This window comes from Bradyrhizobium sp. CCBAU 51745, assembly GCF_028128715.1.
Taxonomy (GTDB): Bacteria; Pseudomonadota; Alphaproteobacteria; order Rhizobiales; family Xanthobacteraceae; genus Bradyrhizobium; species Bradyrhizobium manausense.
In genome coordinates this window covers 54,844-95,767 of sequence record NZ_LBJP01000074.1, presented here as the reverse complement: position 1 = coordinate 95,767, position 40,924 = coordinate 54,844, and the positions used below count along the sequence as shown (strand labels likewise).

Annotated in this window: 42 protein-coding genes, 1 tRNA gene and 1 riboswitch (1 of these 44 cut by a window edge); of the genes, 25 read left to right on the top strand and 18 right to left on the bottom strand. The window is 64.2% G+C overall.

Features of this window, described 5'->3' with window-relative positions:
- Both XH98_RS19075 and XH98_RS19070 read left to right on the top strand, forming a co-directional pair.
- Nucleotides 1–501 (top strand): GyrI-like domain-containing protein (locus tag XH98_RS19075; RefSeq protein WP_271619556.1); only part of this gene is annotated, 501 nt, incomplete at its 5' end.
- A 5-nt stretch (nucleotides 502–506) separates the two neighbouring features.
- Entirely contained in the window at nucleotides 507–1,211 is a 705-nt protein-coding gene (locus XH98_RS19070) for an SIMPL domain-containing protein (protein WP_271619555.1), read from the top strand.
- 57 nt (nucleotides 1,212–1,268) lie between these two features.
- Here the strand turns inward: XH98_RS19070 and XH98_RS19065 are convergent, their stop codons facing one another.
- A complete protein-coding gene (locus tag XH98_RS19065; protein WP_271599587.1) occupies nucleotides 1,269–2,333 on the bottom strand; it encodes an MBL fold metallo-hydrolase in 1,065 nt (354 codons plus the stop codon).
- A 454-nt stretch (nucleotides 2,334–2,787) separates the two neighbouring features.
- On the opposite strand from XH98_RS19065, the gene ffh reads away from it, so the two are divergent.
- From ffh to XH98_RS19030, 7 genes are all read left to right on the top strand, one after another.
- Nucleotides 2,788–4,332 (top strand): signal recognition particle protein, encoded by a 1,545-nt coding sequence (gene ffh / locus XH98_RS19060; RefSeq protein WP_271599586.1) that lies wholly within the window; start codon nucleotides 2,788–2,790, stop codon nucleotides 4,330–4,332.
- Nucleotides 4,333–4,417: 85 nt separating this feature from the next.
- Nucleotides 4,418–4,750: a 30S ribosomal protein S16 gene (gene rpsP, locus XH98_RS19055; protein ID WP_057740692.1), complete on the top strand. Its 333-nt coding sequence runs from the start codon at nucleotides 4,418–4,420 to the stop codon at nucleotides 4,748–4,750.
- Between the two features lie 10 nt (nucleotides 4,751–4,760).
- Nucleotides 4,761–5,315: a ribosome maturation factor RimM gene (gene rimM / locus XH98_RS19050; RefSeq protein ID WP_271619554.1), complete on the top strand. Its 555-nt coding sequence runs from the start codon at nucleotides 4,761–4,763 to the stop codon at nucleotides 5,313–5,315.
- A 101-nt stretch (nucleotides 5,316–5,416) separates the two neighbouring features.
- Nucleotides 5,417–6,172 (top strand): tRNA (guanosine(37)-N1)-methyltransferase TrmD, encoded by a 756-nt coding sequence (gene trmD, locus XH98_RS19045; protein ID WP_271619561.1) that lies wholly within the window; start codon nucleotides 5,417–5,419, stop codon nucleotides 6,170–6,172.
- A 110-nt stretch (nucleotides 6,173–6,282) separates the two neighbouring features.
- The gene (gene rplS, locus XH98_RS19040; RefSeq protein ID WP_011083318.1) at nucleotides 6,283–6,663 is read left to right on the top strand and encodes a 50S ribosomal protein L19; all 381 of its coding nucleotides are present in this window, start codon (nucleotides 6,283–6,285) and stop codon (nucleotides 6,661–6,663) included.
- Nucleotides 6,664–6,991: 328 nt separating this feature from the next.
- On the top strand, nucleotides 6,992–8,398 hold the full coding sequence (gene leuC / locus XH98_RS19035) for a 3-isopropylmalate dehydratase large subunit (protein WP_271619553.1): 1,407 nt from the start codon (nucleotides 6,992–6,994) through the stop codon (nucleotides 8,396–8,398).
- A 92-nt stretch (nucleotides 8,399–8,490) separates the two neighbouring features.
- Nucleotides 8,491–8,700 (top strand): hypothetical protein, encoded by a 210-nt coding sequence (locus XH98_RS19030; RefSeq protein ID WP_271619552.1) that lies wholly within the window; start codon nucleotides 8,491–8,493, stop codon nucleotides 8,698–8,700.
- A gap of 119 nt (nucleotides 8,701–8,819) precedes the next feature.
- Here XH98_RS19030 and XH98_RS19025 read toward each other — a convergent pair whose 3' ends face one another.
- A complete protein-coding gene (locus XH98_RS19025; protein ID WP_271619551.1) occupies nucleotides 8,820–9,326 on the bottom strand; it encodes a hypothetical protein in 507 nt (168 codons plus the stop codon).
- 146 nt (nucleotides 9,327–9,472) lie between these two features.
- Nucleotides 9,473–9,733, bottom strand: coding sequence for a hypothetical protein (locus XH98_RS19020; RefSeq protein WP_271619550.1), 261 nt, complete (start codon nucleotides 9,731–9,733; stop codon nucleotides 9,473–9,475).
- Nucleotides 9,734–9,885: 152 nt separating this feature from the next.
- Here XH98_RS19020 and XH98_RS19015 point away from each other — a divergent pair, with 152 nt between their 5' ends.
- The gene (locus XH98_RS19015; RefSeq protein ID WP_271599580.1) at nucleotides 9,886–10,107 is read left to right on the top strand and encodes a hypothetical protein; all 222 of its coding nucleotides are present in this window, start codon (nucleotides 9,886–9,888) and stop codon (nucleotides 10,105–10,107) included.
- Nucleotides 10,108–10,114: 7 nt separating this feature from the next.
- Here XH98_RS19015 and XH98_RS19010 read toward each other — a convergent pair whose 3' ends face one another.
- Nucleotides 10,115–10,396, bottom strand: coding sequence for a hypothetical protein (locus XH98_RS19010; RefSeq protein WP_271619549.1), 282 nt, complete (start codon nucleotides 10,394–10,396; stop codon nucleotides 10,115–10,117).
- A 166-nt stretch (nucleotides 10,397–10,562) separates the two neighbouring features.
- Here XH98_RS19010 and XH98_RS19005 point away from each other — a divergent pair, with 166 nt between their 5' ends.
- Nucleotides 10,563–10,961: a metallopeptidase family protein gene (locus XH98_RS19005; RefSeq protein ID WP_220005005.1), complete on the top strand. Its 399-nt coding sequence runs from the start codon at nucleotides 10,563–10,565 to the stop codon at nucleotides 10,959–10,961.
- Nucleotides 10,962–10,965: 4 nt separating this feature from the next.
- Here XH98_RS19005 and XH98_RS19000 read toward each other — a convergent pair whose 3' ends face one another.
- Nucleotides 10,966–11,769: a helix-turn-helix transcriptional regulator gene (locus XH98_RS19000; protein ID WP_271619560.1), complete on the bottom strand. Its 804-nt coding sequence runs from the start codon at nucleotides 11,767–11,769 to the stop codon at nucleotides 10,966–10,968.
- A gap of 103 nt (nucleotides 11,770–11,872) precedes the next feature.
- On the opposite strand from XH98_RS19000, the gene XH98_RS18995 reads away from it, so the two are divergent.
- The 3 genes from XH98_RS18995 to XH98_RS18985 all read left to right on the top strand — a co-directional run bounded on the left by XH98_RS18995 (nucleotide 11,873) and on the right by XH98_RS18985 (nucleotide 14,007).
- The gene (locus XH98_RS18995; RefSeq protein ID WP_271619548.1) at nucleotides 11,873–12,442 is read left to right on the top strand and encodes a pyridoxamine 5'-phosphate oxidase family protein; all 570 of its coding nucleotides are present in this window, start codon (nucleotides 11,873–11,875) and stop codon (nucleotides 12,440–12,442) included.
- Nucleotides 12,443–12,533: 91 nt separating this feature from the next.
- Nucleotides 12,534–13,139 (top strand): 3-isopropylmalate dehydratase small subunit, encoded by a 606-nt coding sequence (gene leuD, locus XH98_RS18990; RefSeq protein ID WP_188107837.1) that lies wholly within the window; start codon nucleotides 12,534–12,536, stop codon nucleotides 13,137–13,139.
- An 82-nt stretch (nucleotides 13,140–13,221) separates the two neighbouring features.
- Nucleotides 13,222–14,007, top strand: coding sequence for a hypothetical protein (locus XH98_RS18985; RefSeq protein ID WP_271619547.1), 786 nt, complete (start codon nucleotides 13,222–13,224; stop codon nucleotides 14,005–14,007).
- Nucleotides 14,008–14,091: 84 nt separating this feature from the next.
- Here XH98_RS18985 and XH98_RS18980 read toward each other — a convergent pair whose 3' ends face one another.
- Together XH98_RS18980 and trxA are read right to left on the bottom strand one after the other, a co-directional pair.
- Complete coding sequence (locus XH98_RS18980; RefSeq protein WP_271599575.1) at nucleotides 14,092–14,769, bottom strand: LON peptidase substrate-binding domain-containing protein; 678 nt, start codon at nucleotides 14,767–14,769, stop codon at nucleotides 14,092–14,094.
- Between the two features lie 30 nt (nucleotides 14,770–14,799).
- The gene (gene trxA / locus XH98_RS18975) at nucleotides 14,800–15,720 is read right to left on the bottom strand and encodes a thioredoxin (RefSeq protein ID WP_220005010.1); all 921 of its coding nucleotides are present in this window, start codon (nucleotides 15,718–15,720) and stop codon (nucleotides 14,800–14,802) included.
- 274 nt (nucleotides 15,721–15,994) lie between these two features.
- Between trxA and XH98_RS18970 the strand changes: the two genes are divergently transcribed.
- The 6 genes from XH98_RS18970 to XH98_RS18945 all read left to right on the top strand — a co-directional run bounded on the left by XH98_RS18970 (nucleotide 15,995) and on the right by XH98_RS18945 (nucleotide 21,006).
- Nucleotides 15,995–16,069: transfer RNA gene (locus tag XH98_RS18970), tRNA-Gly, on the top strand.
- A gap of 345 nt (nucleotides 16,070–16,414) precedes the next feature.
- On the top strand, nucleotides 16,415–16,828 hold the full coding sequence (locus XH98_RS18965) for a RusA family crossover junction endodeoxyribonuclease (RefSeq protein WP_271599574.1): 414 nt from the start codon (nucleotides 16,415–16,417) through the stop codon (nucleotides 16,826–16,828).
- A complete protein-coding gene (locus tag XH98_RS18960; protein ID WP_271599573.1) occupies nucleotides 16,825–17,466 on the top strand; it encodes a hypothetical protein in 642 nt (213 codons plus the stop codon). Before XH98_RS18965 ends, XH98_RS18960 begins: the two co-directional genes overlap by 4 nt.
- An 87-nt stretch (nucleotides 17,467–17,553) precedes the next feature.
- On the top strand, nucleotides 17,554–18,537 hold the full coding sequence (locus tag XH98_RS18955; RefSeq protein WP_271619546.1) for an NAD-dependent epimerase/dehydratase family protein: 984 nt from the start codon (nucleotides 17,554–17,556) through the stop codon (nucleotides 18,535–18,537).
- Nucleotides 18,538–18,921: 384 nt separating this feature from the next.
- A complete protein-coding gene (locus tag XH98_RS18950; protein WP_271619545.1) occupies nucleotides 18,922–20,199 on the top strand; it encodes a PQQ-dependent sugar dehydrogenase in 1,278 nt (425 codons plus the stop codon).
- Between the two features lie 213 nt (nucleotides 20,200–20,412).
- A complete protein-coding gene (locus XH98_RS18945) occupies nucleotides 20,413–21,006 on the top strand; it encodes a c-type cytochrome (RefSeq protein ID WP_271599571.1) in 594 nt (197 codons plus the stop codon).
- Between the two features lie 168 nt (nucleotides 21,007–21,174).
- On the opposite strand, the gene panE is transcribed toward XH98_RS18945, so the two are convergent.
- The 4 genes from panE to XH98_RS18925 form a co-directional block, all read right to left on the bottom strand.
- Nucleotides 21,175–22,098, bottom strand: a complete 924-nt coding sequence (gene panE / locus XH98_RS18940) for a 2-dehydropantoate 2-reductase (protein ID WP_271619544.1) — start codon at nucleotides 22,096–22,098, stop codon at nucleotides 21,175–21,177.
- Between the two features lie 102 nt (nucleotides 22,099–22,200).
- A complete protein-coding gene (locus tag XH98_RS18935) occupies nucleotides 22,201–22,809 on the bottom strand; it encodes a 2-hydroxychromene-2-carboxylate isomerase (RefSeq protein WP_271599569.1) in 609 nt (202 codons plus the stop codon).
- A 116-nt stretch (nucleotides 22,810–22,925) separates the two neighbouring features.
- Nucleotides 22,926–24,260 carry an MATE family efflux transporter gene (locus XH98_RS18930; RefSeq protein ID WP_271619543.1) on the bottom strand — a complete coding sequence of 445 codons (1,335 nt, stop codon included), beginning with the start codon at nucleotides 24,258–24,260 and terminating at the stop codon, nucleotides 22,926–22,928.
- A gap of 89 nt (nucleotides 24,261–24,349) precedes the next feature.
- A complete protein-coding gene (locus tag XH98_RS18925) occupies nucleotides 24,350–24,946 on the bottom strand; it encodes a DUF2239 family protein (RefSeq protein WP_271599567.1) in 597 nt (198 codons plus the stop codon).
- 144 nt (nucleotides 24,947–25,090) lie between these two features.
- Between XH98_RS18925 and XH98_RS18920 the strand changes: the two genes are divergently transcribed.
- Nucleotides 25,091–25,756: a glutathione S-transferase family protein gene (locus tag XH98_RS18920; protein WP_271619542.1), complete on the top strand. Its 666-nt coding sequence runs from the start codon at nucleotides 25,091–25,093 to the stop codon at nucleotides 25,754–25,756.
- Between the two features lie 117 nt (nucleotides 25,757–25,873).
- Here XH98_RS18920 and XH98_RS18915 read toward each other — a convergent pair whose 3' ends face one another.
- The gene (locus tag XH98_RS18915) at nucleotides 25,874–27,172 is read right to left on the bottom strand and encodes an MFS transporter (RefSeq protein ID WP_271599565.1); all 1,299 of its coding nucleotides are present in this window, start codon (nucleotides 27,170–27,172) and stop codon (nucleotides 25,874–25,876) included.
- 96 nt (nucleotides 27,173–27,268) lie between these two features.
- Nucleotides 27,269–29,020, bottom strand: a complete 1,752-nt coding sequence (ggt, locus tag XH98_RS18910) for a gamma-glutamyltransferase (RefSeq protein WP_271619541.1) — start codon at nucleotides 29,018–29,020, stop codon at nucleotides 27,269–27,271.
- 98 nt (nucleotides 29,021–29,118) lie between these two features.
- Between ggt and XH98_RS18905 the strand changes: the two genes are divergently transcribed.
- On the top strand, nucleotides 29,119–30,507 hold the full coding sequence (locus XH98_RS18905) for an MFS transporter (protein WP_271599563.1): 1,389 nt from the start codon (nucleotides 29,119–29,121) through the stop codon (nucleotides 30,505–30,507).
- Between the two features lie 118 nt (nucleotides 30,508–30,625).
- Here the strand turns inward: XH98_RS18905 and purH are convergent, their stop codons facing one another.
- The 3 genes from purH to XH98_RS18890 form a co-directional block, all read right to left on the bottom strand.
- Nucleotides 30,626–32,218 (bottom strand): bifunctional phosphoribosylaminoimidazolecarboxamide formyltransferase/IMP cyclohydrolase, encoded by a 1,593-nt coding sequence (gene purH, locus XH98_RS18900; RefSeq protein ID WP_271619540.1) that lies wholly within the window; start codon nucleotides 32,216–32,218, stop codon nucleotides 30,626–30,628.
- 24 nt (nucleotides 32,219–32,242) lie between these two features.
- A riboswitch (ZMP/ZTP riboswitch) is annotated at nucleotides 32,243–32,325 on the bottom strand.
- 59 nt (nucleotides 32,326–32,384) lie between these two features.
- Entirely contained in the window at nucleotides 32,385–34,103 is a 1,719-nt protein-coding gene (locus XH98_RS18895; RefSeq protein ID WP_271619539.1) for a heparinase II/III family protein, read from the bottom strand.
- Between the two features lie 157 nt (nucleotides 34,104–34,260).
- Nucleotides 34,261–35,607 carry an RsmB/NOP family class I SAM-dependent RNA methyltransferase gene (locus XH98_RS18890; protein WP_271619538.1) on the bottom strand — a complete coding sequence of 449 codons (1,347 nt, stop codon included), beginning with the start codon at nucleotides 35,605–35,607 and terminating at the stop codon, nucleotides 34,261–34,263.
- Between the two features lie 188 nt (nucleotides 35,608–35,795).
- On the opposite strand from XH98_RS18890, the gene XH98_RS18885 reads away from it, so the two are divergent.
- Nucleotides 35,796–35,993 carry a DUF1674 domain-containing protein gene (locus XH98_RS18885; RefSeq protein WP_271619537.1) on the top strand — a complete coding sequence of 66 codons (198 nt, stop codon included), beginning with the start codon at nucleotides 35,796–35,798 and terminating at the stop codon, nucleotides 35,991–35,993.
- 58 nt (nucleotides 35,994–36,051) lie between these two features.
- Nucleotides 36,052–36,642: a thermonuclease family protein gene (locus XH98_RS18880; RefSeq protein WP_271599558.1), complete on the top strand. Its 591-nt coding sequence runs from the start codon at nucleotides 36,052–36,054 to the stop codon at nucleotides 36,640–36,642.
- A 55-nt stretch (nucleotides 36,643–36,697) separates the two neighbouring features.
- On the opposite strand, the gene XH98_RS18875 is transcribed toward XH98_RS18880, so the two are convergent.
- Both XH98_RS18875 and acs read right to left on the bottom strand, forming a co-directional pair.
- Nucleotides 36,698–37,213, bottom strand: a complete 516-nt coding sequence (locus XH98_RS18875) for a L,D-transpeptidase (RefSeq protein WP_271619536.1) — start codon at nucleotides 37,211–37,213, stop codon at nucleotides 36,698–36,700.
- Between the two features lie 356 nt (nucleotides 37,214–37,569).
- On the bottom strand, nucleotides 37,570–39,516 hold the full coding sequence (acs, locus tag XH98_RS18870; RefSeq protein ID WP_271599557.1) for an acetate--CoA ligase: 1,947 nt from the start codon (nucleotides 39,514–39,516) through the stop codon (nucleotides 37,570–37,572).
- A gap of 413 nt (nucleotides 39,517–39,929) precedes the next feature.
- Here acs and XH98_RS18865 point away from each other — a divergent pair, with 413 nt between their 5' ends.
- Nucleotides 39,930–40,924: the 5' portion of a DNA topoisomerase IB gene (locus XH98_RS18865; protein ID WP_057740634.1), read on the top strand. It continues 175 nt past the right edge of the window; 995 of the gene's 1,170 nt are visible here — the first part of the coding sequence; its start codon is at nucleotides 39,930–39,932; its stop codon lies beyond the right edge, outside the window.

Sequence of the window (40,924 nt, the reverse complement as noted above, 5' to 3'; positions counted from 1 at the left end):
CCGCCCGCTGCGGCCGCCACGCCGGCCCCGGTGCAGACCGCCGATCCCTTTGGCCAGGAGACCACGCTCGAGCCGAAGAAGGTCGTGATGATCAAGGGCACGGCCAATTGGGATTCGGCGTTCGACACCCTGGTCGACGCCTTCAAGGCGCTGAACGCGCTGCTCGACAAGCAGGGCATCAAGCACGCCGGCAACGCGATGATCGTCTACACCTCGACCGACGACACCGGCTTCACCTTCTTCGCCGAAATCCCTGTCGACCAGGATCCGAAGAACCTGCCCAAGGACATGAGCATCGGCAAATCGCCTGAAGGCAAGGCGCTGAAATTCGTCCATCGCGGCTCCTACGACAACATGGACAACACCTATGAGGCGATCACCAATCACCTCGACGACAAGAAGCTGGAAGCCAAGGACACGTTCATCGAGGAATACCTCACCGATCCGCTGAAGACGGCCGAGGACAAGCTCGTGATCAATGTGTTCGTGCCGCTGAAGTGAGACCGATGAAAAAGCCTGCCGTCCTCGCTGCAATCTTCGCAGCCACGATGCTGACAATGCCCGCACGCGCCGACGATTTCCCGTCCGCCATCTCCGTCAGCGGCGAGGCGATTGTCTCGGCGGCGCCTGACCTTGCGCAGATCGACGCCGGCGTTGCCAACGACGCCAAATCGGCCAAGGAAGCGTCCGATGCCAACAACGCGGCGATGGGCAAGGTGCTGCTGGCACTGAAGGGCGCCGGAATCCCGGAGAAGGATTACCAGACCTCGCGGCTGTCGCTGCAGCCGCAATATGCGCCGAACCGCTCAACCGGCGCTTCGCCCGTGGTCGGCTTCCGCGCCTCCAACCGCGTCACCGTGAAGATTCGCGACGTGACCAAGGTCGCTGGTGTCATCGACATCCTGGTCGGCGCCGGCGCGAACGACATCGGCAACATCTCGTTCGAGGTAACGCAAGCCTCCAAATTGCTCGACGATGCGCGCGAGCAGGCGGTCGCCGATGCCCGCCGCAAGGCCGAGATCTACGCCAAGGCCACCGGCGTCACGCTGGGCGCGCCGCTCAGCGTCTCCGAAGGCGGCGCGCCGATGCCGCTGTTCAAGGGGCGGATGACCGCCGCTCCAATGGCTGCTCCTGCTGCGGTTGCGCCGGGCGAGGAAACGCTGTCGGTGACGGTGAATGTGAGCTGGGCGATCAAGCCGAAAGAGCAGTGAGTCTCGTGTCCCGGCGCTGCGCTGCGTCCGGGGCACGAGCGGTATGTGAGGAGAGAGCTAAATCTCCACCACCTGCCCGGGCTTCATCGCCACGAACCGCTCCTGCGGAATCTTGGCGGCATCGAGCGCTTCCATCAGCGCCTTCGCCGGCGCGTCGATCGCTTCATCCGTCAGCTGGAATGTGCCGTGATGATGCCCGAGCGCTTGCTCGGCGCCGCAATCACCGAGCGCCTTCACCGCATCTTCCGGGTTCATGTGCTGGTCGCGCATGAACCAGCGCGGCTCGTAGGCGCCGATGGGGAGGATTGCCAGACGCAACTTCCCGTGCTTCTCGGCGACGCGGCGGAAATGGCTGCCATCGCCATAGCCGGAATCGCAGACCACGTAGATTTTGCCGGCCGGCGTCTCCAGCACAAAGCTCGCCCACAGCGCCTTGTTGCGGTCGAACATGCCGCGCGCGGTCCAGTGCCGGGTCGGCACCAGCGTCGCGGCGATGCCGCCGCCGAGCTCGACGCGATCGTGCCAGTCGAAGGCCTCCACCTTGATCGTCGAATCGTAGCTCCGCATCGTCACGTCGTTGCCGAGCGGGGTCACCACGCGCGGCGCAAAGTTCTTGGCGAGCCGCGACAGCGTCGCGATGTCGAGATGATCGTAATGGCCGTGCGAGACCAGCACGATGTCCACCTTCGGCAGCTTTTCGAAAGCGATGCCGGGATCGTTGTGCCGCTTCGGCCCGGCAAAGCTGACCGGCGAGACCCGCGAGGACCAGACCGGATCGACGAGGATGTTGAGGCCGCCGGCCTGGATCAGCCAGCTGGCATGGCCAACGAAGGAGAGCCGCACCCTGCCGCCATCGACGCGCTCGGGCGGCGTATCGGCATGAGGGCTCGGGGCCCACACAGGCCATTTGGCCCGCTCCCGCCCGCCGCTGAATTGCCAGCGCAGCACCTCGCGGAGCGATTTTGGCGGCGAGCCGTCCGGGTCGAAGAAATGCAGACCGTTGAAATGGTCGGAAACGGGGCCGTCATAGGTTTTCATGCTGGATATCCAGAGGGGCGGGACACCGATCAGCGCGCCGGCTCCTGCAAGCAGTCCGAACAGACGGCGGCGGGTGATTGGCACGGCGGGGCTCAGGGTTGGTCGCGGCGGTAAGACATCACCGGCTATATGGGCGGGGCCGCTGAAAAAGGAACCCGTCACCGGAAAGCGCCTGCTTTCAAGGCCTTATCCTGGAAACGGCATCCCGGCGCCCTAACTTTCCTTGACTTTTGGGCGCGAGCGGCGTTTAACCCGGCCACTTTCTCGGAAAGGCTTTCTTTTCGACCCGCCGACCGGCCCTGGAGGCCGGAGGTCAACGCCCGACAGCGCGATGCGCCCTCGGGCGTGAAGGTGTTTGGAAGATCACGTTCGAGAGTGCGGTCATCCCCCGCGAAGGCGGGGGGTCCAGTATCCCAGAGGCGGCTCGGCTTGAACCGAGGTGCCGCAGCGTACTGGATGCCCCGCCTTCGCGGGGCATGACAGCGGTGAGAGTAGCGGAGCGTTCTTCCCGTCGGAAGACAGCAACAGGACAACTTCATTGTTCGACAATCTGTCGGAACGGCTTGGTGGCATTCTCGATCGTCTGACGGGGCGCGGTGCGCTGACCGAAAAGGACGTCGACGCCGCGATGCGCGAGGTGCGCCGCGCGCTGCTCGAGGCCGACGTTGCGCTCGAAGTGGTGCGCAGCTTCACCGAACGCGTGCGCGAGCAGGCTATCGGCGCCACCGTCGTCAAGTCGGTCACGCCAGGCCAGATGGTGGTCAAGATCGTCCATGACGAGCTGATCAACACGCTCGGCGCCGAAGGCCAGACCATCGACGTCAATTCGGTGCCGCCGGTGCCGATCATGATGGTCGGCCTGCAAGGCTCGGGTAAGACCACCACCACCGCCAAGCTCGCCCGCCGCCTGGTCCAGCGCGACAAGCGCAAGGTGCTGATGGCCTCGCTCGACGTCTATCGCCCCGCGGCGATGGAGCAGCTCGCCGTGCTCGGCCGCGATCTCGACATTCCGACCCTGCCGATCGTGGCGGGCCAGCAGCCGCCGCAGATCGCAAAGCGCGCGCTCGAGGCCGGCAAACTCGGCGGCTACGACATCGTGCTGCTCGACACCGCCGGCCGCACCACGCTCGACGAAGAGATGATGGCGGAAGCAGCTGCGATCAAAGCGGCTGCGAACCCGCACGAAGTGCTGCTGGTTGCGGATAGCCTCACCGGCCAGGACGCGGTGAATCTCGCGCGCTCGTTCGACCAGCGCGTCGGCCTCACCGGCATCGTGCTCACACGTGTTGACGGCGACGGCCGCGGCGGCGCCGCGCTGTCGATGCGCGCGGTCACCGGCAAGCCGATCAAGCTGATCGGCACCGGCGAAAAGACCGACGCGCTGGAAGATTTCCACCCCGACCGTATCGCCGGCCGCATCCTCGGCATGGGCGACGTGGTCTCGCTGGTCGAACGTGCCGCCGCCAATATCGACGCCGAGAAAGCCGCGCGCACCGCCGAGCGCATGCGCAAGGGTCAGTTCGACCTCAACGACATGCGCGAGCAGCTGCTGCAGATGGCCAATATGGGCGGCATCAGCGGCCTGATGGGCATGATGCCCGGCATCTCCAAGATGAAGAACCAGATCGCGGCCGCCGGCATCGACGACAAGATTTTGAAGCGTCAGGTCGCGATCATCGATTCCATGACCCGCGACGAGCGCCGTCATCCGGATCTGCTGAAAGCGAGCCGCAAGAAGCGCATTGCTGCCGGCAGCGGCCAGAGCGTCGAGCACGTCAACAAGCTGCTGAAGATGCACCGGAACATGGCCGACGTGATGAAGGCGATGGGCTCGGGCAAGCGCGGCCCGCTCGCCGGCATCGCACAGGCGATGGGCTTTGGCGGCGGCATGAAGATGCCTTCGCCGGAAGAGATGAAGGCGCTGCAGGAGAAGATGGGCGGCGGCGGACAGTCTCTGCCCAGCCTGCCGAAGGATCTGCCGCCCGGACTTCGCAGCGGCCTGCCGAACCTGCCCGGACTGACCGGGCTGAGCGGCAAGCCGACGCTGCCGGGTCTCGGCGGCTTCCCCGGCAAGAAGAAATGAGGAATTCGTCGCTCGGGATCGGACCGGTCTCGTTCAACGCGGAATACCTATCAACCGAACAAAACGTACTTTGAAGGAGAACTGAATGTCCGTCGTTATCCGCCTCGCCCGCGCAGGCACCAAGAAGCGTCCCGTCTATCACGTCGTCGTCGCTGACTCGCGTTTCCCCCGCGATGGCCGCTTCATCGAGCGTCTCGGCTATTTCAACCCGCTGCTGCCGAAGGACAACGAGACCCGCCTCAAGCTCGACATGGACAAGGTGAAGGCCTGGCTCGCCAAGGGCGCACAGCCGTCGGACCGCGTGTCTCGCTTCCTCGATGCCGCCGGTGTCAAGAAGCGCGAAGCGCGCAACAATCCCGAGAAGGCCGTGCCGCGCAAGGAGCGCAAGGCGCAGGCCGAAGCCGCCGCGAAGGCTTAAGGGCTAGGCCATGTCGGCGCTGATCTGCGTCGCGCGGATCGGCGCCGCGCATGGCGTGCGCGGCGCGGTCAAATTGTGGACCTTCACCGAAGATCCCTTTGCCGTGAAGCGCTACGGTCCGCTTCTCTCCAAGGACGGCAAGCGCCAGTTCGAGCTGGCGCAAATCCGCGAAGCCCGGGATCATCTGGTCGCAACCTTCAAGGGCGTCGCGACCCGCGATGAGGCCGAGCGCCTCAACGGCATCGAGCTCTACGTCGCGCGCGAAAAGCTGCCCGCGACCGACGAGGACGAATATTACCACGCCGATCTGATCGGGCTCGCCGCCGTCACCACCGACGGCGACGCACTCGGCCGCGTGCTCGCGATCCATAATTTCGGCGCCGGCGACATCATCGAGATCGCCCGGCTCAAAGGCGCGACGATGCTGCTGCCGTTCTCCAACGCCGTGGTGCCTGAGGTCGATCTCAAAGGCGGCCGTGTCGTGATCGCGCTGCCGCAGGAGATCGAGGGGGAGGATCGCGATGCTCCCACCACGAGTCGTCCCGGCGAAGGCCGGGACCCATAACCACCAATCTCAATTTTTCGCTAAGCTAGTCGCTGCAGCCGCCGCAACACGACCGGCTGTGGCTATGGGTCCCGGCCTTCGCCGGGACGACGATGGAAACGATGACCAACTCCTTCCCCTGGCGCGCGACGGTGCTGACGCTGTTTCCGGAGATGTTTCCGGGGCCGCTCGGCGTGAGCCTGGCCGGTCGCGCGCTGGCCTCCGACCTCTGGCAGATCGAGGCGCGGGATATCAGGGCTTCCGCCACGGACCGTCATCGCAGCGTTGACGACACTCCCGCCGGCGGCGGCCCGGGCATGGTCCTGCGGGCCGACGTTCTGGCGGCGGCCATCGATGCCGCCGAGATCGGTCCCGAGCGCCCTCGCCTGCTGATGAGCCCGCGCGGTCGGCCATTGACCCAGGCTCACGTGGTGGAACTCGCCCAGGGCCCCGGCCCCCTCATCGTCTGCGGGCGATTCGAAGGGATCGACCAGCGGGTGATCGATGCGCGTGGCCTGGAGGAGGTCTCGATTGGCGATTACGTGCTCTCAGGGGGCGAACTCGCCGCGATGGCGCTGATTGACGCCTGCGTCCGGCTGCTGCCGGGCGTGATGGGCAAGGAAGCTTCGGGAGCCGAGGAGAGTTTTTCCGACGGCCTGCTTGAATACCCTCAATACACGCGGCCGCAGCTGTTCGAGGGGGTTCCGATCCCGGAAATCCTGACCTCCGGCGATCATGCCAAGGTCGCCGCCTGGCGGCGAGCGCAATCCGAGGCCCTGACGGCGGCCCGGCGGCCTGATTTATGGGCCCAAATCCCGCCCAAAGCCCCGAATCGGCCCGGACGCCAAAAAACGCCAAAAAACAAGACAGACGGGTGACAAACGCTCCGGCTTGCCTTATAGGAGCGGCCACATCCGCAATGGCTGGATAGACGAATTTCGCGCAGCCCCCGTTTCTAAAGGCTGGGCGCGCCGATGGAGATTTACCCATGAACCTGATCAAGCAGCTCGAGCAAGAGCAATTCGACAAGCTGTCCGCCGGCAAGGACATTCCGGAATTCGGTCCCGGCGACACCGTGATCGTCAACGTCAAGGTCGTCGAAGGCGATCGCACCCGCGTGCAGGCCTATGAAGGCGTCTGCATCGGCCGTTCCGGCGGTGGCCTGAACGAGAGCTTCACCGTCCGCAAGATCTCCTACGGCGAAGGCGTCGAGCGCGTGTTCCCGGTGATGTCGCCGATGATCGACTCGATCAAGGTGGTGCGCCGCGGCAAGGTCCGTCGCGCCAAGCTCTATTACCTCCGCAACCTGCGCGGCAAGTCGGCCCGCATCGTCGAGAAGCAGGACCGCCAGGCCGCCGTCGGCGAGTAAGCTTCGCAACCAGACGAATATTTCGAAAAGCGCGGGGCTCGGCTCCGCGCTTTTTTGTTGCGCCAGCCGCGCGCGTCAAAGCACTCGCGATTCCAATTCGGCCTGCTATATATTCCTGGAATGTTTCCAGATCTGACCAGCTTCGTGAGCCCCCAGCGCATCGTCATTGACGATCGCTCGCGGCTGCCTGGCCGGTTCTTCGGACGCTTCGCGACCTCGGCAACGTCAGAACTTACGCGCGCAGCCTAAAAGCTGCGCTGACGATTTTGTTGCCCTGCGCGGCCCGCCGCGCTCATCGCTTACACACATTCCTTCGGAGCTGAAGCTCATGTCCAAGCCGACCACCCTGTACGACAAGATCTGGAACGACCATCTGGTGCACGAAGCCGAGGACGGCACCTGCCTGCTCTATATCGACCGCCATCTGGTGCACGAGGTGACCTCGCCGCAGGCGTTCGAAGGCCTGCGCGCGACAGGGCGCAAGGTGCATGCGCCCGAGAAGACGCTCGCCGTCGTCGACCACAACGTGCCGACCACCGACCGCACCAAGCCGAACCCGGATCCTGAGAGCATCGAGCAGATCAAGGCGCTGGCCGAGAACGCCAAGGAATTCGGCATCGAATATTACAACGAGTTCGACAAGCGCCAGGGCATCGTCCATGTCATCGGCCCCGAGCAGGGATTCACGCTGCCCGGCACCACCATCGTTTGCGGTGACAGCCACACCTCGACGCATGGCGCGTTCGGCGCGCTCGCGCACGGCATCGGCACCTCCGAGGTCGAGCACGTTCTGGCGACGCAGACGCTGATCCAGAAGAAGGCAAAGAACATGCGCGTCACCGTCGACGGCAAATTGCCCGACGGCGTGACCGGCAAGGATATCATTCTCGCCATCATCGGCGAGATCGGTACCGCAGGCGGCACCGGCTATGTGCTGGAATATGCCGGCGATGCGATCCGCGCGCTCTCCATGGAAGGCCGCATGACGGTCTGCAACATGTCGATCGAAGGCGGTGCGCGCGCCGGTCTGGTTGCACCCGACCAGAAGGCCTACGACTTCCTGCGCGACCGGCCGAAGTCGCCAAAGGGCGCGGCCTGGGATGCGGCGATGCGGCACTGGGAAAAGCTGCGCTCCGACGACGGCGCGCATTTCGACCACGAGCTGCGCCTCGATGCAGCAAAGCTGCCGCCGATCGTGACCTGGGGCACTTCACCTGAGGACGTCATCTCCGTCACCGGCATCGTGCCAGATCCTGACAAGATCGCTGATGAAGCCAAGCGCATCTCCAAGCATCGCGCGCTGAAATATATGGGCCTGACGGCGGGGACGAAGATCACCGACATCAAGCTCGACCGCGTCTTCATCGGCTCCTGCACCAACGGCCGCATTGAAGATTTGCGCGCGGCAGCGAAGATTGCCGAAGGCAAGACCGTTTCCGCCAACGTCAACGCCATGGTGGTGCCGGGCTCCGGCATCGTGAAGGAGCAGGCCGAAGCCGAGGGGCTCGACAAGATCTTCATCAAGGCCGGCTTCGAATGGCGCGAGCCGGGCTGCTCGATGTGCCTCGCCATGAACCCGGACAAGCTGAAGCCGGAAGAGCGCTGCGCCTCGACCTCGAACCGCAATTTCGAGGGCCGCCAGGGCTTCAAGGGCCGCACGCATCTGGTGTCGCCGGCGATGGCCGCGGCCGCCGCGATCGCGGGCCACTTCGTCGACGTCAGGGACTGGCGCTAAGCTGCTCCCTCCAATTTGAACGAACGCGGCAAGCCGTCGTTAAGCCGCAGCGCCGACAGTGTCCTCGCGACGATCTCGCGAGGACACGTCTCATGGCCAACAAGCCTGAATATGTGGATCTGATCGGCGAGGCGACCCGCCAGCACCGGCGGCGCGCGCCGCAGCTGCACATCGTCGCCAAGCCCGAGGTCGAGGAGACCTCGAGGCTCAGCCGCTGGCCACCGGCGATGTTCAAGCAGTGGAAGATCGAGACGCTGATGCGGTGGAAGCCGTCGTCGTGGAATGTGAAGGGCTGGCTCTAGCCAGATTCTCCGTCATGCCCGGGCTTGTCCCGGGCATCCACGAACTTTCTTACCCAGACCAAGAACGTGGATGGCCGGGACAAGCCCGGCCATGACGAGTGCTGAGCTAGCAACTCACATCACCAATAGCGATACGGATAGTGCCAGCGATGCCAGCGGCAGATGCGGCGGGGGCCGTAATAGGTCCAGATGATCCGGCAGCGGCGCGGATAGTTATAATAGGGATAATAGCCGCCGTAATAATAGCGCCGGTGGAAGTGGCGATAGCCGTAATACGGACGATAGGTGCCGCCCCAGTGGCGATGGTAGCCGCCATGTCCGCCAAAGTGGTGGAAGCCGCCATAGCGATAGCCGCCACCGTGGAAGCCACCGAAGTGCCCTCCCCCGCCATGGAAGCCGCCGAAATGTCCGCCGCCGCCGTGGAAATGTCCACCGCCCCCGCCGCCATGGCGGACCTGGATCATCATGTCGTCGCTTGCAGCCTTCGCCGCGGGCAGCGCGGTCGGATTGATCGGCGTCATCGCTTCAGCGCGGCGCGCAAGTCCTGACGACAACAGCAGAGCAGCAACAGCGGCGAGCCCGAGCAGGCGCAGCGAGCTTGTCCCGGGACGCATGATCCTCGGCATCGAATGTCTCCCTGAAACTGGACAGCGTTATCGCGGCGTCGTCGTCCCGCCGTCGCTGTTCATTTGCAGTCGCTCACGAGGTTAAACTAGAGTCGACGACGTGAATGCGCCATGAATGAACGACGCGCCGCGCAAGGCACGCCGCGTCACCAGAACGGCCCGTAGCCGAGCACGAAGGGCGCGGGCACAGCGTAAGGATAGGGACGGTAATAGACGGGCCGCGCGTAGTAGTGCGGATCAGGCCGCGGAGCGTGGCGGGCAGCATCGTATCGCACGTGCCGTCGCCCATCGAACACCGCGCGGCCCGCAGAGGCGTCCGGCAGCTTCGTCACCTTCTGCGCGACGGATGCGTGAGGCAGGCTTGCGGCGAGCCCGGCAGCAACGGTCAATGCGATCCATCTCGTCATGGCGACCTCCGCCGGCAACATGAGAGGATCACGCGGCGGCCTGCAAGTCAAAAGCGGCCAATCTGGAACGCTGCACCTGAATCTGCCATGGATGAACAACCAGCCGTCAGCGACGTACGTATCTTCTGGTCGAGCTGATGCAGAAGATGGTCATGACACAGTTTCGAGCATTGCTGATATCGCGCCTGGCCATCGCAGCGAGCATTGCGCTTGGCGTCGTCCTTGGCGCGAGCTCGGCACTGGCCTCGCAAGGGCCGGGCGTCGAGAGCGGCACGGCAAGCCCGTTGACGCAGCTGGTGATGGCGATCCTGGTCTATGGCGTGTCCGCGCTGGTTGTCGGCGCCGGCCTGATCGGCGCGCTGCGCGGGCACTGAACCGGTATCAGCCGCGACGCCAGTAGCAGCTCATATGCGGCGTGATCACGGTGCCGCTGGGCCTGTGTTCCTGCACATAGGCAACGTTGCACTCGCGCACCGCATCGGGACCCGGATTGTAGCGCGGATAGACGGCGTCAGGGCTGTCATAGGGCGTGACGCGCAGGCGGGTCTGGGGCCGCTTCCGCGGCGGCGGGATGTCGTCGGGCGACACCGCCTGGGCCATGCGGACGACAGTGCCGGCCGTCTCTGCTTGGGCACTCATGCCGACTTGCGAAAACAACCCCATGCACAGTAGAGCCGCCGCTGTTTTTGCTCGCATTTTATCGCCCACCTGAACCACCCTCGACCGAGGCCCACTTGGCCCCCACGCTCCCCGTTTTGGCCGCGCCCGTCAACCTCACGCGCTTATAAAGCCGGATGCATCGCTGCGAAACCCGCGCTAAGAGGTGCGCATGTGGATGGACCTGAAAGCGCCCTCGCTGGCCGAGATGGAAGCTGCGGCGCACGACATTTTCGAGCGCCTGCCGGCGGAGTTTCGCGGGCTCTGCGAGGGCCTGATCATCCGCGTCGACGACTTCCCGACCGAGGAGGTGCTCGACGAGATGGACTGCGAGAGCGAGTTCGACCTGCTCGGCCTGTTCCAGGGCGTCGGCCTGCCCCAGCAGAGTCTTGGCGATGTGGCGCGGCTGCCGAACATGGTCTGGCTCTACCGCCGCCCGATCCTGGATTACTGGGCCGAGCACGACGAAAGCCTCGGCCATATCGTCCGTCACGTCCTGATCCACGAGATCGGCCACCATTTCGGTCTCTCGGACGACGACATGGCAGCGATCGAGGCGCAGGCCGAATAGGAAATCATCGATCGCGCGGCGATGGCGCAGGCAGAAGCATCGTCAGCCGATAGTCGGGCCAGCCCGCGAGCGATAGCGACACCTGCTGATAACGCCGCAGTCCCATGGTCGGATGATTGAACGCGCGTTCGCCGCCTTCGCGGGTCAGGACGCCCTGTGTGTCCCAGCAACGTTCGAAGTCCGCGCTTGCCAGTCTCAGCTCCTCCACGAGCCGGCGAATGTCCGGATCGTCGGAGTAGGCTGTCACCGCGGCACGGAACTCGGCGACGACGCGCTGCGCACGGGAGGCCCAGTCAAGGATCAGGCTTCGCGCCTCCGGCCTGAGGAAGATGTAGCGCAGCAGGTTCTTTTCACCGTCATCATCGAGCCATCCTGCAAACAAGCGCGACGCTTGTGCATTCCAGCGGCGCGCGCTCCATGTGCGATCGAGGATGTAGGCGGGACCATCGATTGCATCGACGCAGGCCAGGATCTCCCCGGGTGGATGGTCTCTGTGGCCCGGCCGCTCGGGATCGCGCTTGCCCGCGACTTCAAACAGATAAGCGCGCTCGGCAGGTGACAGGCGCAATCCGCGGGCGATGCGCGCAAGTGCCGAAGCAGAGACGGACACATCGCGCCCCTGCTCGATCCAGGTGTACCAGGTGACGCTCAAGCCGCAGAGCTGGGCGACCTCCTCGCGCCGGAGGCCGGGCGTGCGCCGCCGTGGTCCCGCGGCGATGCCGAATTCCACCGGAGACTGACGCTCCCGGAGCGCCCGCAAGAATGCGCTGAGCGAGAGCGCCGGAGCGATCGGATCTGCTCGTTTCATGGTGGTTTTTATACCAGCATATCTTATGTTCTTAAACCGGTACCCCAGATGTGTTAGCTTCTTTGCCTCGGAGGCGCTGTCACCGAGCAGAGGACCCACGGACATGGGCAAGCAATTCACCGGGATCGAACCCGAGCACAGGGCGTTCATCGAGCGGCAGAAGATCTTCTTCGTCGCGAGCGCCCCGCCGAAGGGGCGCATCAACGTCTCCCCCAAGGGCCTGTCGTCGTTCCGGATCCTCGAAGCGAACGACGTCGCCTATCTCGATTGCACCGGCAGCGGCAGCGAGACCCGCGCCCACCTGATCGCATCGGATGACAAGCGCCTGACCATCATGTTCTGCGCCTTCGAAGGCCCGCCGGTGATCCTGCGGCTCTATGGCCAGGGCCGCTCGATCATGCGCGGCACGCCTGAATATGCCGAGCTCGCCCCTCGCTTCGAGGACATGGTGGGCGCCCGCCAGATCGTGCGTCTCTCGGTCGATCTCGTGCAGACGTCGTGCGGTATGGGCGTGCCACTATTCGACTACAAGCAAGAGCGTGGCAGCCTCATCCGTTACTGGACGGCCCAGGGCGTCAACAACTTACGAAAATACTGGGGCCTGAAGAACATGAAGAGCATCGACGGCCTGCCGACCGGCTTTGCCCCTGACAGCATGGCTCCGCCAAGCTGACTGGCAGATCAAGACTGCCGAATCCGGCCTAGGATTTATGCGCCAACCGGGCTAAACAGCCCTCCCCTGACTTCGAACCGGGAATCCCGAGATGGACAAGTTCACCACGCTGGAAGGCGTCGCGGCGCCGCTGAAGATCATCAATGTCGACACCGACATGATCATTCCGAAGCAGTACCTCAAGACCATCAAGCGCACCGGCCTTGGCAAGGGGCTCTTCTCCGAGCAGCGCTACAAGGACGACGGCAGCGAGAACCCGGATTTCGTCCTCAACCAATCAGCCTATCGCAACGCGAAGGTGCTGGTCGCCGGCGACAATTTCGGCTGCGGCTCGAGCCGCGAGCACGCGCCCTGGGCGCTGCTCGACTTCGGCATCCGCTGCGTGATCTCGACCTCGTTCGGCGACATCTTCTACAACAATTGCTTCAAGAACGGCATTCTGCCGATCCGCGTTTCGCAGGAAGACCTCGACAAGCTGTTCGACGATGCCGAGCGCGGCGCCAACGCGACGCTGACGATCGACCTGCCCAACCAGGAGATCCGCGGCCCCGATGGCGGCAAGGTCAAGTTCGAGATCGACCCGTTCCGCAAGCACTGCCTGATCAACGGCCTCGACGACATCGGGCTGACGATGGAGAAGAAGTCCTCGATCGACAGCTATGAAGAGAAGCTCAAGCGCGAACGCGCCTGGGCCTGAGATCAAGCCTCGTTCAAGGCCCCGGTGCGTGAGCCGCGCCGGGGCTTTTGCTTTGCCGCCGATATCCCGTATAGCTCGCCTCATGCTTCCCGAGATCGTCACCTTCTGGCATGGCCCGATGGACGCGCTGCGCCAGACCTGCCTGCGCTCGCAGCTGGCGGCCGGCCACAAGGTCACGGTCTATAGTTTCGACACCATCCCGGGTCTTCCGGCGGGCGTCGAGAACGCGGACGCCGAAGCGATCCTGCCGCACGCCTTCTCCGAACGGTTGCGGCCGCCGCAGCCCGACGGCAGCTGGCGCGACTGGACCACGCTTCAGTTCAGCGACTTCTTCCGCATCAAGCTGATGGCGAAGGATCTCGGCCTCTGGCTCGACGCCGACGTGCTGCTGCTCAAACCCGTCGAGATCGATCCGGCAAAGCCATACTTTGCCTGGGAGCGATCCCGCCGGCTCGGCAACTCGGTGCTCTATCTGCCGCCGCAGCATCCGATCGTTGCCGCCTTCGAGAATCTGATGCAGCAGGAGGAGCTGACGCCGGAATGGCTGTCGCCGAGCCATCGCCTGAGCTTTGCGATACGGAAGCTGAGCGGCGGCTCGCAGCGTCTGTCCGACCTTCGCATCGCCATCTTCGGGCCGCCGGCACTCACCATCCTCGCCAAGCGTTCGGGCGATCTGCAAAAGGCGTTGCCGAAGCGATCGTTCTACGCGGTACATTCTGAGCCAAAGCTGTTCTTCGAGCCGTCGAGCTATCTCGGCATCGTCACCGATCCCAACGTGATCGGCCTGCACATCTCAGGCAAAGGCCGCTCGCTGCAGCCGCCGATCCCGGGCAGCCTGTTCGCCTGGGCGGTGGAGCGGTTCGGGTAGCGGCCACGCAGGCAGTGCGCTCCCTCTCCCGCTTGCGCCCGCCAGGAGAGGGGGCACACCGCATTCGCGGATGCACCGCGCCCGTCACTGCAGCGGCGGATCGCCGCTGGTGCGCTTCTTGGCGAGGTCCATCTCGGTCACCGCGATCAGGATCTCGGCCCGGGTCTTCAGGTCAGGCGCTTCCAGCATGGCCTGCTTCTCGGCCGGGCCATAGGGCGACATCATCGCCAGCGCATTGACCAGCGCCTCGTTGGGCGCGCTCTCGACGCCCTCCCAGTCGACCTTGAGATTGTTGGCCTTCAGAAACTCCGCCAGCGCCACCAGCAGCGCCTCGCGGTTGACCGCCTCCTCACCCAGCCGCGCCTTGAAATCGTCGGTGAAGGCGAAGAAATCGACCTTGCACTGCCGGTAGGGGGTCAGCACGTCGAGCTCCTCGATCACCTTGAAGCGGGCAACGCCGGTCAGCTCGAGGATGTAGCGGCCGTCGCCGGATTCGGCGAGCTGGGTGATGCGGCCGACGCAGCCGACGCGGAACAGCGCCGGCCTGTCGGAATTTTTCGGCGAATGCGCCACGTCGGGCTGGATCATGCCGATCAGGCGATGACCATCGCGGAAGCTGTCGTCGACCATCGCCAGATAGCGCGGCTCGAAGATGTTGAGCGGCATCTGGCCGCGCGGCAGCAGCAGCGCGCCCGGCAGGGGAAACACCGGAATGATTTCCGGCAGGTCGGCGGGGCCGCGATATTCGATGTTGATCGGCATCTCAGTCCCCGCCTGAATTGCGACCTGAGCTTATGAGAACAGGATGGTCGACAGCCGCTTGCGGCCCTCGACGGTGGCCTCGTCCGCACCGCCCCAGGCTTCGAAGAACTGCACCAGCTGCTTGCGGGCGCCGTCATCGTTCCATTTGCGGTCGCGCTTGACGATCGCGAGCAGCTGCTCGGTCGCGGCTGCCCGGTCGCCCTTCGCGTTCAGCGCGGTGGCAAGGTCGAAGCGCGCCTGATGATCGAGCGGGTTTGCGGCGACTTTCTGTTCCAGCTCGGCAATTGGACCGAGCTGCTTGGCCTGCTCGGCGAGATCGATCGCGGTCTGCACCGCCTTCACGGCCGGGTCGTTGCGCTTGGATTCCGGCACCATGGCCAGCGTCTGCTTGGCCTGCTCCATCGCGCCCGAAATGGCGTAGCATTTGGCGAGACCGGCAAGCGCGGGGATGTTGGTTGAATCATACTGCAGCACTTCGGCGTAGATCTGCGCGGCGGCAGCAGTGTCGCCCTCGGCGAGCACGGCCTCGGCCTCCTGCAGGATCTCGGCGATGTTGGGCTCGCCCGGCGCCGTGACGCCCTTGGTCAGCTTCTCGATGAAGGCGTTGACCTGGCTCTCCGGTACCGCGCCCATGAAGCCGTCGGCGGGCTGGCCGTTGACGAAGGCGATCACGGCCGGGATCGACTGGATGCCCATCTGGCCCGGGATCGCCGGATGCTGGTCGATGTTCATCTTGACCAGCTTGACCTTGCCCTTGGCCGCCTTGACGGCCTTTTCGAGCACCGGCGTGAGCTGCTTGCAGGGGCCGCACCATTCCGCCCAGAAGTCGATGAGCACCGGCTGGCGCTTCGATTCCTCGATGACGTCCTTCACGAAGGTTTGGGTGGTGGTGTCCTTGATCAGATCGGCCGCAGCCGGGGCCGCTCCGTTACCCTGGTCGATGATCGTCACGGGATCCCCTCGTCTGATGTCTGGAATGGCGGCTCTTTAGCACGTCGCCATCGCCTATGCTTCGTTTCAGGCCCTAAAATTGGGCCGGGCCGGCCGAATTTCAATCCGTCGCTGCCGATTCGGCAGTTCCGGGCCGTTTTGGGTCGATTCGGCCGCTCCAGGGCTCATATTGGGGCTCGGAATGCGCATCTATGCTGCCGGTAGCTGTTGCATTCGCCTCCCGCTTTTGGCATACGACAGCCGTTGCCGGCGCGTCACGCGACCGACACAGGATGCGGGTGTAGCTCAGTGGTAGAGCACGACCTTGCCAAGGTCGGGGTCGAGGGTTCGAGCCCCTTCGCCCGCTCCAATTTTTCCCAGCGCATCCAGCCAAGTCAGGTCAGGCCGTGGTTTTCCACGCTGCTGGCGGCTGACGTGGGTGTCATACGACGATTTTGGTCATAGGCCCTTCTCCCGACGCTGCGACGTCGCGGCGCATCGGCGCGCGGGATTGATCTGAAGGCATCGCCTTTCGCCGAGGTGTATGACGTCGGTTCGGCACTGCACGATCGCGCCCCAGTCGTGTGCGACCAGGAGAGGCTAATAACTAAAAGTTGCCAAGTCGGCCCGCGATTAGTTGTAGTAGATTTCGCTTGCTCGCAGACGTAACAGAATTCGATAATATCCTCTTTTAGCAGGTGTTCACGCGGACCCAATGGAATTGTCGTTCCCGATAGAATTCATAGTTCACGGAACTGCCGTCTCACTTCAAGCAAAGCGAGCCGAGTCCAGGAATGAGTGGAAAGCGCGCGTCAAGACTGCAAGCACGGCGGTCATTCCTCAGCCGCATTTCGCCAGCCAAGAACCGATCGGAATCACCTTGTATTATTTGCCGGATGAGCCAATGAGTGGTGATATCGACAATATCGTAAAGCCAATTCTCGACGCCCTCTCAGCTCACATTTACGTCGATGATCAGCAAGTCGAAAGACTTGTTGTTCAGAAATTCGAACCGGGCATTCCGTTCGAGGTCGAAAATCCGACTGAGATGGTGGCGGCGGCCGTCAGCGGACCTCGTCCCGCGTTGTATGTGCGTCTCTCGAACAGGCCCCGCGGGGAGTTGCGATGACAGCTAGAATTTCAGAAGCCGAGTTCTTGCAAGGCCTCATTCCTCAACTCCGTTCGGAAGGCTATGAGGTATATCTGCATCCAACCGCTCCCGTTGTGCCGCCATTCCTTGCTGACTTACATCCCGACGCAATTGCGATCGGAAAAGACAAAAAGCTAGCTATCGAACTTGTTACATCGGAAAGTGCCCAACAGAAAAAGACGCGGGCTCTCGCGAACCTGATCAAAGATCATCCCGATTGGGAACTACGAGTTATTGTCGTGACGCCGGCGAGCCGCGATGGCGAACTTCAGGTGCAGTCTCGCGAGCAGATTCAAAACTTTCTCGACGAGATCAAACTGCTGCAGGACTCAGACCATGTTTCTGCGGCCTTCATACTTGGCTGGGCCACGTTTGAAGCGATCGCTCGACGGCTAATGACTGCAACATTTGAGAAGCCGCAGACGCCCGGTCGCATTGTGCAGCAGCTAGCGCAAGAGGGATATGTCACGCCATCCGAAGGTGACTTCCTCCGGATTCTTGCGGCGAAACGTAACGCATTAATTCACGGGAATCTTCACGATTTGCCTCAAAAGGGAGAGGTCGAGTTCTTCCGTGCAATATCGGAGAGACTTGCGGACGAACCCGCAGCCGCCTAGCGGGATGGCCAGAATCCATGCGCGGATACTTGCATTCCGGCGGATTGAGACCAGACCGCTTCGTCTGGTAGGTAAGTTAAACACGTAATGACAATCTTGGTCACCGGCAGCGCTGGCCACCTCGGCGAAGCCATTCTTCGCACGCTCCGGCGTCGCGGTTCCCCGGCGCGTGGGATCGACCTCAAGCCGTCGCCGTTCACCGATGCCGTCGGCTCGATCATCGATCGCACCTTCGTCCGGGAGCAGATGGACGGCGTCACGGCCGTGATCCACACCGCGACGCTGCACAAGCCGCATGTAGCGACCCACGGCAAGCAGGCCTTTGTCGACACCAACGTCACCGCGACGCTCAATCTGCTCGAGGCGGCGCTGGCGGCCGGTGTGAAGAGCTTTGTCCTCACCAGCACCACCAGCGCGTTCGGCGCGCAGCTGCGGCCCGAGGCGGGACAGGCGGTGTGGGTCACCGAGGAGCTGGCGTCGGTGCCGAAGAACATCTACGGCACCACGAAACTGATGGCGGAAAATCTGTGCGAGCTGTTCTTTCGCGAGAGCAGCCTGCCGGTGGTCATCCTGCGGACCTCGCGGTTCTTTCCTGAAGCTGACGACGATCCTGCGATGCGGTCGGCCTACGCCCTGGACAACGCGCAGGCCAACGAGCTGCTCTATCGACGGCTGGATATAGCGGACGCGGTCAGCGCCCATCTGATCGCGGTCGCGCGTGCGCCCGCGATCGGCTTCGGCCGTTACATCGTCTCGGCGACCAGTCCGTTCTCGCAACATCAGCTCGCCGCGCTCGCCCGCAATGCTGCCGATGTCGTGCGCGAGCTCTACCCGGATTGCGCCGAGCTCTATGCCGCGCGCGGCTGGCGACTGTTCCCCGGGATCGACCGCGTCTATGTCAACGCGCGCGCGCGGCGCGAGCTCGGATGGCATCCCGAATTCGATTTCGCCCATGTGCTGCGCAGCTTGCGCGCCGGCTCGGATTTCCGCAGCGCCCTGGCGCGCGAGGTGGGATCGAAGGGCTATCACGACACGCCGTTTGACGACGGGCCGTACCCGGTCGTGAAATAGTCGCCGGTTTTGCCAAATCGCACGATGTTTCAGACCCTGTGGCTGGCGTCACCGTGCGCGAACCGGCACCTCGCCGTTCTACTGCGCCTGGGGTTTGTTTTCGCAGCCTTGTATCGGTCGGCTTGCTTCGCTGCTCGCAAAAGAGGCGGCGCCATCCCGATTCCGCGTTGCAGCGAGAACGTTGTCGTCGCCGCCTGCGAGGATGTGAGGAACATCCGTCTCAATTTGATTGAGCGCAACTGCCGCGCACGCGACGCGCTTCTCACGGCCCGCAGATGTGCTAACCTTTTTGCGTCTGCCTCGCGGGCAGACTTCGAACTTCGCCTACTCACACAGCAAAACAAGAATGTGCAGCCCCGATGGCTGCCTTAGGGGAGTGACGCGATGAAATCGATCATCCATCGATCCGTGTTGGCGCTTGCAGCGGTTGCCCTTCTTGCCGGAACCAGCGTTGCCAGCGCACAACAACAGCAGGACAAGAACCGGGCGCTGAAGAAGTACGAATCCGGCACCAAGGAATTCTGGACCCATCCGCCGGACGACTGGTTCCTCGGCGACGAAACCGAAGCGCAGAAGGGCCTTGCGCCGCCCTCGGGTCCGCCGACCGGCGCCTCCGACGCCGAGCTCGCCAACATCGTCAAGAAGGTGAAACTGCCGCCGGGCTTCAAGATGGAGGTCTACGCCTCCGGCGTGCTGGCGGCGCGGCAGATGGCCTGGGGTGACAAGGGTACGCTGTTCGTCGGCTCGTTCGGCCTCGGCAACGTCTACGCCATCAAGGACAATGGCGGGAAGAAAGAGGTCAAGACCATCCTCAAGGGCCTGAACATGCCCACGGGTCTCGCCGTCAAGGACGGCGCGCTCTACGTCATCGCGGTCGACAAGCTGATCCGCTACGACGACATCGAGAACAAGCTCGACAATCCCGGCGAGGGCAAGGTTGTCTACGACGACATGCCGTCCTATGCCGCGCATGGCTGGAAGTACATCGTCGTCGACAAGGATGGCTGGTTCTACATTCCGTTCGGACCGCCCTTCAACGTCGGCATTCCGCCGACCAGCGTCTCGCAGATCCGGCGCGTCGATCCCAAGACCGGCAATGCCGAAATCTGGGCGCTCGGCGTTCGCAACTCGGTCGGCGGCGACGTCGATCCGCGCACCGGCAAGTACTGGTTCACCGAGAATGCCCGCGACTGGGTCAGCGATGACCTGCCCTCGGACAAGCTGAACATGATCAACAAGATCGGCGAGCATTTCGGCTATCCCTACTGCCACCAGGGCGACCTTCCCGATCCGAAGTTCGCGATGGGGCACAAGTGCTCCGAGTTCACGCCGCCCGTGCTGAACCTCGGCGCCCACGTCGCTCCGCTCGGCATGAAGTTCTATACCGGCGACCAGTTCCCCGCCGAGTACAAGAACAACATCCTGATCGCCGAGCACGGCTCCTGGAACAGGCATAAGTACCAGGGCGCCCGCATCATGCGCGTGATCGTCGGGCCCGATGGCAAGAATGCCAAGCAGGAAGTGTTCGCCTCCGGCTGGCTCGAGGGTGACCAGGGTTATCTCGGCCGCCCCGATGACATCGTTCTGGCCAAGGACGGTTCGATCCTCGTCGCCGACGACTGGGCCGGCGCGATCTACCGCATCAGCTACAGCAAGAAGTAGCGCGACCTGACCAAGAGGCTGCGGTGGCCTCGAAAGGCGCCGCAGCCTCTTTCGTTTCAGAGTCTCACCCCGTCGTTCCGGATTGCGCGTCAGCGCAAGTCCGGAACCCATAACCCCGACTCGTGGTTATGGATTCTCTGATACGCAATTGCGCATCATAGCTCGTGCTCCGCACGCCCGGAATGACGCGCTCGATAGATCGGAATTGTCCTCATGCGCCGTCAGTATTCTTTGTACGCAATCGGCGCGCTCTCGCTCGCAGCGATCGCATTCGTCCCCGCCAGCGCCGCCGACAACGCCGCCGTCCAGGAGAAGGCGGCCGTCTGCTCCGGCTGTCACGGCGAGAACGGCATCTCGCAGACCGAGAACATTCCCTCGCTGGCCGGCCAGCCCGATCAGTTCCTGCAATGGCAGCTCGTGTTCTTCCGCGCCGGCTCGCGCAAGAACGAGCAGATGCAGCCAATCGCAGAGGAGATCACCAACGAGGACGTCCGCAGCCTCGGCGCCTATTTCGCGGCGATGACGCCGCCGAAGGCCGCCGAGGACAAGGATCCGGATATGTCGAAGAAAGGCGCGCAAGTTGCCGTCGGCCGCCGCTGCGCCTCATGTCACACGGACAGCTTTGCCGGCACCAAAGCCGTCGCGCGGCTTGCAGGTCAGCGCGAGGAATATCTGGTCAAGGCGCTGCACGACTACAAAGCGGGCCAGCGCGTCGGCGGCGGCGTCGCCGCGATGGCCGACGTCGCCTATCACATGAGCGACGAGGAAATCACGGCAGTGGCGCATTATCTGGCGTATTTCAACTAGCGCCGGGCTGTTGCGGCAAACTCACTCGTCCCGGCGAAGGCCGGGACCCAAAGCCACAGAAAGTAACTCGGCGAAGGCTCGGCGTTCACCAGCGCATGCCGCGGTAATCTTCGATAGATCACGCGGTCCCGGCCTTCGCCGGGACGACACCGAATGTGTGGCTGCTACCTACCCCGCACGCTGCTTCTCATACGCCTTCAGATGCGTATACGCGATGCGCAGCTTCGGCACCGGCACCTTGGCCGCGTCGGCGCGCGTGATGAGGTCGCCGATCACGTGATCGGCTTCGACCGGCAAGCCCGCCTTGATGTCGCGGAACATCGAGGCCGTCATCGGCGAGCCCTCGGTGGTGAGATTGCCCTTGACCCGCTCGAAGAACGGACCGCCCGGCGGATAGCCTGATGCCGTCGCGATCGCGCTGGTCTCGTCCAGCATGCCGAGCAGAAAATCCCGGCCGCCGGGCGCGGCGAGGATGTTGCCGACCGAGGTGCGCATCAGGCTGGTGCTCGCCGCGAGCGAAGACAGGAATACCCACTTCTCCCACATGTCCTGCAAAATGTTCGGGCTGGCCGTGGCACCCTTGATGCCGCTCTTGAAGGTCTCGTCGATCGCCTTGACACGATCCGACATCGTGCCGTCGCGCTCGCCGTAATTGATCGACTGCATCGGTTGCAGCTGCACCACTTCGCGCTTCTCGTTCAAGGTTGCGGCGATGGCGCAGAGACCGCCGAGCACGCGCTCCTTGCCGAATTTTGCATCGAGGATGTCGAGATGCTTCATGCCGTTGAGCATCGGGATGATCGCAGTGTTCGAGCCCACCGCCGGCGCAAACGACGTAATGGCATCATCGAGGTCGAACGCCTTGCAGCTGAGCAGCACGACGTCGAACTTGTCCTTGATCGCGTCGGCCTGCACGGTCGGTGGATTCTTCAAGGTGACATCACCATTGGGGCTCTTGATGACGAGGCCCGCACTTGCGAGCTCGCTGGCGCGCCTGGTGCGGACCAGGAAGGTGACGTCGCGGCCGGCCTGCAACAGCCTGCCACCAAAATAGCCGCCGATGGCGCCGGCGCCGACCACGAGGATGTGCATTGTAGAGCTCCGCTTTTGCTATTGGCGCGAATGGCGAGTAGGGAGTAGCGAATAGTAAGCGCGATTTCCACTCGCCTATTCGCTACTCGCCATTCGCGCGCTTCACTTTCCCGACACCATCTCCTCGACCTCGCGCAGCTGCTCCTTGCCGAAGAACATCTCGTTACCGACGAAAAAGGTCGGCGAGCCGAAGGCGCCGCGGGCGACCGCCTCCTCGGTATTCTTGATCAGCTTGCCCTTCACCTCGGGCTCCTGGGCGCGGGCGAACAGCTTTTGAGCATCAAGGCCCGAAGACGCCAGCGCCTTCGCCGCGATTTCGGGATCATCCATCTTCTTCGGCTCGCGCCACATATGATGGAAGGCGGCGTCGACATATTTCTCGAACACGCCCTCGAGCTGCGCTGCGATCGCGGTGCGCATCAGGTTCAACGTGTTGACGGGAAAGTGGGGGTTGAAGACGTAAGGCTCGACCTTGAAGCGCTTGATGAAGCGCTCGGTCTCGACGGCCTGAAATTCGCGCTTGTTCTTGATGCCGGCCAGCGTCTCCGCCGGCGATCTGTTGTTTGTCGACTTGAAGATGCCGCCGAGAAGGATCGGCACATATTCGAACTTGACGCCGATCCGCTGCTCGATCGCGGGGATCGCGAGATGGCTGAGATAGGCGTTCGGGCTGCCGAAGTCGAACAGGAATTGCGGGGCTGTGCGGGTCAATCTCGTTCTCCCTGACTTTGGCTCTTTGACCTGGCTCTTCGATCTGGCTTTGCTCCATTGTGGCGCAGGGCGCGCCACAGGTCCACCGTTTAATGACGGTCATAATATCTTGCTGATCAGCCCAGACGTTGGATTGCCCGCTTGCGCCACACCAGGAGGTAATAGCCCATCTGCAAGAGGAACATGGCGCAGAACACGATCGGATAGGCGGCCCATACGCCCTGGAGGCCGATCGCGCGGCTGAGGATCACCGCCGACGGCAGCTCGATCGCGACAATGGCGAAGATCGACAGCAGCATCGGCGTCAGCGCCACGCCCGCCGCGCGCATCGCGCCAGAGAACGTGGTCGCAAGTCCGAACGGCACCGAACTCCACAAGGCGACGAAGAGGAGGCCCTTCGCCACGTCGAGCACGGCGCCGTCGGTGATGAAAATGCCGAGCACGGCGCGCGGCACCATATAGATCAGCGCCACCAGCCCGCCGGTCAGCACGAGATTGAACGCAAGACCGGTGCGGACGATGCCGTCGAGCCGCGCCCGGTCGCCGCCGCCGACGGCCTGCGCGCCGAGGATCGAGACCGCGATCGAAATCGACATGGCCGTGAACTGCGTGTAGCCCATCACCTGGTTCACGGCGCCATACGCAGCGGTCGCATCGGATCCAAAGCCGTTGACGAGCCCGAGCAAGACCAGTTCGGCGATGGCCATGACCACCATGCCGGTGGCGCTCGGCAGGCCGATGCCGAGGATCTGTCCGATCACGGCGCGATTGAGCCTGATATGGCGCAGCAGTGCCGCGTCCGGCGCAAGCGCGTGCTTCTTTCGCGGCAGATAGGCGCCCAGCACGATCAGCGTCACTGCGTTGGAGATCGCGGCGGCCCAAGCCGGGCTGGTGATGCCGATGTCGAGGTGGATCAGCATCGGTGTCAGGATCAAGCCGATCGTGGTCGACAACGCCAGCGCCAGCAGCGGTGTCACGGCATCACCGACGCCGCGGATCATCGCCGTCATCAGCAGGAAGGTGAAGCCGAGGGGCATCGTCAGCAGCATGACCCGCGCATAAGCGCTGGCAGGAGCGAGAATGTCCGCAGGCGTTGCGAGCGCCATCATCAATTGCCGGCTGAGCAGACCACCCACCAGTCCCACTGATATCGAGAGCAGCAGGCCGACCGCGAGGGTCGTGCCGGCGACCATCTTGATCCTGTCGTGCTTGCCCGCGCCGAAGGCCTGGCCGATCAGCACGGTGGCGCCGGTGCTGAGGCCCATGACGAAGGCGAACAGGAAGAAGAACACCGGGAAGAACGTCGAGACCGCGGCGAGCGCGTCAACGCCCATCATCTGGCCGAGATAGACGTTGCTGACGGTTCCGAACAGCGATTGCAGCGCGTTGCTCAGCATCAGCGGCGCGAGGAAGCGCAGGAAAGTTTGCCAGAGCGGTTTTGGAGTAGACATGGATGGGCCTTTCGTCAGGGCGAGCAAAACCGTTGCCGCGCAACGCGCGGCTCGGCCGTCGATGGGGTGGTTGGAGAGCGGCGCGCGGCTTACGCGCGGTCGCTGTAAGCGAGCTTGACGATGTGGTCGCGGATGTCGGCCGGCCAGTCGGCAATCAGTCCGGTGAAGCGGCGCCGGTCATCGGCGAACAGCGCGCGCGAAGCTTCCTCGAACTGCGCGAGGTTGCCGGCCATGGTCGACATGAAGTGATAGGCCGCTTCGCGCGCCTGCCGCTCGCGGTCCTTGTCACCGCTCGCGCGCCTCGCCTCTTCGACCAGCTTTCGCAGCGCGACCGATGCGCCGCCGGGCTGCGCATTGAGCCATTCCCAATGCCGCGGCAGCAGCGTCACCTCGCGCGCGACCACGCCAAGCTTCGGCCGGCCGCGCCCGCGCGGCTCGGCCGGCGGCTCGGTCTCCTCGACCGGCGGCGGAATCTGCTTCGCCAGCCGCGCCAGCACCTCGCGATCCCCGCCGCGCAGATCGAAGTCGATCGATCGGCCCGTGGCGTCCGAGAAGATGATGATGGCCTCGTCCGGCCGCGGCGCGATCCGCTTGACGACCAGCGCGACTTCTCCAGCCGGCCCGGACACCAAGCGACGCTGCCCCTGGAAGGCGGTGAAAGTCCTCAGCATTGAAATCATTGCCATATTGACTGCGATGGCCGCTTTAATACCCGGGTAAATAGCCGCCGTCAATATACCCGGGTGAAAATATCCGGCCGGCCGGCTCGACATTGTGTTCCCGGGCTGGCAGGTACACGGCCGAGACCACCCGGTCCCAAGGATTTCGCGATGCTGACCGTCCACCATCTCAACAATTCGCGTTCGCAGCGGGTGCTGTGGCTGCTCGAGGAGTTGGGCGTGCCCTACGAGATCGTGCGCTATCAACGCCAGCCCGACATGCGCGCGCCCAAGGAGCTGCGCGCGATCCATCCGCTCGGCAAGTCGCCAGTCATCACCGACAACGGCAACACCATCGCCGAGTCGGGTGCGATCATCGATTATCTCGTTGCGACCTACGGCAACGGCCGGCTGATCCCGCCGCCGAACACACCGGAGCGGCTGCGCTTCACCTATTGGCTGCATTATGCGGAAGGGTCCGCGATGTCGCCGCTGCTGCTGAAGCTGCTGTTCACACTGATGCCGAAGCGTGCACCGGCGCTGCTGCGTCCGCTGGTGCGCAAGGTCTCGAACCAGGCACTGACCACGCTGGTCAATCCGCAGCTCAAGCAGCACATGGATTATTGGGAAGGCGAGCTCGGCAAAAGCGAGTGGTTCGCCGGCAGCGAGTTCACCGCGGCCGACATCCAGATGAGCTTCCCGCTGGAAGCCGCGCAAGCGCGCGGCGGGCTCGAGCAAGGCCATCCCAAGGCGATGGTGTTCCTGGAGCGCATCCATGCGCGGCCGGCCTATGCGCGGGCGCTGGAAAAGGGCGGGCCTTATCAGGTAGGGCGGTAAGTCTCTTTCCCGTCATTTCCGGGCCGGTGCGCAGCACCGAACTATGGTGCGCAATTGCGCACCTGAGAATCTCGAGGTTCCGGGTTCACGCTTCGAGTGCCCCGGAACGACAGCAACTCACTGATCCGCGTGCAACACCCGCCCGCGTGTCTCCGGCAGTGCGAACGCCGCGATGAAGAACACCGCGTAAGCCACCACCGCGAAGATCGCGATCGCATTGGCCAGCGACGTCGTCGCCGAGAGCGCGCCGACGAGGAACGGAAACAGCGCGCCGATGCCCCGGCCGAAATTGTAGCAGAAGCCCTGGCCCGAGCCGCGCAGGCGCGTCGGATAGAGCTCGGTCAAGAACGCGCCAACCCCCGAGAAATAGCCCGAGGCGAAGAAGCCAAGCGGGAAGCCCAGCACCCACAGGATCTCGTTGATGAGCGGCAGCTGCGTGTAGAGCAGCACCACGGCGATCGCGCCGATCGAGAAGATCAGGAACAAATTGCGCCGTCCGATTCGGTCGGCAAGCCAGGCGCCGACCAGATAGCCGACGAACGAGCCGATGATCAGCGTCGAGAGATAGCCGGTCGAGCCGACGATCGACAGATGCCGCTCCTTGGTCAGGAACTGCGGCACCCAGAAAGTGATGGCGTAATAGCCGCCCTGGCAGCCCGTCGCCATCAGCGATGCCAGCACCGTTGTCTTCACGATCGGAAAGGTGAAGATCTCCCACAGCTTGGGATGACTGCCCGTTTCCGCGTGCTTGGCGCGTGCGGCGGCCGCGATCTCCGGCTCAGTGACGGAGCGGCGGATATAGAACACCAGCAGCGCCGGCAGCGCCCCGATCACGAACATCCAGCGCCACGCCGTCTCTGCCGGCATCAGCGAAAACAGGATCGCCTGCGAGAGCACGGCAAGGCCCCAACCGACGGCCCAGCCCGACTGCACCGAGCCGACGGCGCGTCCGCGATATTGCGGCCGGATCGCCTCGCCCATCAGCACGGCGCCGGCGGCCCATTCGCCGCCGAAGCCGAGGCCGAGCACGGCGCGCGCGATCAGGAGTTGCTCGAAATTCTGCACGATTGCGCAAACCAGCGAGAAGAACGAAAACCAGATGATGGTGATCTGGAGCGTCCTGACCCGGCCGATATGGTCGGACAGATAGCCGCCGAGCCAGCCGCCGATGGCGGAGGCGAGCAGCGTCACCGTGCCGGCAAGGCCGGCTGAGGCCGCATCGACCTTCCACAGCGCGATGATGGTGCCGATCACCAGCGGGTAGATCATGAAGTCCATGCCGTCGAGCGCCCAGCCGGCTGCGCAGGCCCAGAAGGTGCGGCGCTCGGCGACGTTCATGTCGCGATAGAAAGCAAGAAGGCTGGTGTCCTCGATCTCGGCGCGCTCGATGCGCTGGAGCGGAGCGGCTGTTGTCATGTGCGTTTCCCCGGCAAATTCTTTTGATTGGCCGGTGGTAGCACGCGCGGCGGCCGGCGCAAGCCGGCGCGCGCCGTTGTGCCATGCGGGAGCGGGTTACTGTCCAGCGGCTTCCGCACCGCGCGTGCGCGGATCGGGCGCCCCGAGGGGGCCGTTCGGCGTCACGGCAATCGAATTGGCCGATGTCTGTCCCATCGGCTCGACAATGGGATGGTCCATCGCCTTCAGCTTAGCCAGCACGTCGTCGGGGAAGCCGCGCTCGATGCGCACTTCATCCGGAAGCCATTGATGATGCAGCCGCGGCGCCGCCACGGCGGCCGCGACGTCCATCCTGTAGTCGAGCACATTCACGATGACCTGGAGCACGGTCGAGATGATGCGGCTGCCGCCCGGCGAGCCCGTCACCAGCACCGGCTTGCCGTCCTTCAGCACGATGGTCGGCGACATCGAGGACAACGGCCGCTTTCCGGGCCCGGGTAAATTGGCCTCATAGCCAACGAGACCGTAGGCGTTGGAAGCGCCGACGGCAGCAGTGAAATCGTCGAGCTCGTTGTTGAGCAGCACGCCGGTGCCGTCGGCAACGAGGCCGATGCCGTAGCTGAAGTTCAGCGTGTAGGTGTTGCTGACGGCGTTGCCACGGCTGTCGACGACGGAGTAGTGCGTGGTGTTGCTGCCCTCGCGCGGCGAGGCCGCGCTCGCAACAAGGTCCCTGGACGGCGTGGCGTGCTCGGTGGAGATGCCGGTGCGGAGCTTGGCAGCGTAGTCCTTCGCAATGAGCGTATCGATCGGCGCGTTGACAAAGGCCGGATCGCCGAGATAGCGCGCGCGATCGGCATAGGCGCGCTTCATGGCCTCGATCAGGAGATGCAGCGATGCTGGCGAGCCCTGCTTGAGATCCGCCAGCTGAAAGCCTTCGAGGATGTTGAGCGTCTCGACCAGCACCACGCCGCCGGAGGACGGCAGCGGCATCGAGACGATGTCGTAGCCGCGATAGGTGCCGTGCACCGGGGTGCGGATCGCCGGCTGATAGGCCTTCAGATCGGCCGGCGTCATGATGCCGCCGGCGTCGGAGACGGCCTTGGCGATCTTCTCCGCCACCGGACCCTCGTAGAATCCGCGCACACCTTGGGCCGCGATGCTCGCCAGCGTGTCGGCGAGGTCGCGCTGCACCAGCCTGTCGCCTTCGCCAAGCGGCGTGCCATCAGGCTTTGCGAAAATCCTGGCTGACGATGGAAAGCGTGCCAGTCGCGGATACCAACCCGGCAGCGTGTCGGCCATGTCGTCGGTGACGACAAATCCATCGCGGGCGAGTGTGATCGCAGGTTGGAGCAATTGCGCGAGCGTGAATTGTCCGGAGCCGTATTTTTCCAGCGCCAGCGCCAGGCCTGCGACAGTGCCGGGCACACCGATGCCGAGCCCGGAATCGCGCGACTTGGCGGCATCAGGCTTGCCGTCGGGCCCGAGGAAAATCTGCGCCGTCGTCGCCGCAGGTGCGGTCTCGCGATAGTCGATCGCGACGTCCTCATTGCGTTCGGCGGAATGGATCACCATGAAGCCGCCACCGCCGATATTGCCGGCGCGCGGATACGTCACCGCCATCGCAAAGCCGGTGGCGACGGCCGCGTCGACGGCATTGCCGCCGCGCCGCAAGATGTCGGCGCCGACCTGCGCCGAGATCTTCTCTTGTGCCACCACCATGCCATGCTCGGCGGGGATGGCGTGCACGGCGTCCAGCGCGGGCGGCACATACGCTCGCCGCGCATCCTGAGCGGTTGCCGCTGCAAGTCCAAACGCCAGAGTGGCGATCAGCGCGAAAAAAGCACGTCGTGTCGAAAATGACGCCATCATCAAATTTCCGCCAAGGCTTCAGGCCAGTTCTAACGCGTCGCAACAATGCTATACGGTTTGCGCCAAGAGCGGCAAAACTGTTTTGTGATGAGGACTGCGTGACGACGACGACCGCCCCCGATGCGCGCCTGGCCGGCGCCCTGCGAACCTATCCGCCGCGCGCCGCCGTCATCAGCTGGATCTTCTTCGATTGGGCCGCGCAGCCCTATTTCACGCTGATCACGACCTTCGTGTTCGCGCCCTATTTCGCCACCAACGTCGCGCCGGATCCTGCCACGGGGCAGTCGTTGTGGGGCTTTGCGATGGCAGCAGCTGGCCTGGCTATTGCGCTGTTGTCCCCGGTGCTTGGCGCCATCGCGGATGCCTCCGGCCGCCGCAAGCCGTGGATCGCCGCGTTCGGCGCAGTTCTGGTGGTGGCGTCGTGCGCGCTGTGGATCGGCAAGCCCGGCGATCACGCCATCATTCCGCCGTTGCTCATTGCGGTTGCGCTTGCCAGCGTCGGCGCGGAATTCGCCACCGTGTTCAACAATGCCATGATGCCGACGCTGGTGCCGCCAGACCGCATCGGCCGACTCTCCGGTACCGGCTGGGCTACCGGTTACATCGGCGGCATCGTCAGCCTGATTATCGTGCTCGGCTTCTTCGCCGCCAACCCCGAGACCGGCCGCACGCTGCTCGGCTTCACGCCGCTGTTCGGGCTCGATCCCGTCACCCATGAAGGCGATCGTGCTGCGGGACCATTGACCGGGCTCTGGTTCATCGTTTTCGTAACGCCGATGTTCTTGTTCACGCCGGATTATCCGGCGAAGCGCCCGGTGCGCGAGGCGCTGTACGAAGGACTAGCTGATCTCAAGCAATCGCTGCAGGATCTGCCGCAGCAGAAATCGCTCGCCGCGTTTCTGCTTGCCAACATGATCTACACGGATGGTCTCGTCTCGCTGTTCGCCTTCGGTGGCATCTATGCGGCCGGCACCTTTGGCTGGCACACGATCCAGATCGGCACGTTCGGCATCATTCTCGCCATCGCCGGCACCTTTGGTGCCTGGCTTGGCGGCAAGCTCGATGACTACCTTGGTCCGAAGCGCGTCATCGCCGGCAGCATGTTGATCCTGCTGCTTTCGGTCGCGGCGATCCTGCTGGTGGACAAGGACAGTGTGTTGTTCGTCAGGGTCGCGCCGCCGGTGCCGGGCGGGCCATTGTTCGGCGCCGCCGCCGAGCGTGCCTATATCGTGCTCGGCTGCCTGATCGGCGCGGCCGGCGGTCCGCTTCAAGCGGCCTCGCGCACGCTGCTGATCCGCCTCGCGCCGAAGGATCGTATCGCGCAGTATTTTGGCCTGTTCGCGCTGACCGGGAAGGTGACGTCCTTCATCGGCCCGCTGCTGATCGGCGTGATCACCGCGGCCACCGCCAGCCAGAAGGCCGGCATGGCCGTGCTGGTCGTGTTTTTCGTGACGGGATTCGCGTTGTTGATGCGGGTGAAAGAGTAGCCAAGCTACGCGATCTCGCCGCCGTCATTGCGAGAACCGAAGCGACGAAGCAATCCAGACCCTCTCTGTGGAAACAGACTGGATTGCGTCGCTTCGCTCGCAATGACGAGTTGATAGATCAGTGCCGGAAGTGCCTCGTCCCCGTGAACACCATGGCGATGCCATGCTCGTCGGCGGCCTTGATCACCTCGTCATCGCGCATGGAGCCGCCGGGCTGCACCACCGCGGTGGCGCCGGCCTCGATACAGGCGAGCATGCCGTCGGCGAACGGGAAGAACGCATCCGACGCCACCACCGAGCCCTTGGTCAGCGGCTCCGCCAGCTTCAGCTCGTTGGCCGCATCCAGCGCCTTGCGTGCCGCGATCCGGGCTGAATCGACACGGCTCATCTGACCCGCGCCGATGCCGACGGTGGCGAGATCCTTGGCGTAGATGATGGTGTTGGACTTGACGTGCTTTGCCACCCGGAAAGCGAACTTCAGGTCGCGCATTTCGGCTTCGGTCGGCGCGCGCTTGGTGACGACCTTGAACGTCATGTCGTCGACCACGGCGTTGTCGCGGCTCTGCACCAGAAGCCCGCCGGCCACCGTCTTCGCCGTGAGGCCCGGCGCGCGGGGATCGGGCAGGCTGCCTGCGAGCAGCAGGCGCAGGTTTTTCTTGCCGCCGATGATGGCGATCGCCTCTTCGCTGGCGTCAGGCGCGATGATGACCTCGGTGAAGATCTTCGTGATCTCGCGCGCGGTGTCGGCATCGAGCGGCCGGTTCATCGCGATGATGCCGCCGAAGGCGGAGGTGGAATCGCAGGCCAGCGCCTTGCGATAGGCCTCGACGAGGTTCGCGCCTTCAGCGACGCCGCAAGGGTTGGCGTGCTTGACGATGACGCAGGCCGCGGTGCGCTTGGTGTCGAACTCGCCGATGCACTCATAGGCCGCGTCGGTGTCGTTGATGTTGTTGTAGGAGAGCTCCTTGCCCTGGAGCTGCCGCGCGGTCGAAACGCCCGGGCGCTTGTCGGGCGTCGCGTAAAACGCCGCGGTCTGGTGCGGGTTCTCGCCGTAGCGCAGCGACTGGATCAACTTGCCGCCAAAGGCGCGGAAGTCGGGTGCGTCAATCTCGAGCTGCCGGTTGAACCAGTTGGAAATGGCGGCGTCATAGGCCGCGGTGCGGGCATAGGCCTTTGCCGCAAGCCGCCGGCGCAGCTTCAGCGTGGTCGCGCCGTTGTTGGCAGCGAGCTCGTCGAGAACGGCCTTGTAGTCGTCGGCCTCGACCACGACCGCGACGTCGTCATGGTTCTTCGCGGCGGCGCGGATCATCGCGGGGCCGCCGATGTCGATATTCTCGATGCAATCCTCGAAGCCGGCGCCTTTGTCGACGGTGGCCTCGAACGGATAGAGGTTGACGACGAGGAGATCGATCGGCGCGATGCCGTGCGCCTTCATCGCCTCGGCATGTTCCTTGTTGTCGCGAATTGCGAGCAGGCCGCCATGCACCTTCGGATGCAGCGTCTTGACGCGGCCATCCATCATCTCGGGGAAGCCGGTGAGGTCCGAGACATCCTTCACCTTGAGGCCCGCCGCGGCGATCGCCTTTGCGGTGCCGCCAGTCGAGACCAGCTCGACGTCATGCGCGGCAAGCGCCTTGGCGAACTCGATCAGGCCCGATTTGTCGGAGACGGAGAGCAGGGCGCGGGTGACGCGACGGGGATGGTCAGTCATGAGCAAGATCCTCTGTTCAGGGAGTGTCTATGCCCAGGCGCGCGGCGGATTATGTGTCGCGCTTCCCGATGGTGCTCCATCCAAGGTCGCCAGTCGCGCGAACGAGCGCTCGATAGCAGCTTTTGGCCGTTTTCACAACGCCGAGATGGGGCCGAATCGAGCGCGTCTACAGCGGAAGTTCCGGCTCGCGCCGTGCGTTGCGGCGGGCATTGGTGACCGCGGGCGAGGCGGTGGAGCGCACAAAGCTCCAGCGGATCGTGGGCGCCTGGCGGGCATCCTGGCGGATCACGATCTGGGCGGTGCGACGCGGGCCGTCATTGCCGGCCAGGAACACGCTGTCCTCGAGCTCGACCTTGTCGTCCAGCGCCTCGAAGGTCCAGACGTCGCGGTTCGGCAGCACCAGCATGACGCCGCGCGCATCCGACAGCCGGCTCGCTTTCACCGCGGGATGCAGATGAAACCGCAGCGCGAAATCGGCGTCAGCGCCCTTGAGCCGCGCGCCTTGCGGCGGCGACAGCGTGTCCTCGCCGTCGATCCGCGTGCCGTCATTGGCGACCATCAGCACGCGCCGATGGATCACGCCGAACTTGGCGAGATAGCCATTATGCGAGGTCGTCAGCAGCGTGCCGCCCTCGACGACCTCGCGATAGCTCTCGACCTCATGAGGGCCGCTGATGATCGGCGCGCCGTGCAGCAGCCGCTTCATCGCCGACATCTCGACGAATTGGCAGGACGAGGTGTCGTGATAAGTCAGCGTCGAATGCGCCGCGGTGCCGCGCGCAAACGGCCGCCAATTGTCGCGGCCTGTGGTCGGCATGCCGCAATTGGTGACGATGCGGCTGATGCCTGAGGACAGTTCGAACGACAGGCAACCGGCATGCGCGTCGTGGCTGACGCCGGGCGGCGGCGGCGCGCCGGTGTCGATGATGACAGTGGTCGGGCCCGCATCGAGGCGCTGGAAGCCGGTGTGCGGCATGTTCGCCATCGGCGCGCCATGGGTATCATCATAGGCGAGCAGCGTCGCGAGCAGATCCGATGGCGTCGCGCTCATGCCGTTGAACAAAGCGAAATTGCCGTCGCCGTGCCGGAAGAAGCGCAGCATCGGCATCATGCGGTCGATCGCATTGAGCAGCGCCGGCGGCGGCGCGATGTTGCGCGCGGCAAAGGTCTGCCGCAGCGGCAACAGATCGATCAGGAGCTCGATCAGCGCACCCGGATTGCGCGAGATGTGGCCGCCGTCGGGGAGGATCTGCCGCTGCAACTCGTCGGAGAGCTTTTTCGATGCGCTGCGGATATTGCGGGCCTGATTGGCGAGGCAAAGCGTGGTGTAGCACAGCGCGATCTGCACCTGGAGTTTCGGCACCCCGTCGGGGATGTTGACCATGGTGTAACGCAGGAAGCGGATCTCGCGCGCCAGTGCGCGCAAGTAACGGCGGTAGAATTTGTTGTCGGTGTCGTTGAGCACCAGCGGCGCCTGCGACAGCAGCGAGATCACGCGTCGCGCCAGCACGTCGGCGCGGCGGGCCACCGGCCGGCGCTTGTTGGCGGGGTTGCTGATCCAGTCCTCGACCAGCGCGCGCGCGTTGGCGCGGGTCAGCGCGGTATCGGCGGCGCGCAGATGCCGCAGCCAGCCGAAACCGAGCAGCGCGACCTCCCAATCCTCCGACGGCGGATCGAGGTCGAAGATCGAGCGGCCATGGCAATTGACGATCTTGCCGGCGAAGACGAAGCGGCCGGCATAGATCTCGGCCGCGCGCGTCGCATCCGCAGTGCGCAAATCATGCGGCGCGATGATCAGCCGATCGGTCCGGCCCGGCCAGACCCGCGACAGCGCGACGGAACCGCCGCTCGCGCGCGCGAGCATGTTCCGCGCGAAGCGGTTCATGACCAGCGTCGAGATACGTCTGCGTTGAGCGACCGACACGCCTTGCCTTGAAGGGGGAGAGGATTCCGACGAATCCTTATTAATCCCAAAATCGAACGGCCGACACCACCTTGAAAGGCCCCGAATCAGGGTGGTGGTAGCAAAATCCGGTGCAAAATCAGGATTTAACGAGCCGGGCCGCGAAAAATCCGTCGAGCCCGCCGAGCTTCGGGTCGGCATGCGGCAGGTGGCTCGGCAGGGTCCGGAGATCGCCCTCGGCCGTGATGGTCTCGCTGAGGCCGGAGACCTCGCTGGCTTCGATCGGCACACGGCGCAGCGCAGGCTCCGCAGCCAGCAGCGTGGCGATGGCCTGCTCGCCTTCCTCGGGTTCCAGCGAACAGGTGCAATAGACCAGCGTCCCGCCTGATTTGAGCAGCGAGACCGATTTCCTCAGCAGCCGCCGCTGGAGAACGGTCATTGCGGCGACGTCGGACTCCTGCCGCAGCCATGCAACGTCGGGATGCCGGCGGATCGTTCCGGTCGAGGTGCAGGGCGCATCGATCAGGATTCCATCGAAGCCGTCCGCTGGCCCGGTCCATTCTACGGCGTCAGCAACGACAGTCTCGGCCTGAAGCGACAGGCGGTTCAGATTTTCGCGCAGGCGCGCCACCCGGGCGGGCGAACGGTCGAGTGCGGTGACTTTCGCGCCTGCCTGCACCAGCTGCGCGGTCTTGCCGCCGGGCGCGGCGCAGAGGTCGGCGATGGATTTGCCCTTGATGTCGCCGAACAGCCGGACCGGCAGCGCGGCAGCGGCGTCCTGCACCCACCATTGTCCTTCGGCGAAGCCAGGCAGCATGGTCACCGAGCCGTGCAGCAGCGTGCGCACCGAACCGGTCGGCAGCACTTCGCCATGCAGCCGGCTCGCCCATTGCGCGGCATCGGACTTCACCGTCAGGTCGAGCGACGGTTCGTGGCCGAGCGCCAGCGCCATGTCCCGCGCGGTCGCCTCGCCGTAATGCGCGCTCCAGCGGGCCAGCAACCAGGGCGGCAGGTCGAGCGATTGCGATGCGACCTCGTCGACCAGCGCCTGACCCTCACGCGCGCAGCGGCGCAGCACGGCGTTGACGAGACCGGCATAGCGCGCGGCGCGCCGATCGGATTGCACCAGGCGAACCGAGAGATCGACCGCGGCGTGGTCGGGCACGTCCATCCAGAGAATCTGGGCGGCGCCGATCAAGAGCGCGCTCTGCGCGCGCGGCGCGTCGGACGGAATGCCTTTGTCGAGCAGGCGCGACAGCACATGGCCGAGCGTGCCGAGACGGCGCAGAATAGTTGCGACCAGGCGCCGCATCAGCGCGCGGTCGCGGTCGGCGAGCGTCTTCAGTCCGGGATGGGCGCCGGAGCCATCGAGCTGGTCATCGAGCGTGCGGTGCTTGTGCAGGACGCCGTCGACGATATCGGCAGCGATCCGTCGCGCCGCAAGACCGGGCACTTCGGACGGAGGGGCAAAACGTTGAGATGGCATGCGGACGTAAGGTTCTGAGCGAGGCGGCAGTTCCGCCTTATGGCGCATGCCTTGAGAACACCTTCTGTGGCATGCGAATATGCCAAATGTAAGAATGGTCTCTGGCGATTTCAGCCCGCCGGAGCCATTTCAGCAATGCGTTATTGGACGTCGCGCAGGTCGAGATCCTGCGCTAGGACCCATGGATCATGAACGACCAACCTCCCGCTCCTGATCGCAAGCCCTTGTCCCCCGCCGCGCAGCGCGCGCTGGCCGAAGCCGAGGAACGTCGGCGGGCCGCGGCGGCGCGTGCCGAGGCCGTGCCGAAGGAATTGCAGGGTCCGAAGGGACCCGAGCCCACGCGCTACGGCGATTGGGAGCGCAAGGGCATCGCCTCGGATTTTTGAGACGCAGCTCTTTTGCGGTCGCTTGTCTGTGCAGCCGACTCAGCCTTAGCGTGCGCGGATGTCGCGCTTCGATCCGGATCGTTCCTATCGACCTTCTTACGGCGGCTCACCGTTCGGCCGCCGCTTCTCCGGACTTGTGCCCTGGATGTTCGTGGTCGGCGTCGTGGTGGCGGTCGTGCTGGCTTTTCGGCATGGCACCGAGTGGCGACTTCCGCTTCCGGCCGATGAACGCGCGCAGGATGCCGGGATTATTCTTCAGCAGTCCGGCAATCCCGACAGCCGTTTGCCGATCGATGTCATCCGCACGATCGACGGCGACACGTTTCTCGCGCGCGTGCATCAAGGCGACGGACGCGATCTCGTGGCGCGGGTTCGCCTGCGCGGCATCGATGCGCCCGAGATGAAGGCGTCCTGCCGGGACGAGTTGGACAAGGCGGAAGCGGCCACCGATGCTTTGCGCAACCTGCTCGCTCAGGGCGGCGTCACCATCTACAATCTCGGTTCGGAAAAATACGGACGCGTGCTCGCCGATGTTGCGACCAGACGAACCGCAAACGTTTCGGCGGCGATGCTCGCGGGCGGGTACGCACGCAGCTACAATGGCGGTCATCGCGACGGCTGGTGCAGACGCGGCTGGCGCTTCTGGTAGTGAAAAAGCCGCGTCGGACGACGCGGCTTTTCAAATCCTGGCTTGATCGCAATGATCAGCGCGTCACGACCACCGTCGTTCCGACCGAGACGCGGCTGTAGAGATCGGTGATGTCGTCGTTGAGCATGCGGATGCAGCCATAGGAGACGAAGCCGCCGACCGAGCCCGGCACATTGGTGCCGTGGATGGCATATTCGCCGCCGGCCAGCGTCATCGCCGCAACGCCCATCGGGTTGCGCGGCGAGCCGCCGGGGATCACGTCGGGAAGCTGCGGCTTGTCACGCTTGACTTCGGCGGGCGGCGCCCAGGCCGGGTTGCGATACTTGCCGTCGATGCGGGTGGTGCCGGCCCATTGCTTGCCTGATTTACCGACGCCGACGGGATATCGCACGGCGTGGCCGTCATCGAGGATCAGATAGAGCCGGCGTTCGTTGGTTTTGACCACGATGGTGCCGGGCGAATAGTTTTCCAGGTGGGTTCCAACGATCTCCGGCCGCGCTTCGACCGCCGTCGACATCAAGGCCCCTGCCCCGATGGTGGCAGCCAGCGCCAATGCAATCTTCATCGACATCGATTTTCCCCTCAGCCCGAAAAGGATCGTCCAAATTCACGCAAAACCGGCAATTGCCCGCCTGCCCAGACATTCTTAACCGCGCTTGTTAACCGGACGGTTTCCACGCGCGGCCGCCAGGGGCGAGCCAGGACGGGAAAGAAAGGAAATGTTCGAAATAAAGTAAATGACCTGAAAACAACACTCGGCGGGAAAGATGCGGGTGTGGGCGCCCGCGCGCTGACAAGCGCGTGAGGGTGCGACAGGCAGTCATTCCGGGGCGATGCGAAGCATCGAACTATGGTGCGCAATTGCGCACCTGAGAATCTCGAGATTCCGGGTCGCGCTGTCGCGCGCCCGGAATGAGGGTGCCTGGCCTACGCCGACTTCTTGTTCTGCCGGTTCTTGACGAGATCGTCGACCACGGCGGGATCGGCCAAGGTCGAGGTGTCCCCCAGGCTGCCTGGCTCGTCCTCGGCGATCTTGCGCAGGATGCGGCGCATGATCTTGCCGGAGCGGGTTTTTGGCAGGCTAGGGGCGAACTGGATCTGGTCGGGCGATGCGATCGGTCCGATCTCCTTGCGCACCCAGGTGACGAGTTCCTTGCGCAGATCCTCGGTCGGCTCGATGCCGGCCATCAGCGTCACATAGGCGTAGATGCCCTGGCCCTTGATGTCGTGGGGGAAGCCGACGACGGCGGCTTCCGACACCTTCTCATGCGCCACCAGCGCGCTTTCGACCTCGGCGGTGCCCATGCGGTGGCCGGAGACGTTGATGACGTCGTCGACGCGGCCGGTGATCCAGTAGTAGCCGTCGGCGTCGCGGCGGCAGCCGTCGCCGGTGAAGTACTTGCCCTTGTAGGTCGAGAAATAGGTCTGCTCGAAGCGGGCATGATCGCCATAGACGGTGCGCATCTGGCCCGGCCAGGAGCGCGTCAGGCAGAGATTGCCTGTTGTCTCACCCTCGAGCACCTTGCCGTCGGCGTCGACGATTTCGGGCGCGACGCCGAAGAACGGCTGCGTGGCTGACCCCGGCTTCAGCTTGGTCGCGCCCGGCAACGGTGTGATCAGGATGCCGCCGGTCTCGGTCTGCCACCAGGTGTCGACGATCGGGCAGCGGTCCTCGCCGACGACGCGGTGATACCATTCCCAGGCTTCCGGATTGATGGGCTCGCCGACCGAGCCGAGCAGACGAAGCGAGGCGCGTGATGTCTTCTTCACCGGCTCGTCGCCCGACTGCATCAGCGCGCGGATCGCGGTCGGCGCGGTGTAGAAGATGTTGACCTTGTGCTTGTCGATGACGTTCCAGAAACGGGAATTGTCCGGGTAATTCGGCACGCCTTCGAACATCAGCGTGGTCGCGCCATTGGCGAGCGGTCCGTAGAGAATGTAGCTGTGGCCGGTGACCCAGCCGACGTCGGCGGTGCACCAGTAGACGTCGCCGTCGTGATAGTCGAACACGTATTGATGCGTCATCGAGGCGAACACGAGATAGCCGCCCGAGGTGTGCAGCACGCCCTTGGGCTGGCCGGTCGAGCCCGACGTGTAGAGGATGAACAGCGGATCCTCCGCATGCATATGCTCGACCGGGCATTCCGTCGTCACCATCTTGGCGGCGTCGTGATACCAGAGATCGCGCGACGGATTCATCTCGACCTGACCGCCGGTGCGCTTGACCACGACGACCCAGTCGACGCCATCAGCCTTGGCGAGCGCCGCGTCGACATTGGCCTTCAGCGGCACCTTCTTGCCGCCGCGCAGGCCTTCATCCGCGGTGATGATGACCTTGGACTGACAGTCGTTGATGCGTTGCGCGAGGCTGTCAGGCGAGAAGCCGGCGAACACCACGGAATGGATCGCGCCGATCCGTGCGCAGGCCAGCATCGCGTAGGCCGCTTCCGGAATCATCGGCAGATAGATGGTGACGCGATCGCCCTTCTTGACGTTGCGGGTGCGCAGGATGTTGGCCATCCGGCACACCTCGTCGTGCAGCTGCCTGTAGGTGATATGCTTCGATTGCGAGGGATCGTCGCCTTCCCAGATGATCGCGGTCTGGTTGCCGCGCTTGGCGAGATGGCGGTCGATGCAATTATAGGCGACGTTGAGGATGCCGTCCTCGAACCATTTGATCGAGATGTTGCCGGGCGCGAAGGAGACGTTCTCGATTCTGGTCGGCGCGTGCATCCAGTCGATGCGCTTGGCCTGCTCGGCCCAGAAGCCGTTCGGGTCCGCGATCGAGCGGGCGTACATGTCCTTGTACTTGGCCTGGTCGACCCAGGCGCGCTTGGCCCATTCCGCGGGGACGTCGTAGATCTTCTCGGACATGCTTCCCTCCACATACGGCAAGCCGAGCACAGTGACTGGCGAGCCGACTTCATCATCGTTTAGCGATTATGCGTCGGGCTAACCGCCCCCGACAAGGATCACAAGCTGGACCTTCGGTGAGCGGCGGGCCATGCGGAAGATCAAGCGGGACAGGCCTGATGTCGCAAATCTGAAACAGGCTGGGGCGCGGCTTTCGGGCTCTTTACCCAAATCGCCGGAAAGGGGCCGCGCAGGGCGCCCATGCGTCGCAGGAGGTATTTAGAAACCTCTTTTCACTGATTCGGGACTCGCAATGCCGTTCGGAACACCCTAAGTGGCTAACCCGGGTCCCAAGAGACCCTCCGGCTCAGGCTTGGAACAAAAATCAGAACAGCGGCATTGAACGGCAGCACACAGGGCCAAGGCGTAACACTATGATGGATCAGCAGAATCTCGGGACGATGCGGCCTGCCTCGGCCGATCCTGCTGCCATTGCGCTGGCCAAAGCCCTCGGACAGTGGCCGAAACCATCGGGTTCCACCCGTCCCAGCCCCAAGAAAGTGTTCGATTCGGCCTCCCCGGCGACGGTTGAGGCCCTTGCCAAGGAGCTGGGCCTGCGGCTCGGCGACCAGAACGAGCTGACCATCCGCCGCATCAAGCGCGGCAAAGGCTATGCCTTCGTTCGCCCCAACGGCGCCCATATCCGCGACGCCCGCACCATTCGCCGGCTGCACGCCATGGCGGTGCCGCCGGCCTATCGCGAGGTGCGCTACTCGGCCGATCCGAGCTCGCATCTTCAGGCGGTGGGTCGCGATGCCGCCGGCCGGCTGCAATATCGCTATCACGCCGACTGGGAGAAGGTCCGCGAGCACCGCAAGGCGCATCGCCTGGAAAAGCTCGTCGGTGCCCTGCCCAAGATCCGGCGCAAGGTGTCGGCGTTCCTGTCGGGCGATGAGCCGACGCGCGAGTTTGCACTTTCCGCGGTGATCGAGCTGATCGCGCGCACCGCGATCCGTCCTGGCAATGAATCCTATGCCCGTCTCAACGGCACTCGCGGCGCCACCACGCTGCTGAAGTCCAACGTGACGCTGGAGGACGATTGCTTCGTGCTGACCTTCAAGGCGAAGGGCGGCAAGGCGGTGCGCAAGGAGTGCGATGCGGCCAAGCTGGTGCGCGCCATCGGCATTTTGCAGGGCGTCCCCGGCAAGCGCATGTTCCAGTATCGCGATGCCCAAGGCATCGTGCGCGCGGTCAGCACCACGCAGGTGAACGCGTTCCTGCGCGAGATCGCCGGCATCAAGATTTCGCTGAAGGATTTCCGCACGCTAATGGCCTCCGCCGTCGTCGTGGAATCGCTGTCGCGGATCACGCCGGCGACGAGCCAGCGCGGCCGTAAAAAGCAGGTGCTGAACGCGATCCGCGCCGCGGC

What these genes read in the sequence shown, in the direction of transcription:
- XH98_RS19015 (WP_271599580.1), top strand. Translation starts at nt 9,886, where the DNA reads ATGACACAGTTTCGAGCATTGCTGATATCGCGCCTGGCCATCGCAGCG.
- leuC (WP_271619553.1), top strand. Translation starts at nt 6,992, where the DNA reads ATGTCCAAGCCGACCACCCTGTACGACAAGATCTGGAACGACCATCTG.
- XH98_RS18885 (WP_271619537.1), top strand. Translation starts at nt 35,796, where the DNA reads ATGAACGACCAACCTCCCGCTCCTGATCGCAAGCCCTTGTCCCCCGCC.
- trmD (WP_271619561.1), top strand. Translation starts at nt 5,417, where the DNA reads ATGACCAACTCCTTCCCCTGGCGCGCGACGGTGCTGACGCTGTTTCCG.
- XH98_RS18890 (WP_271619538.1), bottom strand. Translation starts at nt 35,607, where the DNA reads ATGCCATCTCAACGTTTTGCCCCTCCGTCCGAAGTGCCCGGTCTTGCG.
- XH98_RS18995 (WP_271619548.1), top strand. Translation starts at nt 11,873, where the DNA reads ATGGGCAAGCAATTCACCGGGATCGAACCCGAGCACAGGGCGTTCATC.
- leuD (WP_188107837.1), top strand. Translation starts at nt 12,534, where the DNA reads ATGGACAAGTTCACCACGCTGGAAGGCGTCGCGGCGCCGCTGAAGATC.
- rplS (WP_011083318.1), top strand. Translation starts at nt 6,283, where the DNA reads ATGAACCTGATCAAGCAGCTCGAGCAAGAGCAATTCGACAAGCTGTCC.
- XH98_RS18955 (WP_271619546.1), top strand. Translation starts at nt 17,554, where the DNA reads ATGACAATCTTGGTCACCGGCAGCGCTGGCCACCTCGGCGAAGCCATT.
- XH98_RS19005 (WP_220005005.1), top strand. Translation starts at nt 10,563, where the DNA reads ATGTGGATGGACCTGAAAGCGCCCTCGCTGGCCGAGATGGAAGCTGCG.
- XH98_RS19000 (WP_271619560.1), bottom strand. Translation starts at nt 11,769, where the DNA reads ATGAAACGAGCAGATCCGATCGCTCCGGCGCTCTCGCTCAGCGCATTC.
- purH (WP_271619540.1), bottom strand. Translation starts at nt 32,218, where the DNA reads ATGACTGACCATCCCCGTCGCGTCACCCGCGCCCTGCTCTCCGTCTCC.
- XH98_RS19020 (WP_271619550.1), bottom strand. Translation starts at nt 9,733, where the DNA reads ATGACGAGATGGATCGCATTGACCGTTGCTGCCGGGCTCGCCGCAAGC.
- ggt (WP_271619541.1), bottom strand. Translation starts at nt 29,020, where the DNA reads ATGATGGCGTCATTTTCGACACGACGTGCTTTTTTCGCGCTGATCGCC.
- XH98_RS19070 (WP_271619555.1), top strand. Translation starts at nt 507, where the DNA reads ATGAAAAAGCCTGCCGTCCTCGCTGCAATCTTCGCAGCCACGATGCTG.
- XH98_RS18930 (WP_271619543.1), bottom strand. Translation starts at nt 24,260, where the DNA reads ATGTCTACTCCAAAACCGCTCTGGCAAACTTTCCTGCGCTTCCTCGCG.
- XH98_RS18945 (WP_271599571.1), top strand. Translation starts at nt 20,413, where the DNA reads ATGCGCCGTCAGTATTCTTTGTACGCAATCGGCGCGCTCTCGCTCGCA.
- XH98_RS18950 (WP_271619545.1), top strand. Translation starts at nt 18,922, where the DNA reads ATGAAATCGATCATCCATCGATCCGTGTTGGCGCTTGCAGCGGTTGCC.
- XH98_RS18985 (WP_271619547.1), top strand. Translation starts at nt 13,222, where the DNA reads ATGCTTCCCGAGATCGTCACCTTCTGGCATGGCCCGATGGACGCGCTG.
- acs (WP_271599557.1), bottom strand. Translation starts at nt 39,516, where the DNA reads ATGTCCGAGAAGATCTACGACGTCCCCGCGGAATGGGCCAAGCGCGCC.
- XH98_RS19025 (WP_271619551.1), bottom strand. Translation starts at nt 9,326, where the DNA reads ATGCCGAGGATCATGCGTCCCGGGACAAGCTCGCTGCGCCTGCTCGGG.
- XH98_RS18875 (WP_271619536.1), bottom strand. Translation starts at nt 37,213, where the DNA reads ATGTCGATGAAGATTGCATTGGCGCTGGCTGCCACCATCGGGGCAGGG.
- XH98_RS18880 (WP_271599558.1), top strand. Translation starts at nt 36,052, where the DNA reads ATGTCGCGCTTCGATCCGGATCGTTCCTATCGACCTTCTTACGGCGGC.
- XH98_RS19010 (WP_271619549.1), bottom strand. Translation starts at nt 10,396, where the DNA reads ATGGGGTTGTTTTCGCAAGTCGGCATGAGTGCCCAAGCAGAGACGGCC.
- XH98_RS18980 (WP_271599575.1), bottom strand. Translation starts at nt 14,769, where the DNA reads ATGCCGATCAACATCGAATATCGCGGCCCCGCCGACCTGCCGGAAATC.
- rimM (WP_271619554.1), top strand. Translation starts at nt 4,761, where the DNA reads ATGTCGGCGCTGATCTGCGTCGCGCGGATCGGCGCCGCGCATGGCGTG.
- XH98_RS18925 (WP_271599567.1), bottom strand. Translation starts at nt 24,946, where the DNA reads ATGGCAATGATTTCAATGCTGAGGACTTTCACCGCCTTCCAGGGGCAG.
- rpsP (WP_057740692.1), top strand. Translation starts at nt 4,418, where the DNA reads ATGTCCGTCGTTATCCGCCTCGCCCGCGCAGGCACCAAGAAGCGTCCC.
- XH98_RS18915 (WP_271599565.1), bottom strand. Translation starts at nt 27,172, where the DNA reads ATGACAACAGCCGCTCCGCTCCAGCGCATCGAGCGCGCCGAGATCGAG.
- XH98_RS18965 (WP_271599574.1), top strand. Translation starts at nt 16,415, where the DNA reads ATGGAATTGTCGTTCCCGATAGAATTCATAGTTCACGGAACTGCCGTC.
- XH98_RS18960 (WP_271599573.1), top strand. Translation starts at nt 16,825, where the DNA reads ATGACAGCTAGAATTTCAGAAGCCGAGTTCTTGCAAGGCCTCATTCCT.
- XH98_RS19030 (WP_271619552.1), top strand. Translation starts at nt 8,491, where the DNA reads ATGGCCAACAAGCCTGAATATGTGGATCTGATCGGCGAGGCGACCCGC.
- panE (WP_271619544.1), bottom strand. Translation starts at nt 22,098, where the DNA reads ATGCACATCCTCGTGGTCGGCGCCGGCGCCATCGGCGGCTATTTTGGT.
- XH98_RS18895 (WP_271619539.1), bottom strand. Translation starts at nt 34,103, where the DNA reads ATGAACCGCTTCGCGCGGAACATGCTCGCGCGCGCGAGCGGCGGTTCC.
- XH98_RS18920 (WP_271619542.1), top strand. Translation starts at nt 25,091, where the DNA reads ATGCTGACCGTCCACCATCTCAACAATTCGCGTTCGCAGCGGGTGCTG.